At 70.1% G+C, this 56,710-nt stretch carries 53 protein-coding genes and 4 tRNA genes (2 of these 57 only partly in view); 21 read left to right on the forward strand and 36 right to left on the reverse strand.

Annotated features, from left to right (window positions below):
* Positions 1 to 274, forward strand: the final stretch of a protein-coding gene (locus AB0N78_RS10205; protein WP_363389327.1) for an alpha/beta hydrolase. The gene continues 695 nt to the left of window position 1, outside the view; only the last 274 of its 969 coding nucleotides appear in the window; the start codon falls outside the window, past its left edge; it ends in the stop codon at positions 272 to 274.
* 33 nt (positions 275 to 307) lie between these two features.
* On the opposite strand, the gene AB0N78_RS10210 is transcribed toward AB0N78_RS10205, so the two are convergent.
* Together AB0N78_RS10210 and AB0N78_RS10215 are read right to left on the reverse strand one after the other, a co-directional pair.
* Positions 308 to 1,501 (reverse strand): hypothetical protein, encoded by a 1,194-nt coding sequence (locus AB0N78_RS10210; protein ID WP_363389330.1) that lies wholly within the window; start codon positions 1,499 to 1,501, stop codon positions 308 to 310.
* Positions 1,502 to 1,670: 169 nt separating this feature from the next.
* Complete coding sequence (locus AB0N78_RS10215; RefSeq protein WP_363389333.1) at positions 1,671 to 1,964, reverse strand: MTH1187 family thiamine-binding protein; 294 nt, start codon at positions 1,962 to 1,964, stop codon at positions 1,671 to 1,673.
* A 138-nt stretch (positions 1,965 to 2,102) separates the two neighbouring features.
* On the opposite strand from AB0N78_RS10215, the gene AB0N78_RS10220 reads away from it, so the two are divergent.
* Positions 2,103 to 2,507, forward strand: coding sequence for a DUF4383 domain-containing protein (locus tag AB0N78_RS10220; protein ID WP_363389335.1), 405 nt, complete (start codon positions 2,103 to 2,105; stop codon positions 2,505 to 2,507).
* Entirely contained in the window at positions 2,504 to 3,058 is a 555-nt protein-coding gene (locus AB0N78_RS10225) for a hypothetical protein (protein ID WP_363389338.1), read from the forward strand. The genes AB0N78_RS10220 and AB0N78_RS10225 overlap by 4 nt, the downstream gene beginning before the upstream one ends.
* 113 nt (positions 3,059 to 3,171) lie before the next feature.
* On the opposite strand, the gene rplA is transcribed toward AB0N78_RS10225, so the two are convergent.
* The 5 genes from rplA to AB0N78_RS10250 form a co-directional block, all read right to left on the reverse strand.
* Complete coding sequence (gene rplA / locus AB0N78_RS10230) at positions 3,172 to 3,891, reverse strand: 50S ribosomal protein L1 (RefSeq protein WP_363389341.1); 720 nt, start codon at positions 3,889 to 3,891, stop codon at positions 3,172 to 3,174.
* Between the two features lie 87 nt (positions 3,892 to 3,978).
* Positions 3,979 to 4,410 carry a 50S ribosomal protein L11 gene (gene rplK, locus AB0N78_RS10235; protein ID WP_363389343.1) on the reverse strand — a complete coding sequence of 144 codons (432 nt, stop codon included), beginning with the start codon at positions 4,408 to 4,410 and terminating at the stop codon, positions 3,979 to 3,981.
* A gap of 73 nt (positions 4,411 to 4,483) precedes the next feature.
* Complete coding sequence (gene nusG, locus AB0N78_RS10240; RefSeq protein ID WP_363389346.1) at positions 4,484 to 5,296, reverse strand: transcription termination/antitermination protein NusG; 813 nt, start codon at positions 5,294 to 5,296, stop codon at positions 4,484 to 4,486.
* Between the two features lie 61 nt (positions 5,297 to 5,357).
* Positions 5,358 to 5,645, reverse strand: coding sequence for a preprotein translocase subunit SecE (gene secE, locus AB0N78_RS10245; protein ID WP_363389349.1), 288 nt, complete (start codon positions 5,643 to 5,645; stop codon positions 5,358 to 5,360).
* A gap of 107 nt (positions 5,646 to 5,752) precedes the next feature.
* Positions 5,753 to 5,825: transfer RNA gene (locus tag AB0N78_RS10250), tRNA-Trp, on the reverse strand.
* 128 nt (positions 5,826 to 5,953) lie between these two features.
* Here AB0N78_RS10250 and AB0N78_RS10255 point away from each other — a divergent pair.
* From AB0N78_RS10255 to AB0N78_RS10285, 7 genes are all read left to right on the forward strand, one after another.
* Complete coding sequence (locus AB0N78_RS10255; RefSeq protein ID WP_363389353.1) at positions 5,954 to 7,195, forward strand: pyridoxal phosphate-dependent aminotransferase; 1,242 nt, start codon at positions 5,954 to 5,956, stop codon at positions 7,193 to 7,195.
* A 94-nt stretch (positions 7,196 to 7,289) separates the two neighbouring features.
* Positions 7,290 to 8,156 carry an ABC transporter ATP-binding protein gene (locus AB0N78_RS10260; protein WP_363389356.1) on the forward strand — a complete coding sequence of 289 codons (867 nt, stop codon included), beginning with the start codon at positions 7,290 to 7,292 and terminating at the stop codon, positions 8,154 to 8,156.
* Entirely contained in the window at positions 8,153 to 8,980 is an 828-nt protein-coding gene (locus tag AB0N78_RS10265; protein WP_363389358.1) for an ABC transporter permease, read from the forward strand. Before AB0N78_RS10260 ends, AB0N78_RS10265 begins: the two co-directional genes overlap by 4 nt.
* 19 nt (positions 8,981 to 8,999) lie before the next feature.
* Positions 9,000 to 10,190 carry a sensor histidine kinase gene (locus AB0N78_RS10270; RefSeq protein ID WP_363389361.1) on the forward strand — a complete coding sequence of 397 codons (1,191 nt, stop codon included), beginning with the start codon at positions 9,000 to 9,002 and terminating at the stop codon, positions 10,188 to 10,190.
* Complete coding sequence (locus AB0N78_RS10275) at positions 10,187 to 10,828, forward strand: response regulator transcription factor (protein WP_363389364.1); 642 nt, start codon at positions 10,187 to 10,189, stop codon at positions 10,826 to 10,828. The genes AB0N78_RS10270 and AB0N78_RS10275 overlap by 4 nt, the downstream gene beginning before the upstream one ends.
* Entirely contained in the window at positions 10,825 to 11,844 is a 1,020-nt protein-coding gene (locus AB0N78_RS10280) for a histidine kinase (protein WP_363389367.1), read from the forward strand. The genes AB0N78_RS10275 and AB0N78_RS10280 overlap by 4 nt, the downstream gene beginning before the upstream one ends.
* 29 nt (positions 11,845 to 11,873) lie before the next feature.
* Positions 11,874 to 12,899, forward strand: coding sequence for an adenosine deaminase (locus tag AB0N78_RS10285; RefSeq protein ID WP_363389370.1), 1,026 nt, complete (start codon positions 11,874 to 11,876; stop codon positions 12,897 to 12,899).
* A gap of 7 nt (positions 12,900 to 12,906) precedes the next feature.
* On the opposite strand, the gene AB0N78_RS10290 is transcribed toward AB0N78_RS10285, so the two are convergent.
* From AB0N78_RS10290 to AB0N78_RS10300, 3 genes are read right to left on the reverse strand one after another with little or no spacing between them, the layout of a single operon-like run.
* A complete protein-coding gene (locus AB0N78_RS10290) occupies positions 12,907 to 13,995 on the reverse strand; it encodes a UDP-N-acetylmuramate dehydrogenase (RefSeq protein WP_363389373.1) in 1,089 nt (362 codons plus the stop codon).
* On the reverse strand, positions 13,992 to 15,224 hold the full coding sequence (locus AB0N78_RS10295) for an MFS transporter (RefSeq protein ID WP_363389376.1): 1,233 nt from the start codon (positions 15,222 to 15,224) through the stop codon (positions 13,992 to 13,994). Before AB0N78_RS10295 ends, AB0N78_RS10290 begins: the two co-directional genes overlap by 4 nt.
* Positions 15,225 to 15,243: 19 nt before the next feature.
* A complete protein-coding gene (locus AB0N78_RS10300; protein WP_363389379.1) occupies positions 15,244 to 16,599 on the reverse strand; it encodes an MFS transporter in 1,356 nt (451 codons plus the stop codon).
* A gap of 184 nt (positions 16,600 to 16,783) precedes the next feature.
* Between AB0N78_RS10300 and AB0N78_RS10305 the strand changes: the two genes are divergently transcribed.
* A complete protein-coding gene (locus AB0N78_RS10305; RefSeq protein WP_363389382.1) occupies positions 16,784 to 17,848 on the forward strand; it encodes a LacI family DNA-binding transcriptional regulator in 1,065 nt (354 codons plus the stop codon).
* A 34-nt stretch (positions 17,849 to 17,882) separates the two neighbouring features.
* On the opposite strand, the gene AB0N78_RS10310 is transcribed toward AB0N78_RS10305, so the two are convergent.
* The 6 genes from AB0N78_RS10310 to AB0N78_RS10335 all read right to left on the reverse strand — a co-directional run bounded on the left by AB0N78_RS10310 (position 17,883) and on the right by AB0N78_RS10335 (position 19,433).
* A complete protein-coding gene (locus AB0N78_RS10310; RefSeq protein ID WP_363389384.1) occupies positions 17,883 to 18,308 on the reverse strand; it encodes a MaoC family dehydratase in 426 nt (141 codons plus the stop codon).
* The gene (locus AB0N78_RS10315) at positions 18,308 to 18,757 is read right to left on the reverse strand and encodes a MaoC family dehydratase N-terminal domain-containing protein (protein ID WP_363389387.1); all 450 of its coding nucleotides are present in this window, start codon (positions 18,755 to 18,757) and stop codon (positions 18,308 to 18,310) included. Before AB0N78_RS10315 ends, AB0N78_RS10310 begins: the two co-directional genes overlap by 1 nt.
* Positions 18,758 to 18,772: 15 nt before the next feature.
* Positions 18,773 to 18,943 (reverse strand): 50S ribosomal protein L33, encoded by a 171-nt coding sequence (rpmG, locus tag AB0N78_RS10320; RefSeq protein ID WP_169164420.1) that lies wholly within the window; start codon positions 18,941 to 18,943, stop codon positions 18,773 to 18,775.
* Positions 18,944 to 19,017: 74 nt separating this feature from the next.
* Positions 19,018 to 19,094, reverse strand: a tRNA-Met gene (locus tag AB0N78_RS10325).
* 53 nt (positions 19,095 to 19,147) lie between these two features.
* Positions 19,148 to 19,220, reverse strand: a tRNA-Thr gene (locus tag AB0N78_RS10330).
* A gap of 131 nt (positions 19,221 to 19,351) precedes the next feature.
* Positions 19,352 to 19,433 (reverse strand) — tRNA-Tyr (locus AB0N78_RS10335).
* 131 nt (positions 19,434 to 19,564) lie between these two features.
* Between AB0N78_RS10335 and AB0N78_RS10340 the strand changes: the two genes are divergently transcribed.
* On the forward strand, positions 19,565 to 20,065 hold the full coding sequence (locus AB0N78_RS10340) for a YajQ family cyclic di-GMP-binding protein (protein ID WP_363389390.1): 501 nt from the start codon (positions 19,565 to 19,567) through the stop codon (positions 20,063 to 20,065).
* A gap of 47 nt (positions 20,066 to 20,112) precedes the next feature.
* Here AB0N78_RS10340 and htpX read toward each other — a convergent pair whose 3' ends face one another.
* On the reverse strand, positions 20,113 to 20,991 hold the full coding sequence (htpX, locus tag AB0N78_RS10345; RefSeq protein ID WP_363389393.1) for a zinc metalloprotease HtpX: 879 nt from the start codon (positions 20,989 to 20,991) through the stop codon (positions 20,113 to 20,115).
* Positions 20,992 to 21,124: 133 nt separating this feature from the next.
* Here htpX and AB0N78_RS10350 point away from each other — a divergent pair, with 133 nt between their 5' ends.
* Genes AB0N78_RS10350 through AB0N78_RS10360 form a run of 3 tightly spaced genes read left to right on the forward strand, consistent with a single transcriptional unit; the run spans position 21,125 to position 23,621 of the window.
* Complete coding sequence (locus tag AB0N78_RS10350) at positions 21,125 to 21,967, forward strand: transporter substrate-binding domain-containing protein (RefSeq protein WP_363389395.1); 843 nt, start codon at positions 21,125 to 21,127, stop codon at positions 21,965 to 21,967.
* Positions 21,967 to 22,875 carry an amino acid ABC transporter permease gene (locus AB0N78_RS10355; protein WP_363389398.1) on the forward strand — a complete coding sequence of 303 codons (909 nt, stop codon included), beginning with the start codon at positions 21,967 to 21,969 and terminating at the stop codon, positions 22,873 to 22,875. Before AB0N78_RS10350 ends, AB0N78_RS10355 begins: the two co-directional genes overlap by 1 nt.
* Positions 22,872 to 23,621, forward strand: coding sequence for an amino acid ABC transporter ATP-binding protein (locus tag AB0N78_RS10360; RefSeq protein ID WP_363389400.1), 750 nt, complete (start codon positions 22,872 to 22,874; stop codon positions 23,619 to 23,621). The genes AB0N78_RS10355 and AB0N78_RS10360 overlap by 4 nt, the downstream gene beginning before the upstream one ends.
* Before the next feature lie 26 nt (positions 23,622 to 23,647).
* Here the strand turns inward: AB0N78_RS10360 and eccCa are convergent, their stop codons facing one another.
* Positions 23,648 to 27,634: a type VII secretion protein EccCa gene (gene eccCa / locus AB0N78_RS10365; protein ID WP_363389403.1), complete on the reverse strand. Its 3,987-nt coding sequence runs from the start codon at positions 27,632 to 27,634 to the stop codon at positions 23,648 to 23,650.
* Positions 27,635 to 27,875: 241 nt separating this feature from the next.
* Here eccCa and AB0N78_RS10370 point away from each other — a divergent pair, with 241 nt between their 5' ends.
* Positions 27,876 to 29,234: a hypothetical protein gene (locus AB0N78_RS10370; protein WP_363389405.1), complete on the forward strand. Its 1,359-nt coding sequence runs from the start codon at positions 27,876 to 27,878 to the stop codon at positions 29,232 to 29,234.
* Positions 29,235 to 29,256: 22 nt separating this feature from the next.
* A complete protein-coding gene (locus AB0N78_RS10375; protein ID WP_363389407.1) occupies positions 29,257 to 30,561 on the forward strand; it encodes an FHA domain-containing protein in 1,305 nt (434 codons plus the stop codon).
* A 57-nt stretch (positions 30,562 to 30,618) separates the two neighbouring features.
* Here AB0N78_RS10375 and AB0N78_RS10380 read toward each other — a convergent pair whose 3' ends face one another.
* The 5 genes from AB0N78_RS10380 to AB0N78_RS10400 form a co-directional block, all read right to left on the reverse strand.
* Complete coding sequence (locus AB0N78_RS10380; protein WP_363389409.1) at positions 30,619 to 31,602, reverse strand: hypothetical protein; 984 nt, start codon at positions 31,600 to 31,602, stop codon at positions 30,619 to 30,621.
* 470 nt (positions 31,603 to 32,072) lie between these two features.
* Entirely contained in the window at positions 32,073 to 33,335 is a 1,263-nt protein-coding gene (locus AB0N78_RS10385; RefSeq protein WP_363389415.1) for a S8 family serine peptidase, read from the reverse strand.
* Positions 33,336 to 33,358: 23 nt separating this feature from the next.
* Complete coding sequence (locus AB0N78_RS10390; protein WP_363389418.1) at positions 33,359 to 33,724, reverse strand: hypothetical protein; 366 nt, start codon at positions 33,722 to 33,724, stop codon at positions 33,359 to 33,361.
* Positions 33,725 to 33,889: 165 nt separating this feature from the next.
* The gene (locus AB0N78_RS10395; RefSeq protein ID WP_363389421.1) at positions 33,890 to 34,174 is read right to left on the reverse strand and encodes a WXG100 family type VII secretion target; all 285 of its coding nucleotides are present in this window, start codon (positions 34,172 to 34,174) and stop codon (positions 33,890 to 33,892) included.
* Between the two features lie 18 nt (positions 34,175 to 34,192).
* Positions 34,193 to 34,504, reverse strand: a complete 312-nt coding sequence (locus AB0N78_RS10400; RefSeq protein ID WP_363389423.1) for a WXG100 family type VII secretion target — start codon at positions 34,502 to 34,504, stop codon at positions 34,193 to 34,195.
* 347 nt (positions 34,505 to 34,851) lie between these two features.
* Here AB0N78_RS10400 and eccD point away from each other — a divergent pair, with 347 nt between their 5' ends.
* The 3 genes from eccD to AB0N78_RS10415 are packed head-to-tail and all read left to right on the forward strand — an operon-like array spanning position 34,852 to position 38,771.
* Positions 34,852 to 36,198, forward strand: coding sequence for a type VII secretion integral membrane protein EccD (gene eccD, locus AB0N78_RS10405; protein ID WP_363389426.1), 1,347 nt, complete (start codon positions 34,852 to 34,854; stop codon positions 36,196 to 36,198).
* Positions 36,199 to 36,201: 3 nt separating this feature from the next.
* Entirely contained in the window at positions 36,202 to 37,554 is a 1,353-nt protein-coding gene (gene eccB, locus AB0N78_RS10410) for a type VII secretion protein EccB (protein ID WP_363389429.1), read from the forward strand.
* Positions 37,551 to 38,771, forward strand: coding sequence for a S8 family serine peptidase (locus AB0N78_RS10415; RefSeq protein ID WP_363389432.1), 1,221 nt, complete (start codon positions 37,551 to 37,553; stop codon positions 38,769 to 38,771). The genes eccB and AB0N78_RS10415 overlap by 4 nt, the downstream gene beginning before the upstream one ends.
* Here AB0N78_RS10415 and rarD read toward each other — a convergent pair.
* The gene (gene rarD, locus AB0N78_RS10420; protein ID WP_363389435.1) at positions 38,760 to 39,692 is read right to left on the reverse strand and encodes an EamA family transporter RarD; all 933 of its coding nucleotides are present in this window, start codon (positions 39,690 to 39,692) and stop codon (positions 38,760 to 38,762) included. The two genes, AB0N78_RS10415 and rarD, sit on opposite strands and share 12 nt — an antisense overlap.
* A gap of 201 nt (positions 39,693 to 39,893) precedes the next feature.
* On the opposite strand from rarD, the gene AB0N78_RS10425 reads away from it, so the two are divergent.
* Positions 39,894 to 41,273 carry an FAD-dependent oxidoreductase gene (locus AB0N78_RS10425; protein WP_363389438.1) on the forward strand — a complete coding sequence of 460 codons (1,380 nt, stop codon included), beginning with the start codon at positions 39,894 to 39,896 and terminating at the stop codon, positions 41,271 to 41,273.
* A 55-nt stretch (positions 41,274 to 41,328) separates the two neighbouring features.
* On the opposite strand, the gene AB0N78_RS10430 is transcribed toward AB0N78_RS10425, so the two are convergent.
* From AB0N78_RS10430 to nuoE, 12 genes are all read right to left on the reverse strand, one after another.
* Complete coding sequence (locus AB0N78_RS10430) at positions 41,329 to 43,020, reverse strand: RDD family protein (protein ID WP_363389440.1); 1,692 nt, start codon at positions 43,018 to 43,020, stop codon at positions 41,329 to 41,331.
* 57 nt (positions 43,021 to 43,077) lie between these two features.
* Positions 43,078 to 44,082 (reverse strand): polyprenyl synthetase family protein, encoded by a 1,005-nt coding sequence (locus tag AB0N78_RS10435; protein ID WP_363389442.1) that lies wholly within the window; start codon positions 44,080 to 44,082, stop codon positions 43,078 to 43,080.
* Between the two features lie 107 nt (positions 44,083 to 44,189).
* Entirely contained in the window at positions 44,190 to 45,920 is a 1,731-nt protein-coding gene (nuoN, locus tag AB0N78_RS10440; RefSeq protein WP_363389444.1) for an NADH-quinone oxidoreductase subunit NuoN, read from the reverse strand.
* Positions 45,917 to 47,518 (reverse strand): NADH-quinone oxidoreductase subunit M, encoded by a 1,602-nt coding sequence (locus tag AB0N78_RS10445; protein ID WP_363389896.1) that lies wholly within the window; start codon positions 47,516 to 47,518, stop codon positions 45,917 to 45,919. The genes nuoN and AB0N78_RS10445 overlap by 4 nt, the downstream gene beginning before the upstream one ends.
* A 45-nt stretch (positions 47,519 to 47,563) precedes the next feature.
* Entirely contained in the window at positions 47,564 to 49,492 is a 1,929-nt protein-coding gene (nuoL, locus tag AB0N78_RS10450) for an NADH-quinone oxidoreductase subunit L (RefSeq protein WP_363389899.1), read from the reverse strand.
* A 13-nt stretch (positions 49,493 to 49,505) separates the two neighbouring features.
* Positions 49,506 to 49,805 (reverse strand): NADH-quinone oxidoreductase subunit NuoK, encoded by a 300-nt coding sequence (nuoK, locus tag AB0N78_RS10455; protein WP_169164408.1) that lies wholly within the window; start codon positions 49,803 to 49,805, stop codon positions 49,506 to 49,508.
* The gene (locus AB0N78_RS10460) at positions 49,802 to 50,704 is read right to left on the reverse strand and encodes an NADH-quinone oxidoreductase subunit J (protein ID WP_363389446.1); all 903 of its coding nucleotides are present in this window, start codon (positions 50,702 to 50,704) and stop codon (positions 49,802 to 49,804) included. The genes nuoK and AB0N78_RS10460 overlap by 4 nt, the downstream gene beginning before the upstream one ends.
* On the reverse strand, positions 50,701 to 51,330 hold the full coding sequence (gene nuoI, locus AB0N78_RS10465; protein WP_363389902.1) for an NADH-quinone oxidoreductase subunit NuoI: 630 nt from the start codon (positions 51,328 to 51,330) through the stop codon (positions 50,701 to 50,703). The genes AB0N78_RS10460 and nuoI overlap by 4 nt, the downstream gene beginning before the upstream one ends.
* Positions 51,331 to 51,415: 85 nt before the next feature.
* Positions 51,416 to 52,759, reverse strand: coding sequence for an NADH-quinone oxidoreductase subunit NuoH (gene nuoH, locus AB0N78_RS10470; RefSeq protein WP_363389448.1), 1,344 nt, complete (start codon positions 52,757 to 52,759; stop codon positions 51,416 to 51,418).
* A complete protein-coding gene (locus tag AB0N78_RS10475; protein ID WP_363389450.1) occupies positions 52,756 to 55,317 on the reverse strand; it encodes an NADH-quinone oxidoreductase subunit G in 2,562 nt (853 codons plus the stop codon). Before AB0N78_RS10475 ends, nuoH begins: the two co-directional genes overlap by 4 nt.
* Positions 55,314 to 56,660 (reverse strand): NADH-quinone oxidoreductase subunit NuoF, encoded by a 1,347-nt coding sequence (gene nuoF, locus AB0N78_RS10480; RefSeq protein WP_363389452.1) that lies wholly within the window; start codon positions 56,658 to 56,660, stop codon positions 55,314 to 55,316. The genes AB0N78_RS10475 and nuoF overlap by 4 nt, the downstream gene beginning before the upstream one ends.
* Positions 56,660 to 56,710: the end of an NADH-quinone oxidoreductase subunit NuoE gene (nuoE, locus tag AB0N78_RS10485; protein ID WP_363389454.1), read on the reverse strand. The gene runs 792 nt beyond the window's last position; only the last 51 of its 843 coding nucleotides appear in the window; its start codon lies off the right edge, out of view; its stop codon occupies positions 56,660 to 56,662. Before nuoE ends, nuoF begins: the two co-directional genes overlap by 1 nt.

A 56,710-nucleotide genomic window follows, 5' to 3' on the forward strand; every position in this document is an offset into this window, starting at 1 on the left:
CCGGGTCGCCCGCGGGCTGGACATCACCGTGCCGGTGCTGATGTTGGCCTCGGCCCGCAGTGCGATCAGCCCGTGGTGGAACGAGGACATGCGCTCGGCCGATGTGGTGCTGGACGTCGAGTCACTGGTGCGGCGCGCGGTGCATCTGGGACCGGTGGTCACCGTGGTCCGGATCGACGGTGGACTGCATGACCTCACGCTGTCCCCGTTGCCGGTGCGCACTCGGCTCTACGCGGAGATCGCCCGCTGGTGTGCGGGCTACGGCTGGGAGTGACCCCCGACCTCGGTCCGCGCAGTGCAGCGGCGCTCAGATGACGCCGACCGCTTCACCCAGGCTGGGCCCGTTCTCGCCGAACTTCCACACCCGCCAGCCGTCCGCCGGACGCTCCAGATCCGCCGCGATCACCGCCGCCTGGCCCGGGTCGGCGTGCAGACTGCCGTCCGGGAGCTGGATCAGCCCGTCGGTGCGCAGGGTCGCGGTCAGTCGCTGCTGACGACGCACCCGGAGCCACACCAGATCCACCGGCTTGCGCTCCGCGGCGGCCAGTGCGGCCAGCTCCGGCAGCGGGCCGTACACATCGGTCGCTGCCCTGTCACTGGGCGCGGCCACGACCTCCGGCACGGCGACGGTGCCCGATGTGGCGATGGCCTCCCCAGCGGCGTCGGTGACGGCTCCGGTCTCCGGAACGGCCACGGCCTGCGGGACGGCAGCGGTCCCGAATGCAGTGGCCGGATCGCCCGACGGCACCGGAGGCTGCACCGGCATCGCACCGGCCTGACGGCGCCCCCCGTGGTGTCGACGCCGCCGCGTGGGAGCGGGAGTCTCCGGGACCTCCACGGCTGCGACCGGGCTCGGGTCCTCGACCTGCGCAGGAACCGGTTCACTCACCGCCGGGATGGCACCTGTCGCTGACCCCGGCTCCACCGGCCGTCGTTCCCGGCCCGCACCGGGGCGCAGCGGCGACACATCCAGGTAGCGACGCCCACCGGGCCCCTCGGTCACGCCGAGCCGGAGCACGTCGATCCGCGTGTCCCCGGTCAGGTACTCGACCGATTCCTGCAAGCCCTCGGCGATCTCGCCGCAGACCAGCACAAGCCGCACCCCGGAGCGACCGATCCGCTCGGCACGCACCATCGGGGCGCGGTCCCGGAACACCGCCAGATCCGCCTCGAATGCCTCCGGCCCGTTCCGGTACAGCCGCGCGATATCCGAGCGACTCATCCGGGCGGCACCACCGGCATGCCGCAACGCCCGCAGCAGCGTCGTGGCGTCCAACAGCTGCACCGCCTCGACCACCACCGGCTGCGCGGCCGCATCCAGAGCCAACAGCTGGGAGCCGTCCCCGGCACCGATCTCCCGCACGGTCAGCACCGGCTCACCGATCAGGTCGCCGGCGTTCTCCGCCACCAACGCCGCGGCGTCGCGGTCAAAGGAGTCCGCATGCGGCCGCATCGGCTGGACGAGCGTGCCATGGCCGTCGTCGAGCTCGAAGATCGCCATCCGTTTTCTGCCCCATCCCCATCACGTCAGGGCGCGGATCGTCGTCCGCCGCACCTGCTCATCCGGCCGCCCACCCGGACCGCCACCGGTGAATTCTGTCATCTGGACCCGGCCCCACCGGACCCGGCACGACCATCTGCACGACATGTCCACGCCCGGCGCGGAGACGTCATCGCGCGAGTTCGGCCTCCAGCCGCTCGACCTTCCCGGAGAGTTCACCCGTGTGGCCGGGGCGGATGTCCGCCTTCAGCACCAGACTCACCCGACCAGAGAACGCGCCGACCGCCTCGCTGGCCCGCCGGACCACATCCATGCACTCGTCCCACTCACCCTCGATGGTGGTGAACATCGCATCGGTCTGATGTGGCAGCCCCGACTCCCGCACGACGCGCACCGCCGCGGCCACTGCCGTCGCCACGGACTCACCTGCCCCGAGCGGGGATACCGAGAAGGCCACCAACATGTCCCCCACCCTCGCGCACCTGGTCCACCCCGTCCAGCCCGGCCACCCATCCGTAGGGACGACGGCTCCGAACCCCGGTCGTGCACACCACCCGTGCACGCGCGACGGGGCGTCCGCCCCGGGAGGAGAGGGATCATCATGGGTACATCGGTCAACCGCCTGATCGGCGGGATCTTCGGCGTCGTCTACCTGCTGGTCGGCATCGTCGGCTTCTTCATCACCTCCGGCGTGGACTTTGCCGGGACCGAGGGCAAGACGCTGATCGTGTTTGAGGTCAACCCGCTGCACAACATCGTGCACCTGCTGATCGGTGCCCTGTTGCTTGGGGCAGCCGCCGCCTCGGTGAAATCCGCGAAGGCCGCCAACACCGCCGTCGGTGCGGTCTACCTGGTGGTCGGCATCATCGGCCTGTTCCTGGTCGGCTCGTCGGCCAACATCCTGGCGCTGAACGGTGCCGACAATGTGCTGCACTTCGGCTCGGCCATCCTGCTGCTCGCCGTAGGCCTGGGTGCCGACCGGAGCGTGGCACCGGCCCGGGCATGACAGCCGTGCACGTCGGCCACCGCACGGTGGCCGACGTCCGGCCCCGCGCCCGAGTACTCCCGGAGGCGAGCCGGATCTGGGCGGCCCTGTCCGGACTGGGCTACGGGCTGGTGACCATCGGCATCGGGGCCGGTCACCTGGCCCACTACCTGCCGGTCGGGATCGGGCTGCTCCTGGTGGGCTTCACCGGACTGGGGTGGGCGGTGCTGGCACTGCGGGGGACCATCCCCTCCGCTCGCCCCGCACTGCTCGCCCTGGTGGTCACCGCGCCGCTGGTCCTGCTCAGCGCACGGTTCACCGGCACACTGCCCACGGCGGCCGAGGCCTCGGCCCTGACCCTGGGGCTGCTCACCGCCGTGCTGATCGGGCTGCACCTCCGGACGGACCCGGTGGACCAGGCACCACCGGCCGGGCAGCAGGCGTTGGCGATGTTCGCGGGGGCGATGCTGGTGGCGACGATCACCGTGCCCGGCCTGGCCGCCACCGACGCCGGTGCCCACGCAGTACCGCACGGCAGCCACGGCCTGCCCGCAGAACAGCACCACCACTGACCGGCGGGTGCGGGTTCGCGACGTCATCCGAGACCGCACCCGTCGCACATGGCGAACGGCCCCGGTCCCTCATGACGAGGGGCCGGGGCCGTTCAGCCGTGGTGGGCGCTACCTCAGGCAGCGTCCTCCTCGGAGGTGAGGTTCCGGGTCTTGGTCTGGTCGACCAGGATGCCGGGGCCGTTGGTGGTCGAGATGGTCGCCTTGGAGATGTAGCGGCCCTTCGACGAGGACGGCTTCAGACGGAGGATCTCCTCCAGCGCGGCGGCGTAGTTCTCCACCAGCTGCACATCGGAGAACGAGGTCTTGCCGATGATGAAGTGCAGGTTGGCGTGCTTGTCCACGCGGAACTCGATCTTGCCGCCCTTGATGTCGGCGACAGCCTTGGCCACATCCATGGTGACGGTGCCGGTCTTCGGGTTCGGCATCAGGCCACGGGGACCCAGCACCTTGCCCAGACGACCGACCTTGCCCATCAGGTCCGGGGTAGCGACCGCGGAGTCGAAGTCGGTCCAGCCGCCGGCGACCTTCTCGATCAGCTCGTCGCCGCCGACCTCGTCCGCGCCGGCCTCACGGGCCTGCTCGGCGCGCTCGCCGTTGGCGAAGACGATGACGCGCGCGGTCTTACCGGTGCCGTGCGGCAGGTTGACCGTGCCACGAACCATCTGGTCCGCCTTACGCGGGTCGACCCCGAGGCGCATGGCGACCTCAACGGTGGCGTCGTACTTGGTGGTCGAGGTGGCCTGCGCCAGACGGACCGCCTGGAGCGGGTTGTAGACCTCGCCCGGCTCGATCTTCTCGAGCGCGGCGCGGTACGCCTTGCTGTGCTTGGTCATCTGCTTCTCCCTAGGTATTCAGCAGTCGTGGTCGACGGGCCGCACAGGGCCCTGCCACTGCGAACGCCGGCACATCCGGCGCTCAGGTCAGTTCTGGACGGTGATGCCCATGGAACGAGCGGTGCCGGCGACGATCTTCATCGCCTGCTCGATGTCGTTCGCGTTGAGGTCCGGCATCTTGGTGGTGGCGATCTCGCGCACCTGGTCGGCGGTGATCGAGGCGACCTTGACGGTGTGCGGGGTCGGCGAACCCTTGGCCACACCGGCGGCCTTCTTGATCATCTCCGCGGCCGGCGGGGTCTTGGTGATGAAGGTGAAGGAACGGTCCTCGTAGACCGTGATCTCCACCGGGATCACGTTGCCGCGCTGCGACTCGGTGGCCGCGTTGTAGGCCTTGCAGAACTCCATGATGTTCACACCGGCGGCACCGAGGGCCGGGCCGATAGGCGGTGCCGGGGTCGCGGCACCCGCGTTGATCTGGAGCTTGATGAGGCCAGTGACCTTCTTCTTGGGAGGCATGAGCCTTCCCCTCTCGTGATTGTGGACCGACGCCGTGGGCGATGACCCGGTTGCAGTGCCGTCGAGCAGGGACTCAGATCTTGGCGACCTGGCTGAACGACAGCTCGACCGGGGTCTCCCGGCCGAAGATGGACACGAGAACCTTGAGCTTCTGGTTCTCGGGGTTGATCTCGGAGATCGTGGCCGGCAGCGTGTCGAAAGCACCGTCGGTGACGGTGACCGACTCGCCGACCGTGAAGTCGACCTCGATGGTGGAGGCAGCCTTGCCGCCGGACTGGCTCTGACCACCCGAGGCGGCAGCCGCGGGGGCCTTCTCCTCGATGGTGGGGGCCAGCATGGAGAAGACCTCGTCGAGTGTCAGCGGCACCGGCTGGTGGGTGTGACCCACGAACCCGGTCACGCCCGGGGTGTGCCGGACGGCACCCCACGACTCGTCGGTCAGGTCCATCCGCACCAGGACGTAGCCGGGGATCCGGACACGGCGCACGACCTTGCGCTGCGCGTTCTTGATCTCCACGACCTCCTCCATGGGGACCTCCACCTGGTAGATGAAGTCCTCCATGTTGAGGGACTGGGTGCGGTTCTCCAGGTTCGCCTTCACCCGGTTCTCGTACCCGGCGTAGGAGTGGATGACGTACCAGTCGCCCAGTTGGGAGCGCAGCTGCGCCTTGAAGGCCTCAACGGGGTCCTCGTCGGCGTCGACCTCGGCGACGTCCTCCGTGGGCTCGCCGTCCTCGGCCAGCTCGTCCGACTCCGCCGCCTCGTCACCGACGGCCTCAGCGGCCTCCAGGCCGGCCTCGTCCTCGGTGGCCTGCACCGACGTCAGGGCGTCATCGAGCTCGGATTCGGCGGCGCCCACCTGGGGCTCCTGCGATTCCTGCGACACGTACTGACCTGCTTTCTGCTGCGGATGTGGAGATGAGAGCGGGAGATCGGGTGATCCGGCGTCAGCCGCCGAAGATCCAGCGGGTCAGCTGCCCGATGCCCAGGTCGACCACGGTCACGAAGGCCATCACGACGGCCACGAAGACCAGCACCACGATCGTGTAGGTGATCAGGTCCGAGCGGGTCAGCCAGACGACCTTCTTGAGCTCGGCAACCACCTGACGGATGAAGAGGGCGATCCGCGCGAACAGCCCACGACGCTTCTCAGGCTTGGCGGACTTGCCGCCGGACCCGCTCGTCCGGGCGGGCTCGTCCGCGCCGGACGCGGCCACCGGTGCCGATTCGCTCACGGTTCGTTCCCCTACGTCTCTGCGACGCCGGTGTGGCGCCTGATCTCGGTCGTCAGCGGTCCTCCGCCGTCCGCGGAACACGGAGCGGCTGGCCGTGACCACACGCGCAGGGCAGGCGAGACTCGAACTCGCAACCGCCGGTTTTGGAGACCGGTGCGCTACCAATTGCGCCACTGCCCTACGGCGGTGTTCCGCCCCACGATGCACCGCGCTGGGCACGGCTCATCATGGCGGAGGTCAACCACCGGTCGCCTACTGTACGCGACGCACGCACCAGAAACGAACTCGCGTCTGCGAGGATGGTCTGCGTGACCGAGCATGCCGCCTCCAGCTCCGTTCCCACCCCCACGCCCCGTCGGGTCTCCGCCCGGATCGGTGGCATCGCCGAGTCCGCCACGCTCGCGGTCGACGCCCAGGCGAAGGCACTGAAGGCGGCGGGTCGACCGGTGATCGGCTTCGGGGCGGGCGAGCCGGACTTCCCCACCCCGGACTACATCGTCGAGGCAGCCGCCCGTGCCGCACACGACCCGGCCAACCACCGGTATTCCCCCGCCGCTGGGCTGCCGGTGCTGCGCGAGGCGATCGCGGCCAAGACCCTGCGTGACTCCGGCTACGAGGTCTCCCCGGGCCAGGTGTTGGTCACCAACGGGGGGAAGCAGGCGGTGTATCAAACCTTCGCCACCCTGCTCGACCCGGGCGATGAGGTGCTGCTACCCGCGCCGTACTGGACCACCTACCCCGAGGCGATTCGGTTGGCCGGCGGCATGCCGGTCGAGGTCTTCGCCGGGGAGGACCAGGGGTACCGGGTGACCGTGGAGCAGTTGGAGGCCGCGCGCACCCCGCGCACCAAGGCGCTGCTGTTCGTCTCCCCCTCCAACCCCACCGGCGCGGTGTACACCCCGGAGGAGACCGAGCAGATCGGCCGGTGGGCGCTGGAGCACGGCATCTGGGTGATCACCGACGAGATCTACGAGCACCTGGTCTACGACGGTGCGGTCGCCACGCCGATCGTCCGGGCGGTGCCGGAGCTGGCCGAGACCACGGTGGTGCTGAACGGCGTGGCCAAGACCTACGCGATGACCGGCTGGCGGGTGGGCTGGATGATCGGCCCCACCGACGTGATCAAGGCCGCCACCAACCTCCAGTCGCATCTGAGCTCCAACGTCGCGAATGTCTCGCAGCGGGCGGCGCTGGCCGCGGTCAGCGGTGACCTATCCGCAGTGGAGGACATGCGGGCGGCCTTCGACCGGCGGCGGCGCACCATGGTGCGGATGCTCGCGGAGATCGACGGGGTGCAGATCCCGGTCCCGCAGGGTGCCTTCTACGCCTACCCCTCGGTGCAGGGTGTGCTCGGCCGGAACATCCGCGGGGTGGTGCCGTCCACCTCCGCCGAGTTGGCCGCGCTGATCCTGGAGCAGGTCGAGGTGGCGGTCGTCCCGGGCGAGGCCTTCGGGCCGTCGGGCTACCTGCGGCTGTCCTACGCGCTCGGCGACGACGACCTGGTCGAGGGTGTGGGCCGCATCCAGGCACTGCTCGCCGAGGCGCGCTGACCCCACTGCGTCGTTGCCGTCCACCGATCGGTGGACGGCAGGTCCCCACCTCCGGTTGTCCCGGCTGACCAGCGACGTCGGCCATGCTGGGGCGATGACGAGCGACAACCCCGCGGTCCGGGTACGAGGGCTGCACAAGCGATATGGCGACAAGCACGCCGTCGACGGACTCGATCTGGACGTGGCGCGGGGTGAGATCGTCGCGGTGCTCGGCCCTAATGGTGCGGGCAAGAGCACCACGGTGGAGATCCTGGAGGGATTCCGGCAGCGGGACTCCGGCGAGGTCGCGGTGCTCGGCCATGACCCGCGGCATGCCGACCGTGCCTGGCGGTCCCGTATCGGTGTCGTGCTCCAGACCAGCAACGATCTGGACGAGGCCACCGTCGCCGAGGTGGTGCACCACTTCGGCACCTTCTACCCGGACCCGCGCGACCCGGACGAGGTGATCGACGCCGTCGGTCTGCGGGAGAAGGCGCGCAACCGGGCCCGCACCCTGTCCGGCGGCCAGCGTCGCCGGCTGGATGTGGCCCTCGGCATCATCGGACGGCCGGAGCTGCTGTTCCTGGACGAGCCGACCACCGGATTCGACCCGGAGGCCCGCCGCTCGTTCTGGGACCTGATCGCCGGACTGCGCGAGGACGGCACCACGATCCTGCTCACCACGCACTACCTGGACGAGGCCGAGCAGTTGGCGGACCGGGCCGTGGTAGTCAGCGCCGGACGCGTGGTGGCCACCGGTGCCCCCGCCGACCTGGGCGGACGCAGCGCCCGGCAAGCCGCGGTGCGCTGGATCGAGGACGGTGAACACCGGGAGATCCGCACCGACACCCCCACCGCGGTGGTGGCCGAGCTGGGCAGCCGGTTCACGGAGATCCCCGGACTTCAGGTGCTCCGCCCCACCCTCGAGGACGTCTACCTGTCCCTGATCGACGAGCAGCGCCCGAAGGAGACCGTGCGATGAGCACCCTGGACACCCGACCGATGCCCGGGGCACTGCGGCTGGGGTGGCAGCGCACCCGCTACGAGATCCGCTCCTTCAGCCGGGAGCGCGACGCGGTGATCTTCATCTTCGCCTACCCGATGATCATGCTGGCGATCTTCGCCTCGGTCTTCGGCCAGAACGGGGCCACCGTCGGACAGGACGTGCCCTTCGCGCAGTACTTCCTGCCCGGGATGATCGCCACCGGCATCCTGCTGACCTCCTTCCAGTCGCTGGCGATCGACATCGCCGGTGAGCGGGACCGGGGCGGGCTCAAGCGGCTGCGCGCCACCCCGCTGCCCCCGACCGCGTACTTCCTGGGGAAGATCGGTCAGGTGCTGGCCACCGCGCTGGTGCAGTTGGCGCTGCTGCTGGCCGAGGCGGCGCTGCTGTTCGACGTGCCGCTGCCGGACACCGCGGCGCGCTGGGGCACGCTGGCCTGGGTGTTCGTCCTCGGCACCGCGACGGGTGCGATCTGCGGGGTGGCGTTCTCCTCCATCCCCCGCTCCGGCAAGTCCGCGAGCGCGGTGGTGACGCCGGTGGTGCTGGTGCTGCAGTTCATCTCCGGGGTGTTCTTCACCTTTTACGACCTGCCGGGCTGGATGCAGGAGGTCGCGGCGATCTTCCCGCTGAAGTGGATGGCGCAGGGGATGCGCTCGGTGTTCCTGCCGGATGGTGCCGCCACGTTGGAGCCCGCCGGGTCCTGGGAGCACGGCATGACCGCGCTGGTGCTGGGCATCTGGCTGGTGCTCGGACTGGTGGTGGCGCTGCGGACCTTCCGGTGGCGTCGCCGGGATGACGGCTGAGTCCATCAGACTGAGCCCGATGACCGCCGTCGACCCCACTGTCCCAGCCCCGGCGATTCCCCGGGGCTGGGACAGTGCGTTCTACCTCCTGACCGGCCTGTCCGCGGCGTCGATGTTGGTCGCCGATCACCGGCATCGCCCGGTGATGGTGGTGGCACTGTGCGCGGTGGTCGGGTTGATCGTGGCCTACCCCCTGGTCGGCCGCCGCGGTGCGCTCACCGGGGACCGACGCCGGGTGCGCTACTACCTGGCGTTGTTGGTCGTCGTCGTGGCGCTGGCCTCCGGGTCGACGTCACCGGGCAGCCTGCTGTTGGTGGTGGGCTACTCCCAGATCTGGCTGCTGACCCCGAGTCTGCGCTCCGGCATCGGCTGGTGCGCGGCGCTGACCGGTGCGGTCGGGGTGTCGATCGCCGCCGGGCAGGCCCTGAACGTGCAGGAGCTGCCGGTCCTGCTCGGACAGCTGGGCATCGGTCTGCTGTTCTCCCTGGCAATGGGGTGGTGGTTGACCCGGATCGACCGCTCCCGTGAACAGCGGGCAGAGCTGTTACGCCGACTCCACGCAGCCGAGGACGAGCTGGCGGCGCGACACCATGCCGCCGGGGTCCTGGCGGAGCGCGGCCGGGTCGCCCAGGAGATCCACGACACCCTGGCCCAGGGCTTCACCAGCGTCGTGATGCTGGCCCAGACCGCGCAGGCCCAGGTCGAACACGGCCAGGTGGAGCCCGCTGCCGAGCGATTGGCGCAGATCGAGGCGGTGGCCCGGGAGAATCTGGCCGAGGCCCGCTCGCTGGTCGCGGCCTTCGGCCCCTCCGGACTGACCGAGGGCGATCTCAGCACCGCCCTGCACCGGGTGGGTGATCGCCTCCACCAGGAGACCGGGCTGATCGTGTCGGTGCAGGTCGAGGGCGATATCGACCTCGGCCGGGAGCAGCAGGTCGCTCTGCTCCGCACCGCTCAGGAGGCGCTCAACAACGTCCGACGGCACGCCCACGCCGACCATGTCACCGTGCGGATGACCAGCCGGGACCACCGGGTCGAACTCGAAGTCGTCGACGACGGGCGTGGACTGCCACCCGATGCCACCGATGGCGTCGGACTGCGCGGCATGCGCCAGCGGATCGCCGCTGCTGGTGGTCAGGTCCAGGTCAGCCGTGCCGAACCCGGGGTGCGCGTGCTCGCCACCCTGCCCGTGGAAGGAAGATCCGCATGACTGCCGAGGACCGCATCCGAGTGCTGCTGGCCGATGATCATCCGGTGGTCCGCTCCGGGCTGGCCGGGATGTTGGCGGTGGAGCCCGACATCGAGGTGGTCGGTGAGGTGCCGGACGGTGCTGCCGCGGTCGAGGCCGCCGCTGCGCTCCACCCGGACCTGGTGCTGATGGACCTGCGGATGCCGGTGCTGGACGGCGCGGCCGCCACCGCCCGGATCGTCGCCGAGGTGCCGGGGGTGCGAGTCCTGGTGCTGACCACCTACGAGACGGATGCCGACATCCTGCGTGCGGTCGAGGCCGGTGCCACCGGGTACCTGTTGAAGGACACGCCCCGCGATCAGCTCATCGCGGGGGTGCGGGGCGCGGCCCGCGGTGAGACGGCACTGTCCCCGTCGGTGGCCTCCCGCCTGGTGCAGCAGATGCGCGGTGGGGATATCGAACGTCCGACCCCGCGGGAGCTGGAGGTGCTGGCCGCCGTCGCGCGGGGCCTGTCCAACGCCGCCATCGGTGCCGAGCTGTTCATCGCCGAGGCCACCGTCAAGACCCACCTGCTGCGCCTGTTCGCCAAACTCGGCGTGGACGACCGCACTCGGGCGGTCACGGTCGCACTCGAACGCGGACTGCTGCCCCGGCCATGACCCCACCGGTCGACAGGCACCAGTTCTGGCGTCGCACCCTGCCCGGGTGGGACGCCGGATTCGCGGTGCTGCTCGTGCTCAGCGCGTTGTCCATGCTGTCGAGCAGCCAGGCCCGTGAACCGGTGGCGGTCGGTGTACTGCTCGGGACCCTGGCGGTTGCCTATCTGGGCTTGGCCCGGCGGGGTGCGCTGCGCGGGAATCGTCGGCTGACCAGTGCCTATGTCGGTGTGCTGATCGTCGTGGTGTCGCTGTGCACCGCCCTGAACTCCGGGGGCACGGTGCTGCTGTTCCTCGGCTTCGCCCAGCTCTGGTACTTCTCCCGTGGGCTGCGTAGCGGAACCGTGGGGTCGTTGCTGTTGACGCTGGGAGTCGCGGGCGGCGAGCTCTGGCGGGTCCGACCGGAGGGCATCGAGCTCGCTCAGCTGGCCGGGCAGTACCTGGTGGCACTGGGATTCTCGATCGCGCTCGGGTTCTGGCTCACCCGGATGAATGAGCAGAACGAGGTGCTGGCCGAGCTGATCGCGGAGGTCGAGCGCACCCAGGCCGAGTCGGCAGTGGCGCAGCACAAGGCGGGGGTGCTGGCCGAGCGGGAGCGGGTCGCCCAGCGGGTGCATGACACCCTGGCGCAGGGCTTCACCGGGATCGTCCTGCTGGCGCAGGGAGGACAGGCCCGTTTGTCCGCAGGGGATGCCGCCGGTGGTGCCGCCGCCGCCCGCGAGCTGGAGCGGGTCGCCCGTGCGCATCTGGCCGAGGCGCGGGCTCTCGTCGCCGCCTTCGGCTCCGCCACCCTGGACGATGGTGGGCTGACCGACACCGTCGACCGGCTCGTGCAGCGATTCCACGCCGAGACCGGCCTCACCGTGCGGATCGAGGGGCCGTCGTCCCCGGTCGGTCGGGACACCGAGGTGGTGCTGCTGCGCGGGGTGCAGGAGGCGCTGGTGGCGGCACGAGAGGGTGGCCCGACCCGACTGGTGCTGGGAGTGGACGGCGTGGTGCGCACGCCTGCGAGTTCGTGACTGACCGGTCCATCGGGCATCATCCTTCGATGCGAGACCTCGCCCTTCTGCCGAAGGCGCACCTGCACCTGCACTTCACCGGGTCCATGCGCGTGTCCACCCTGGCCGAGATGGCCGTCGACCGGGGCCTGCGTCTGCCCGCGACGCTGTTGGACGGTGAGGGCCTGCGGGTGCCTGCCGATGAGCGGGGCTGGTTCCGGTTCCAGCGGTTGTACGACGCGGCCCGGGCGTGTGTGCGCGGCGAGGCCGACCTGCGCCGGATCGTCCGCGAGGCCGCGGTGGATGATGCTGCGGAGGGCTCCGGCCGGTTGGAGATCCAGGTCGATCCCACGTCCTACGCCCCGGGGGTGGGCGGGATCACCCCGGCGCTGGAGATCGTGCTGGACGAGGCACGGGCCGCCTGGCAGGACACCGGCACCGAGGTGGGCGTGATCGTCGCGGCCTCCCGGATGCGCCATCCGATGGACGCCCGCACCTTGGCCCGGCTTGCCGCCCGGCACGCCGGTGACGGTCCGGGGGAGGTGGTCGGCTTCGGGTTGAGCAATGACGAGCGCCGGGGGGACACCGCCGAGTTCGGGCCCGCCTTCGCCATCGCTCGCCGGGCCGGTCTGGCCGCGGTGCCACACGGCGGGGAGTTGCTCGGACCGTCGCATGTCGCCGAGGTGCTGGACCACCTGCATCCGGACCGGCTCGGCCACGGTGTCCGCTCCGGTGAGGACCCGGACCTGCTGCACCGCATCGTGGACGCCGGGATCGCCCTGGAGGTGTGCCCGGCATCGAATGTCTCCCTGGGGGTCTACCCGGAGGCCGCCGATGTTCCGTTGGGCGCGCTGGTCGCGGCCGGGGCACAGGTGGCACTCGGCGCGGACGACCCCCTGCTGTTCGGCAGCCGGCTGGTGGACCAGTACGTCACTGCGCGGGAGGTGCACGGATTCGACGATGCGGCGCTGGCCGAGCTGGCACGGTCCTCCATCCGCGCCTCCCGGGCCAGTGAAAGCAGCAAGGCGCGGCTGCTCGCCGGGGTCGACGACTGGATCGCCGCCCCCGCCGACTGACCAGCTCTCAGAGCGAGGCACCCACCAGGACCGGCTCCGGCACCAGGACGATCCCGAACCGCTCGGCCACCCCGTCCCGCACGGTCCGGGCGAGGGCCAGCAGGTCACCGGCGGTCGCCCCGCCCCGGTTGGTCAACGCCAGGGTGTGCTTGGTGGACAGTGCCGCCGGGCCAGGCAGGCCATAGCCCTTGCCGAAGCCGGACTGCTCAATCAGCCAGGCGGCGCTGGTCTTCACCAGCCCGTCCCCGGCGTGGAACCGCGGTGCGTCCTCCGGCAGGGCCGCGGCCTCGCCCTCGCTCAGCACCGGGTTGGTGAAGAACGATCCCGCCGACCGGGTGTCCGGGTCGCTCGGGTCCAGCACCATGCCCTTGCCCGCGCGCAGACCCAGAACCGCCGCCCGGACCTCCGGCAGTGGAGCACGCTCCCCCACCGCGATGTCCAGGGTGCGGGCCAGCTCGGCGTAGCGGATCGGCTCGGAGAGCTGCGCCACCCGCAGCTGGAAGGTCACGTCCAGCACCACGTACCGCGGCGTCGGGTACCAGGGGGCGGCGGGGTCGTCCGGGGCGCTGAGCATCGACTGCTTGAGCAGCGAAGTCCGGTAGCCGAACTTCAGGTCGACCAGCGGCAGGGTGCGCACCCGCGAACGTTCCCGGTCCCACACCCGCACCATGGCGATGGTCTCGGAGACCTCCTGGCCGTAGGCACCGACGTTCTGCACCGGCGTGGCACCAGTGGACCCCGGGATGCCCGAGAGTGCCTCGATGCCCTTGAGTCGCACACCGGCGCAGTGCTCGACCACATCGTCCCAGCGGGTCCCGGCCGGCACGGTCAGCGTGACCCCGGCGCAGGCGGAGTGGTCCGGCACGGTGAAGCCCTGGCGGATGTCCCGCACCACCACACCGTCGAATCCCTCGTCGTCGACCAGCAGGTTGGAGCCACCACCGAGCACCAGCAGCGGAGCGCCGTCGGCGTCTGCCGCACGGATCGCGTCGATGAACTCCTGCTCGGTGTCGGTCTCGACCAGCTGCTGCACCGGTCCACCCACCCCGAGGGTGGTGAGGTCGGCGAGGTCGGCGCTGCGGGTGGTGACAGTCATGGCTCTACGGTAGGCGGCTTCACCGGCGCCGACCCGACCGGCGTGTGCGAGACGGGCGGCGCGGCGACCTTCACCACCGCCAAACCGATCACGATCGGCACCGCGATCACCAACAGTGCGTGCCGGTAACCGACATGGTCGGCGAGCAGACCGAGCAGCGGCGGACCGGCCAGGAATGCGGTGTACCCGATGGTGGAGACCACCGACACCCGGGCAGCGGCACGCAGCGGGTCGTCGGAGGCGGCGCTCATCCCGACCGGGAAGCCCAACGCGGCACCCATCCCCCACAGCACCGCGCCGATCACGGCCAGCCAGAGCATGTCGCGGGGCACCAGGCCGAAGATCAGCAATCCGACCAGGGCCAGTCCCGCGCAGATCCGCAGCACCGCCACCCGACCGAACCGGTCCAACAGCGCCGTCCCGAGGAACCGCATCGCGGTCATGGCCGCCACGAAGATCCCGAAGGCGACGGCCCCCACCGTGTCGCTCTGGCTGAAGCCGTCCACCACCGCCAGGCTCAGCCAGTCGTTGCCCGCGCCCTCGGTCAGCGCCGCGGCCAGGATCACCAGACCGATCAGCAGGGTGCGCGGCTCCAGCCAGGCGGCGAACACCGACTGCCGGGGTCCGTCATGATCCACGGCCTGTGCCTCGGCGTGGCCGGAGGGCAGGAACCTGCGGACCGCGAACGCCACCCCGACGGTGGTCAGGACGACCACGACCGGCAGGTGGACCCACACCGGCACCTTCGCACCGGCGGCCACCGCGGCGATCCCGGCCGCCGCCACCGTGCCGACCGAGAACCCGGCGTGGTACCGCGGCATCACGGTGCGACCGAGCTTCTGCTCAACCAGCGCGCCCTCCAGGTTCATCGACGCGTCCCACACCCCGGTACCGATGCCGCACAGCACCAGGGCCACCGCGACCATCGGCACCTGGCCCAGACCGACACCGGTGGCCGCGAGCAGGTAACCGCAGGCGTTGAGCACTGCGAAGCCCATCACCGTCCGCGCCGCGCCCAGTCGGGTCACGATCAGCCCGGACAGCGGCAGCGCCACGATGGAGCCCAGCGAGCCGACCAGCAGCAGCAGGCCCATCTGGGCGGGTTGCAGCCCGAGCCCGTCCCGGACGGCGGGCAACCGGGCGGCCCAGCTGGAGAAGTTCGCGCCGTTGAGCACGAAGACGGCGAACACGGCAAAGGAGGCCGCGCGGACCTGGGGGTGAGTTGTCATTGTTCGTCTGTTCCGGGGGTCAGGTGGTGGCAGGTTCGAGGGTGGCAGGTGTGGGCTGTTCCTGGCGAGCGACCACCCGCGCCAACAGCACGCTGGTCACCATCGACACCGTGATCAGCAGCAGCGCATGGCGGGCACCCATCGCCTCAGCGGCCAGACCGAGCAGCGGCGGGGCGGCCAGCGAGGCGGTGGAGCTGAACGAGGACACCACGGACACCCGGGCGGCGGCGCGCAAGGGGTCGTCCGAGGCAGCCGCGATGCCGATGGGCACGGTCAATGCGGCCCCGAAGCCCCAGGCGATGATCCCCACTGCGGCGAGCGGCAGACTCGGCGCGAAGCCGAACAACAGCAGCCCGAGCAGCGACACCACACCGGAGACCCGCAGCACCAACACCCGCCCGTAACGGTCGATCAACGCGGTGCCGAGCAGCCGAACCGCGGTCATCGCCCCCACGAACACACCGAACATCGCCGCACCGATGGCCTCGGTCTGCTCGAAGCCGTCGACCACCGCCAACGCCAGCCAGTCGTTCGCAGAGCCCTCGGACAGGGCGGCAGACATGATGACCACCCCGATCAGCAGGGTGCGGGGTTCACGCCAGGCATGCAGCGCCGATCCGGGCCGTGCGGTGGATCGCACCCCACGCAGCCGCAGCGTGCGGCTGAGCAACCCGGCTCGCCCCGGCGCGGTGGCGGTCTCCATCCGGGCGGCTTTGGCTAGCGCGCGCTGCTGCGGGTCCGGTGGCAGGGAGTCGAGCACCGCGCCGGGGATCGACAGCACGCGCCAGATCGCCCCGACCGCCGCGGTCACCACGAACTGCACCAGGAGCGGCACCTGTCCGTGCGCGGCGAGGGCACCGATCCCGGAGCCGACCACCGATCCGATGGAGAAGGCCGCGTGGAACTGCGGTAGCACCGTGCGGCCCAGTCGCCGTTCCACCGCCGCGGTCTCGACGTTCAGCGGCACATTGCCCAGCGCAAAGGCGGCTCCGGACAGGAAGATCCCCACCGCGAGCACCGGGACCGAGTGCACCGTGGGTCCGAGCCCGATCAGCACATAGGCCGCCGAGAACGCCACGGTGGACAGGTACAGCACCGTCCGACCGCCGAACCTGGTGACCATCCATCCGGCCAACGACACCGTGGCCAACGATCCGACCGAACCCGCGATCAGGATGCCGCCGAGCTCGGCTTCGCTCATTCCGAGGGCGGTGCGCACTGCAGGGATTCGGGCCAGCCAGGAGGAGAACATCAGCCCGGTGAGCATGAACAGCCCCAGCAGCAGCCAGCGCGCACGGGCCACCACGGGATCGGCGGCGGCACGGGGCGGGCGCGGGCGGGGGACCCCACGGACGGGGCGCTGCGGGCGGCTCACGGCAGGTCTCCAACGGGCGGGGGTCGAATCGATTCGAGGACACGGCGGCGACCAACGGTCGAATCGATATGAGGGGTGCGACCAGTGTGCGGGTACGCTGACAGCGGCGTCAACATCGATCCCCGTGATCACCGGCCGGAACGGCCTCGCCGCCCCACCCGTCGCCGACCGGCAAGGAGATTCGGTGTCCCGCCCCACCCTCGCCGACGTCGCCTCCCGAGCCGGGGTCTCCGTCTCCACCGCCTCACTGGCCTTCTCCGGCGCGGGCCCCATCGCCGACAGCACCAAGCAGCGCGTGTTGGACGCCGCCGCCGAGCTGGACTACTCCGGACCGAATCCGCTGGGCCGCCAACTGCGTTCTGGTCGCTCCGGCATCGTCGGCGTGGTGGTCGGGGATGCGCTCAAACGCGCGTTCCGCGACCCGGTGTCCGTGCAGCTGCTGGACGGACTGGTCGACACCATCGCCCCGGCCGGACTCGGCGTGCTCCTGATCCCCGGGCCCACCGATGTGAACGAACCCGCCGTCGACCCGCTGATCGAATCCGCCGCCATGGATGTGGCAGTGATGATCTGGGGTGGCACCACCGAGGACCCGACGCTGCAAGCCCTGCGGCGGCGCGGTATCCCCGCCGTGGTGGTTGAGGGCCATGAGCTGGACGGCATCCTCACCATCGGCATCGACGACCGGCACGGCGTGGCCGAGGTCACCCGACACCTGGTCGAGCTCGGACACCGCCGGATCGCCACCGTCACCCTGCCCTTCGGCCCGGACCGGCGCTCCGCGGTCGCCGACGCCGGGCGGATCGGCCAGATCCAGTGGAAAATCGCCGAGCGCCGCCTCGCCGGACTGACCGACGCGGGCGTGCAGCCGACGGCGGTCTTCGAGACACCGGCCTCCCTGGTCGAACACGGCACCGCCGCCGCCCATGCGCTGCTGTCCGGACCACCCGAGAACCGACCCACCGCCATCGTCGCGCAATCCGATCTGCTGGCCTCCGGGGTCGTCATCGGCGCGCGGGAACTGGGCCTGCGCGTACCGGAGGACGTGTCCGTGGCCGGGTTCGACGGGCTGGACCTGCCCTGGCTCACCCCGGATGTGCTCACCACCGTGGTGCAACCGATCGCGGAGAAGGGGGCCGTGGTCGGACGCGCGGTGCAACAGCTGCTGGCCGGGGGCCAACCAGAGGACGCGGTGCTACCCGTCGCGTTGCGGGTCGGGACGACAACCGGCCTGGCACCGATCCCCTGAGACCAGCGGACGGTCGAGCGAGAGCTGGTCGGACTCAGCCCAACCGGACCACGGCCTGGCACTTGGCCAGGACCCGGGCACCGTCACAGGTAACCGTCAGATCGATCCGCGCGGTGCCGGCGTCGGCGTCCAGCGCCCCGACCGCCGCGACCACCTCGACCTCGGCATGGCCAGGATCGGGCACCGGGACCGGACGGGCGAAGCGAGTCTGGTAGTCGACGATCGCCCCCGGGTCGCCCACCCAGTCGGCGACCACTGAGGAGGCTGCACCCATGGTCCACATGCCGTGAGCGATCACTCCGGGCAGTCCGACCTCGGTGGCGAAGCGCTCGTTCCAGTGGATCGGGTTGAAGTCGCCGCTGGCACCGGCGTAGCGCACCAGCCGGGACCGATCAACGGTCAGCGTGCGGCGGGCGACCTCCTGGCCGACCGACAGCTCTGCGAACACCGGACGGGTCATCAGGAATCCTCCCCGCGGATCGCGAGGGTGGAGGTCACCGAGGCCACGGGCTGGCCGTCCTCGGCGGCGATCTCGCACCGGGTGGTCACCATCGACAATCCGGCACGCTCGGTGATCGCGTCGACGTGCAGCACCGTCACCAGCCGGTCACCGGCGTGGATCGGACGGTGGTGCACGAACCGCTCGTCAGCGTGGACGACACGGCTGAAGTCGATCCCGGCCGCCGGGTCCTGGATCAGCTGAGCCTCGGCCCGCTGCGCCACCACCACCGCGAAGGTGGGTGGGGCGATCACGTCCGGGTGACCCAGCGCCTGAGCGGCGGCGGGATCGACATGCGCGGGATGTTCTGCTCCCACGGCCTCCGCGAACTCGCGGAGCTTCACACGGCCGACCTCATAGGGCTCGTTCGGCGGGTACACCCGCCCGGCGAACTCCGAGTTGACGGCCACGGTCGATCCGCTGGGTCAGCGGGTCTCGCGGTGCAGCGTGTGACGGCCGTCGCGCGGGCAGAACTTCTTCATCTCCAGACGGTCGGGGTCGTTCCGACGGTTCTTCTTGGTGATGTAGTTCCGCTCCTTGCACTCGGTGCATGCGAGCGTGATCTTCGGACGGACGTCCGAGCTCTTGCTGGCCATGTTCGTGCCACCCTTCGCGCCAGTGGCGCCGTGTTCTGCCTGATCGCGCGCCGGCCGACGCGCTGGTTCGTACGTGGTAGCGGGAGCGGGGCTTGAACCCGCGACCTCACGATTATGAGTCGTGCGCTCTGACCAACTGAGCTACCCCGCCAGGGATGAGTCACGGGCCAGGACCATCTGGTCCTGGCCCGTGTCACATCACAGAGCCCCGAAAGGGAATCGAACCCTTGACCTTCTCCTTACCATGGAGACGCTCTGCCGACTGAGCTATCGGGGCAGCGCGAGAAACAGTACACGGCTCGTGGCCCCGGAGTGAAATCGAGCGTGGGACCCGCATGATCACCGGCCACGACCCGCACCGGAGACCAGAACAGGGCGCCCTCCGTGTGGAGGACGCCCTGTCGAGGGTGGCGGGTGAGGGATTCGAACCCCCGTAGGCATAGCCAGCTGATTTACAGTCAGCCCCCTTTGGCCGCTCGGGTAACCCGCCAAGGGTGGCGCACCGGTCTCGCGACCAGCGTGCGGATGGAAGGATAGCAAGGGTTCGGGGCCGCTCGTGACATCCGTCCACGTGCTGCATCGCCCGGAGCCCGCACCAACCCCGTCTCGCAGGAGGAAGTCATGGCCAGCGACTCGTCGTTCGACGTCGTCAGCAAGGTGGATCGGCAGGAGGTCGACAACGCGCTGAACCAGGCCGCCAAGGAGATCGCCCAGCGCTACGACTTCAAGGGGGTCGGTGCCTCCGTCGCGTGGAGCGGGGAGAAGATCCTCATGGTCGCGAACTCCGCCGAGCGGGTGCTGGCGGTGCTGGACGTGTTCCAGACCAAGCTGATCAAGCGCGGCATCTCCCTGAAGTCCCTGGACACCGGCGACGGTGAGCCGAAGCCCTCCGGCAAGGAGTACCGCCTGGAGGCGTCGATCAAGGAGGGTCTGTCCTCGGAGATCGCCAAGCAGGTCACCAAGCTGATCCGCGACGAGGGCCCCAAGGGCGTCAAGGGCGTGATCCAGGGTGACGAGGTCCGGGTGTCCGCCAAGAGCCGCGACGACCTGCAGACCGTGATCGCGCTGCTCAAGGGTGCCGACGACATCGACGCGGCACTGCAGTTCGTTAACTACCGCTGACCACCGCCGATCACCCGGTACTGACGGTCGCCGACAAGCCGCGAGCATCAGTACCGGGTGATCCCGCCCTGCTCCCCCGCCATCCGCTGCAATCGGGCGATCCGGTCGGCCATCGGCGGGTGGGTGGCGAAGAGCTTGCCCACCCCGGCGCCCTTGAACGGGTTCGCGATCATCAGGTGTGAGACGTCCACCAGTTCGCGCTCCTGCGGCAGTGGGCGCGCCTGAGTGCCCGCCTCCAGCTTGCGCAGCGCCGAGGCCAGGGCCATCGGATCGCCGGTCAGCTTCGCGCCGTCCTCATCCGCGTCGTACTCCCGGGTCCGGCTGATCGCGAGCTGGATGAGCGTGGCCGCGAAGGGCGCCAGCAGGGCCATCAGGATGCCCGCCAGCGGGTTACCCCCGCGCTCCCGACTGTTCCCGCCACCGAAGATCAGGGCGAACTGGGCGATGGACGTGATGACACCGGCCACCGCAGCCGCGATCGAGGACGTGAGGATGTCCCGGTTGTAGACGTGCATCAGCTCGTGGCCCAGAACGCCGCGCAGCTCACGCTCGTCCAGGATCTGCAGGATGCCCTCGGTACAGCAGACCGCCGCGTTGCGCGGGTTACGACCGGTGGCGAAGGCGTTGGGTGCCGCCGTAGGCGAGACGTAGAGCCGAGGCATCGGCTGACGGGCCTCGGTGGAGAGCTCGCGCACGATCCGGTACATCGCGGGCTGCTCGATCTCCGACACCGGGCGGGCGCGCATCGACCGGATCGCGATCTTGTCCGAGTTCCAGTACGAGTACGCGGTGGTCACCAGGCCGAGCACCGTGAAGATCCAGATGTACCGGCCACCGGCGATCAACGCCCCGATGCCAAGCAGCACCGCCCAGAGCACGCCGAACAGCAGCGCGGTCTTCAACCCGTTGTAGTGCCGGTGACCCATGGTCGTCCTTCCTCGGCGGATGCCTCGTCCTTCGAGACAACGCCGCACCTGCATCGGAGGTTCCCCTACCCTGTGCTCGCGCGCGGGCGCTGACCCGCGCGCGACACCGAACACTTCCCCCTGAGGAGACATCGTGCGTACCACCCGCATTCTGGCCCTGGCCGCTGCGAGCGCGCTGGCGCTCGCGGCGTGTGCGCCGACCGACGAGACCACCGACGACGCGACCACGGCCACCGACGGCAGCCTGAGCACGCTGACCGACGGCGTGCTGACCATCGGCACCTCCGACCCGGCTTACGAGCCCTGGGTGGTGGGCAACGACCCGAGCAGCGGCGAGGGCTACGAGGCGGCGGTCGCCTATGCGGTCGCGGAGCAGTTGGGTTACGACGCGGACCAGGTCGAGTGGGTCCCGGTGACCTTCGACCAGATCATCGCGCCGGGTGCCAAGAGCTTCGACTTCGCGATCAACCAGGTGTCGATCAGCGCGGAGCGCGCGGAGAACCTGGACTTCTCCACCTCGTACTACGACACCGCCCAGGCCGTGGTGACCGTCGAGGGCAGCCCGGCAGCGGATGCCGCGAGCCTGGCCGACCTCAAGGACGTGAAGCTCGGCGCGATGGTCGGGACCACCAGCCTGCAGGTGGCGGAGGACTCGATCCAGCCGTCCACCGACATCCAGGTCTTCAACGACAATGACCAGGTCAAGCAGGCGCTGACCTCCGGCCTGGTGGACGCGATCGTCGTCGACCTGCCGACCGCGCTCTACATCACCGCCGCGGAGCTGGACGGTGGGGTGCTGGTCGGGCAGCTGCCGGCCGGTGACGACCCGGACCAGCTCGGCCTGGTGCTGGACAAGGACTCGGCGCTGACCGAGCCGGTGTCGGAGGCGGTGGACGCCCTACGTGAGGACGGCACCCTCGCCGACCTGCAGGACGAGTGGCTGACCGACGCCGCAGGTGCCCCGGTCCTGAAGTGATGAGCACCGCAGATCAGCACGCCGACGGCGTCCGGGCCGAGACCGCCTGGACGCCGTCGGCGCGTCAGCGTGACCGTGACGCCTACCGCCGTGGCCGGGCCCGACGCTCGGTGCTGGTGGCCATCGTCAGCACCGTGCTGGTGGTCGGGGTGGCGGTGCTGGCCCTGGTCAGCTCGCCCGGGTGGCCGCGGGTCAAGAAGTCGTTCCTGGACCCGCATGTGGCCTGGGACTCGCTGCCCAAAGTGCTGGAAGGCCTCTGGCTGAACGTGCGCGTGATGGTGGTGTGCGCCGTCATCATCGTGGTGCTCGCCATGCTGCTCGCCCTGGCCCGGACCCTGCGCGGGCCCGCGTTCTTCCCGCTGCGGGCACTGGCCACCGGCTATGTCGACGTGTTCCGCGGCCTGCCGCTGATCCTGGTGCTGCTGCTGGTCGGCTTCGGACTGCCCGGCCTGCGCCTGCAGGGCATCCCGACCTCGGCGGTAGTGCTCGGCGGGATCGCGCTGGTGCTGACCTACTCGGCCTATGTCGCCGAGGTGTTCCGCGCGGGCATCGAGTCCGTGCACCCGTCGCAGATCGCCTCGGCACGGTCGCTGGGACTCACCCGGGGGCAGACCCTGCGCCATGTGGTGCTGCCGCAAGCGGTGCGCCGGGTGATCCCGCCGCTGCTGAACGACCTGGTGTCACTGTCCAAGGACTCCGGTCTGATCTCGATTCTGGGTGCCATCGACGCGGTGCGGGCCGCCCAGATGAAGACCGCCGAGTACGCGAACTTCACGCCCTACGTGGTGGCGGGCATCCTGTTCGTGCTGCTGACCATCCCGCTGACCCGGTTCACCGACGCACTGGCCAAGCGCGGCGGCTGGCTGGGCTCGCAAAGCGGGCTGAGCGGGGCGGGGGCCATGCGATGACCGCGACGAGCGAGCCCCTGCTGCAGATCGACCGGGTGCGCAAGGCCTTCGGTGACCACGTGGTCCTGGACGACCTGTCCCTGGACGTGCACGAGCACCAGGTCGTGGTGCTGATCGGTTCCTCCGGCTCCGGGAAGTCGACGCTGCTGCGCTGCATCAACCTGCTGGAAGAGGTCGACGACGGCGTGATCACCGTCGCCGGGCAGGAGATCACCGACCCCCGCGCGGACGCGAACGCGATCCGGGCGCGGATCGGCATGGTCTTCCAGTCCTACAACCTGTTCCCGCACCTGCGAGTGCTGGACAACGTCGCCCTGGCCCCACGGCTGGTGCACAAACTCGACCGGGGCGAGGCTCGCGAGCGCGCCGCGGCGATGCTGGACCGGGTCGGGCTGTCCGCCAAGGCCACGGCCTTCCCCGACGAGCTCTCCGGTGGACAGCAGCAGCGGGTGGCCATTGCCCGCGCCCTGGTGGGTCAGCCCGCGCTCATGCTCCTGGACGAGGTCACCAGCGCACTGGACCCGGAATTGGTCGGCGAGGTGCTGGACCTGCTCGGCGAGCTGAAGGAGGACGGCACCACCATGGTGCTGGCCACCCATGAGATGAGCTTCGCCCGGCACGTGGCCGACCAGGTGTGCTTCCTGCACCAGGGTCGGATCCTGGAGCAGGGCCCACCGGAGCAGGTGCTGGTCGAGCCGCGCGAGCAGCGCACCCGCGACTTCCTGCACCGCTTCACCTCGAACTGACCGCGGGCGGTGCGCCCCGCCGACGCTCAGAGCGCCGGCGGGGTCCAGGCGAGCTGCACCACTTGCAGGCCCTCGTCCCGGGTGACCAGCTGCGCCCGACCGGGCACCGCCGGATGCGGACGCGCCGCCCCGATCAGCTGCCCCTCGTCCGGGCTGCCGGAGAGCACCAGGCCCGGAGCGGCCAGGTCGCGCAGCCCCTGGAGCACCGGCTCGTACATCGCCCGGCTGGCACCACCTGAACGACGGGTCAGCACCAGGTGCAGTCCGACGTCGGAGGCCTGGGCCAGCAGCGGGGCGAGCGCCGCCACCGGGTTGCCGGTGGCGGTGGCGACCAGGTCGTAGTCGTCCACCAGCAGGAACACCTCCGCACCGGTCCACCAGGACCGTGCCCGCAGCTGCTCCGGAGTCACATCCGGGCCCGGCAGCCGGTTGCGCAGGTACTCGGCCAACCCGCCGAGCTCCCCCGCTGCCTGCTCCTGGGTGGTGAAGTACCCGGCCAGGTACTCCTCCGGGATCTCGCCCAGCAGCGAGCGCCGGAAGTCCACCGCGAAGATCTGCGCCTCCTTGGGGGTGTACATCCGCTGCACCTCGGCCGCGACCACCCGCAGCAGGTTGGACTTGCCGGAGCCACCGTCGCCGAAGGCATACAGATGCGACTCGGCGCGGAAGTCCAAGCCCACCGGGGCAAGCTTCGACTCGTCCACGCCCAGCACCGCGCGCCCGGGGTCGAGGCCCGGGGTCGCCACCAGCGCGTCCAACCGGATCTCCTCCGGCAGCAGCCGCAGTTTGGGGCCGAGCGGTCCCTGCCAAGAACCGTTCACCTTCTCGATCAGGTCGGCCACACCGCTGCCCAGCGTGCCCGGATCGCAGTCGCCATCGATCCGCGGCAGGTTGGTCAGCACATGGTGTTTGGTCGCCACCAGGCCACGGCCCGGACGGCCCTTGGGCACGTTCCCGGCGATCTTCCGGTCGAACTCGGAGTCCATCGGGTCACCGAGCCGCAACTCCAACCGGGTGCCGAACAGGTCCTTGATCTGGGTCCGGAAATCCATCCACCGCGCAGTCGAGACCACCAGGTGCATACCGAAGGTCAGTCCGCGACCGGCCAGCGCCTGGATTCGCTGCTCCAACTCGTCGAATTCCTGCCGGATGGTCGACCACCCGTCCACCAGCAGGAAGATGTCGCCGTAGCCGTCGTCCACCTGACCGTGTGCCCGGCGGTCCCGGTAGGTCTCGATCGAGTCGATGCCATGCGCACGGAAGTACCGTTCGCGCTCGTCCACGATCTGCTCGACCTCGGCGACCATCCGGCGGACCACCTCCGGCTCGGACCGCGCAGCGACCCCGGCCACATGGGCCAACCCACTCAGCGGCGCGAAGGTGCCCCCACCGAAGTCGAGGACGTAGAACTGCACCTCCAGTGGAGTCCGGGTCAACGCCAGACCGGTCAGCACCGAGCGCAGCACCGTGCTCTTCCCGGTCCGCGGAGCACCGACCACCGCCATGTGCCCGGCTGCCCCGTCCAAGGAGACGGTCAGGTTCTCCCGGCGCTGCTCCAACGGCCGGTCCACGATGCCGAGCGGGAAGGTCAGCGCACCCGCGGCCCGCCACCCCGGAGAGACCAGCCCGAGCTGCGGGTCCACGGTCAGATCCGGCATCAACTCGTCGAGCGTCTTCGGCTCAACCAGCGGGGGCAACCACACCTGGTGCGCGGCTGGACCCTGACCCTTCATCTTCTGCACCGCGATGTCGAAGGTGGCCCGGGTCTCCTCCGGCTCGCCCGGCACCACCTGAGCAGTGGCGGGCACCTCAGCGTCGATGGACGCCAGCACCGGTGCCGCAGTGAAGCTCTCCAACCGGGTCAGACCCGCCCGGCCACCCTCAGTCGTGACACCAGCGGCCCGGCGGCGGGTCTTCGGCGGACCGGAGACATAGGCGGCACGGAACTGGATCATCGTGGTCGTGTCCGGCTTGAGATAGCCCATACCCGGCACCGGCGGCAGCTCGTAGGCGTCCGGCACACCGAGCACCGTGCGCGACTCCGCCGCGGAGAACGTGCGCAGACCGATCCGGTAGGACAGGTGCGACTCCAACCCGCGCAGTTTGCCCTCCTCCAGGCGCTGCGAGGACATCAACAGGTGCATCTGCAGCGATCGACCCAGCCGTCCGATGGTGAGGAACAGGTCCACGAACTCCGGCTTGGCGGTCAGCAGCTCGGAGAACTCGTCGGCGACGATCAGCAGCGCCGGCAGCGGGGCCAGATCCGTGCGACCGTCCTTACGCGCCTTCTCATAGTCGGAGACATTCGCGAAGTTGCCGGCCGACCGCAGCAGTTCTTGACGGCGCACCATCTCCCCCTGGAGCGCGTCCTGCATCCGGTCGACCAGGGTCAGCTCCTCACCGAGGTTGGTGATGATCGCCGAGACATGCGGCATATCCGCCATCCCGGCGAAGGTCGCACCACCCTTGAAGTCGACCAGGACAAAGTTCAGGTCCTCCGACGAGTGAGTCAACGCCAGCGCCAGCACCAGCGTCCGCAGCACCTCCGACTTACCGGACCCGGTCGCACCGATAATCAGCCCGTGCGGGCCCATGCCCTGCTGCGCCGACTCCTTGATGTCCAGAGCGATCGGTTGGCCCTGCGTCGTGACACCGATCGGCACCCGCAGCCGGTCACGGGCCAGACGCGGCTTCCACGCCTGGCGCAGGTCGAGGTCGCGGATGTCCCCCAGCCCCAGCAGGTCGGTCAGCTCGGAGGAGACTTCCTCATCCGAGCGCTCCGGACCGGCCGCCACGTACAGCGGCAGCAACCGCCGTGCCGTCGCCTCGGCATCAGCCACCGACAGCTGGTCGCCCTCCACCCGCACCGGCGCACTGCCCAGACGCAGCACGTCCACCGGGGCACGGGTCACCGCGTCGGGCCCGGTCACCGCCGCCCCCACCGTCAACCGGAGCGTGCTGGGCACCGACAGCTCGTCCCAGCGCTCCGGCAGCTCCAGCACGGTCACGCCCTGCACGCCGTCCGGGGTGACGATGCTGTTGCCGACCGGGATGTGCCCACCGTCGACGACGATCACCACATGGGGCAGCACCGCCTCACCCGCCAGCCCGAACCGGGGCCGATCGGACAGGTCCTCGGGGAGCAGCGACTCCACATCGGCCAACTCGGTGCCGAGCATTCGGGCCGCGCCCACCGCATCACGGGACCGTGCGGAGTGCGCATGCGGGAGCCACTTCACCCAGTCCCACTCGGGCAGGGCCGCCGCCGAGGCGACCACCGCGATCTGCAGGTCCTCCGGGCTGTGGAAGGTCGCGAGCTGCGTGATCAGCGCCCGCGCGAGCGCCCGGGACTCCCCCTCGGCACCAGTGATCTCGATCCGGGCCGCGCCCGCCGCCTCCACGGTCAGCGGCACGCCCTGTTGCACCCGGTGCGTGACCAGGAACCGGTGCGCCGCCGAGGCCGCCACCGGGTCGAGCTGCGCCAGCGGCGGGGTCTCCGGTGCCTCCAGATCCACACACAGCGGTTGCGGACCCACCCCGATCCGTGCCCGCATGAAGTCCTCGTGTGCCGGTCGCCGCTCCCACACCCGGGTGCGTTCCTCCGCCACCGCGGCCAGGGCGCGCGGATCCGGGGCATTCCACTCGGCGGCCCGACGCTGCGCGGAGGCGGCGCGGCGCACCGAGTTCCGCAGATCGGAGAGATAGGCCAGGTACTCCCGGCGTGCGCCGACCACCTGTGCCTGGTGTTGCGACCGCTGCCGCCAGCCGTTCACCGCGACGAATCCCAACGAGGCGAACAGGAACATGCCCGCCGTGATCATTCCGCGCACACCCGGTTGGTTCATCGCCACGAACACGATCGACCCCACCGACCCGAGCATCGGAATCAGGTTGGCCAGCAGACCGCTGATCCCGTCCGAGGGCTGGGTCTCCGGCGGTGGCTGCAACACCACCTGCCCGGACGGCACCGACGGCGGGTCCAACCGACCCGTGTGCTGCGGCGAACTCGACACGTTCGTCGCCCCTTCCCCTGTGCGCGCGGGCACACGACGTCCCCGGCTCTCACCGTGAACGTAGGCGCACGGATGCTCACTCAGGCCCGTTTCGGCCGAGGTGAAGCAGTCAAACGCCTCTTAATGAGTGCCGGACTACTCAGAATGGTCCCGGATCGCCCATTGGTGGTGGTCACGGGACCTACAGTGCAGATGCCGCGCTGGACCGCTCCGGTCGCGCGAGGGGACCCGGAGGTGAGACATGACGGTGGCGACCGCGCCACTGGTCCGGGTCGGCCTGCACCTGGGTCCACGACGCATCGACGTCGCCCTCGACGACGCGCGCACCTTCGCCGAGGTCCTCACCGCCGCCCAGGTCCCGCCCGTGCGGGGGCTGCTGGTGCTCGACTCCGCCGGTCGGGTGCTCGACCTGAACGCGCCGGTCGCCGCCCAGGTCGAGGACGGGGCCCTGGTGCACGTGGTCGCCCCCGCACCTCGGCCTCGACGCGGACGCGGTGGCCGGGTGCTCGGCCCGGTCGGCGACGACACGCCCCGACGGCCCCTCCCCGTGGGCGGGATGCTCGCCGCCGGCAGCGCGGTGACTCTGGCCGTTGCACTGATCTTCCTGTGGGTCGGGTCCCCGGACGGGATCACGTCCACCGTTGCCGGCGCGGTCATCGGCACTGCGGCTGTCGCCCTGGCGACCCTGTCCCACTCGACCGCCGCGACGGTGGCCGCACCGGTGTGGGCCGGCTGTGCCGCGGTGATCGCGAGCGCCCCCCAGTCTGGCCCCGACCGACGCCTCGCCCTGGTCGCCGGACTGACCGCCGCTGCTGCCATCGCCGGGATCGACTACCTGCGCACCCGGATCGACCGTCAGGGCGAGGACCTGGCTGCGGTGCTCCTGGCCGGCTGGGGAACCGCCGCCGTCACCTGCGCCGCCACCCTGCTCACCACCAAGCCCACTGTCATCGCGGCCGGGCTGCTGGTCGGACTCGCGCCCCTCGCCCTGCGGCTGTTGCCGGTGCTCTCGCTGCGGGTGCCCGACTCACAGTTGATCGACCTGGCCCATGTCAGCCGCTCCGCCCCCAGCGTCCGTGGCACCCGACCCCGTGGCCTGGGGCGGGTCAACGACCGCCAGGTGAACCGCACCGTGCACGCCGCTGAGCGCCGCGCGGACGCCGGGGTGCTGCTGGTCGCACTGCTGCCGGTGCTGCTGCTCCCCGCGGTGCTGACCGCCGCGTTGCAGGGCGGCGCACTCACACGCTGGGCCGGGTTCGCCCTGGTGCTGCTGCTCCTGGCCGTGCTGGCCCTGCAACCGCGCACCGCACGACGGGCGGTGGCCCGCTGGGCGCCCCGGGTGGCCGCCGGGATCGTGCTGGTCGAAGGCGTGCTACTGCTCGGCCCGTGGCTGGGCCTGGTCGGTGCGGCCTCCGCCGGGATCGCCGTCGCGCTGGCACTCGTGCTGGTGGCTGTCGCCTCGTTCCTGGGCCGTGGCTGGCGTTCCGTCCTCGCCTCCCGGCTCGCCGACACCGCCGAGAGCTTGGCCATGGCCCTGGTTCTGCCCGCCGCGCTGGTGGCGGTCGACCTGATCGAGATCCTCCGACGTGTGACGTCCTGACCCGACGACCCTGGGAACATCCGTGCAGCAGATCACCCCCGACGGACCGCCGTGCACCGGCTGCCGCCGCCCCCTGCGGGCCGGCGCTCGGTTCTGCACCTCCTGTGGCACACCGGTCGGCGGCCCCGCCGCGGAGAGCACGCTCGGCGGTGCCCCCATCACGGTCGTCCAGGATGCGCAGCCGGAGGCACGCCGCCGGGCCCGTCCCACCGAGCAGGCTCCCGTGCTGGCCACCTCCTTCGGGCTGGCCGCCCCGGCCGGGTTGGGCCGACGACTCGCCGCGTTCACCGTCGACCTCGCCGCGACCGCCGCTGTGGCAGCCGGGGTGTGGTTCGGCACCGGGCATGTGCTCTACCCGGCGCTCGCCGTCGTCGAACTCGGGATCGGGCTCACCGTCTGGGAGGCGCGCACCGGCCGCACGCTCGGCAACTCTCTGTTCGGACTGCGCACGGCCCGGGTCGACGCGCCGTACAACGTCGGACCACGCCGCGCGTTCCTGCGTGCACTGCCCCTGGCCGGCGGCTACCTCGTCGCCGGAGTCGGTGAATGGGCCGTGGTCGCCTCCGCGGGGTTCGACCGCACTGGCCGCAACCAGGGCTGGCACGACCGCGCCGGACGGGCCGTGGTGGTGGACATCCGGGCGCAGGAGCGTGCCGTCATCGCCGACGAGGAGGCGCTGGCGCAGGCGATGAGCGCACCGGCTGATGCCTACGCAGCGCGGCCGGCCGCTCCGCGCACCGCCGGTGCGGCTGGACAGTCGGGGGTGGCGACCGTGGCGGTGGGGCAACAGGTTGGGGCCACCACTGCGGCGACACCGGGTGGGCGGCCTGCGATGACCCCGGTCAGTAGGCCGTCAGCACCGGCGGCCGGGCAACCGAACGTGCCCCAGACGGCACATCTGGCGTCACCCTCAGCCCCCACCACCGGACAGCCAGGCGTCTCATCGGCCGCGTCGACCGGCCTTCCCGCTCCGACACCGGCGGCCAACCCTCCGGGGATGCCGACCCTGCACATCCTCACGTTGGACACCGGCGTCGCGATGTCGGTCACCGGCCCCGGCGTGATCGGGCGGGCCCCCCAGCCGATCCCTGGCGAACCCTGCGACCACGTCGTCACCATCGAGGACCCGGAGCGCTCGGTCTCGCGCACCCATGCACGCTTCGGCATGGACGAGGGACGCTTCTGGGTACAGGACGCAGGTTCCGGCAACGGCACCACGCTCCAGCTACCCGACGGGCGAGTCGTTCCGGTGCCTGTCGACCAGCGAGTCGCGGTGCCCGCCGGGTCCACGATCCAGGTCGGTGCCCGCAGCGTCCACGTGGACTGACCGCACACATGACGAGGGCCCAGTGGAGCTGACTCCACCGGGCCCTCGTGATGTCGGTCACCAGCTGTCGTCATCCTCCTGGACCACGGCCGGAGTCGACTGCGGCAACTGCGCGCGGCCACCCGCACTCGCCCCCGAACCCAACGCCACGGGACCGGTGCCGTCATCGACACCCAAATCCGGGGCCAGCAGATCACCGGACGAGGACCGGCCCTGCTTCTTGTCCCCACCAGCACCACCGCGACCACCGCCGCCCATCGGCATGGCCGAGGACGACGATCCACCCCCGGCCCGCGAACCCGCACCCGAGCCCGCCGCACCGGAGCCCGTCATCGATACAGAACCAGACACACTCGACCCGCTCGCACCCAGCGCACCAGCACCCGTCCCGACACCGGGCATTCCGCCGCCGAGACCAGCACCAGCGCCCAGGCCACCGGAGGACATCGCCAACCCGGCACCGCCGGCCATCAGACCGCCCGCAGCCAACCCCGCGCCGCCCATGCCCGAACCGAATCCAGACGAGGCGTAGGCCGACCCGGTGCCACCGGCGCCGGTGCCCGTGCCGAAGGTTCCGGTCATCGCACCGTCCGAGGAGGTGCCGTCACCGAGGCCCGGGGGCGGGGTGTAGCCGCCGACGGTGCCGCCACCACCTCCAGTTCCACCACCGAACGAACCCGAGGATGAACCGCTGCCGGAGCCCGCGTTGGACCAGGAACTGTTGCCGGAGGTCGAGTAGTCGCCAAGGGGACTACCCGCGCCCGAGTACTGCCCGCCGCTCCCGAACCCATGTGCCTGGTGCGCCACGACGGTCACGCCCGGAGAAGTCACCGATCCGCCGGAACCGTAGGAACCGGTGTAGTCGGGGATGGCGATGCCACCGAAGTCGCCTCCGCCGCCCGCCCGGGATCCGCCGGAACTGCCGCCGGAGCCACTGGAGGGTGACGATCCGACATTCGGGCCCGCCGGGGATGTCGATCCTTGCCCCTCCTCGAAGCGCGACTCCGCCGGAGTAAGACTGATTGCATTCAGTGATGTCACGAGCTTCTCAAGGGCCGCTCGGGCGGTTTCCTCCCTGGCAGCTTCGTGCGCAGCCATGAACTCTCGCGATGCCTCGGCGGAAGCGCGACGTGCCGCGCTTGGGGTGTCTGCCGTTCCTCCAGCCCGCGCGACGGCTCGCTGCTCCTCAGCAGTGAGGGTCAACGTCGGCAGATTGGCATAGTCCGACTGAGCCTCCTCTACCGCAGCACGACCCGCCTCCACCCCGCCGCTGATTCCGGCAAGAGAATCCGCGAGAGTAGACACGTTCTTCTGAATCTCGTCGAGGTAGGCGGTGGCGGACTCCCCTGAAACCCCCCTGAGCCCGCCGCCGTCTGCCGCGACGGTCCGCACCAGCTGAGAAACTTCGAGAGCCTGTTCGCCGCGCTGTCGCAGGATTGAAACGTCGCTGGCGATTCCACCTGGACGCGCCTCGTTGATTCGAGCCAGCTCACTCTCATGCTCCCCTGCCATCACTGCTTCTCCTGAATCATCGCTGAGGACGAGACCGACTGCCGACGTCGGACGAGTATGACGGCTAGCGTGACACCAAAGACGAGTATCGCGACCCCCACACCGACGCCGATGTACACCGCCGTTTTGCTACCGTCACCAGACTGCGGCTCCGCATCGTTGGCCACTACCGTCGAAGTCGTAGGTGAGACCGTGGGTACACTCTGGTCGATGAGATCATCTCTGGCCTCTTCGATCTCGAAGACCGAGGGGCCCTCGGTGTTGTCTTCAGTCACGAACGGATGCTCGTGCTCATAATTGTTCGGATCGTCGGAGAGCATTGCCTTAATATTCAATGACCCGTAGCCGACTTCTTGGTCGCGTACAGGCTCGTGCGTCGCACCTTGGCTTCCCGTGTTATGGACAAGAAGCTGTAGAATTTGATTCGAACTAGCATCAGGAAATGCCGACCAAGCGAGCGCTAGGGCGCCCGAAACGTACGCGGCAGAGTACGAGGTCCCTTGCGATTCTTTGTATCCGTCGATCGCCGTGGTGTAGGAGCGAACCCCCTCGCCTGGCGCGACAACCCCTAGCTCTTTTCCAGTATTGCTGAACTCAGAAACTAGGTATTCCGGCCCGTAGGACCCCACTGCGACGACACCATTGTAAGACGCAGGGTGGGCGATCCATTGGATACCTTCGTTGCCAACAGCAGCAACCACAATGACGCCTGCAGCCACAGCCCGAGCTATCCAATCCGAGTCGATAGTAAGCCACGCCGAGATGCTGATTATATTCGCGCCGCTCTCGAGGGCGTCACGAAACGCCGCATTGCTGGCGGAAAGCCCGTCCTCGTGCGCCTTGGCACAGTTTTCCCCGTTCAACTTCGCAGAGTCTGGAAGCATCGCTGCATAATGGTCTACCTCCGCCCCCGGGGCGATGCCTCTGATTCCTGGCTGACCGTTAATTCCATCCCCGGTTCCCGAGATCATCGCGATCATCGACGTGGCATGCACTCCCGGGTCACCCGTCGCTGTCGCTGGTAACGGATTCATGTCGGCGTCCCAACAGTACGAGTCTTCCCGCACATTGAGGTTCGCCTCCGCGAGCTCGGGCGCCGTCGGGTTGATCTGCGTGTCGAGCACCGCGATTCGAATCCCAGACCCGTCCGCCCGCTCATGAATCTCCTCAAAGCCCCCGTCGTCGTAGTACCAGTCCCCCGACGACGCCGAGGCAGCCTGCCCGCCGGAGAGCACCAACGCCCCCGCCAGCACCACCGCCACGCCCGCGCTGCGCACCCCGCGCATCAGACGGCCCTCTGCACGCCGGTGGTGGGTTGCCCGTCCCCCAGGCACCGAGCGAGCGCGTCGAAGCGGCTCCGCACGTCGGCGTCCTGCTGCTCGTAGGCGGCCCGGCTGTCCAACAGGTTCTGCGCCGCGACCTGCAACCGCGCCTCGGCCTGCTCCAGCCCCATGCGGACCTCGTCGATCGCCCCGGCCACCCGGGTCGCGAATGCCGCCGCAGCGGGCACCGAGGACCACTGGCCGTCGCTCTGGTGTGCCGCCAGCCGGCTCAGCGTGCTGCGCAGTTGGCTCGTCTCGCCGTGCAGTTCGATCAGGCGGTTGACCTGCGTCAGCACCGCGTCCTCGTCGAACTGGATGTCCCCCGCCATGCCCCACGTCCTTCCACGCGCGTTCGACGTCCACCGCATGGCGGACGGCACCGTGCGGTCGCGCCTCCCCCTCATGCCTTGACGGCGGCAGGCACGACCGCACGGCGGTCTAGAACCCGAGGGCCACGTCACTCGGTGCGGAGTGCCGTGGCCCTCGGGGGTTGATCACCAGCGGCTGGCGTTGCTGCGCTCAGTCGACTGGTACTGCTCGCCGGAGGACTGCACGGCCTTACCGATCTCGGCCAGCAGGGCCTTCATGTCGGTGAGGGCGGCGCTCCACTTAGCGCGTGCGGCCTCGTAGGAACTGGCGGCCTCACCGGACCAGTTGGCCTTGAGCGGCTGGAGCTGCTGGTCCATGTCGTTGAGCTGCTGCTCGACCTTATTCGCGCCGGACACGATGTCCTGGGACGCGGTGGACACTGCTCCGAAGTTGACCTTCAGGTCACCCATGATGATTCCTCCCCCTGCTCAGCCGAGCCGGCCCTGAAGATTGCTGAAGACGGACGACTGCTGGTCGTCCTGCGCGGTGTAGTCCTTGTCGGAACCGATGAGGTTCTGCTCGAACTCGTTCAGCGCGGAGATGATCTTGGAGGCGTCCTCACGCCACCGGGTCATCAACTGCTGGAACGCGGTGGCGCCCTGGCCGACCCACATGGAGCCGATGCCGGAGAGCTGGCCCTCGAGAGCCTTCAGCTCCCCGTCGAGTGCCTGCTTGCTGCTCGCGACGATCTGGGCTCCGCGCTTGATCTGTCCATCACCGGCTGCAACCTCTGCGGACATGTCACCTCCCCCTTCCCGCCCCATGAGGGGGCAACGTGTCGGCCGCAGTCCGATGACAACGGCCCGTTCCGGGCCCACGGTGGTGAGTACGGAATCGCTGACGACGCTAACCAGCACTTTTAGGGGAGGGGGCATATGCGGCCAACTTCCCGTGGTGTGAGCGGTCCATTAGGGGAGGTTGCCGCCCACACAGGGGGCACTCAGGGCCGAAGTCAGCGCATCAGGAGCCCGGCCAGGGGGGTCGGTACTACTCACCTTTGCCCTGATCTCCCACGGTTCGGCCTCCGTGGCCCTCTCCCGCGGCTAGTTTGGCGGCCGTTCCGATCAGGAGGCACAGGGGACCTGCGATGACAGACGCAATGACGGCACTGCCGGTGGGCATGTTGATCCGAGTTTCGGTGACTGCGGGTGACCGGCGGGTCGATCTGGGTATCCCCGGGAATGTCCCTGTGGCTGAGGTGGTGCCTGGGCTGGCTCGGGCGCTGGGGCTGTTGGACGCGATGAGTGCGCACGGCGGGTACCGCTTGATCCGACCGGACGGCGCGCCGATCGATTCCGCCCGGAGTCTGCTGGCTGAGGGGGTGCCGGATGGCACGGTGCTGACCCTGGAGTCCGGCGCGCTGCGTGACGAGGAGCGGATCTACGACGACGTGGTCGAGGCCGTCGCGGATGCGGTGGAGAGCGGGTACGCGCCGTGGACGCCGAAGGACTCGGCCCTCAGTGCGGTGTGGGCGTCGATCGCGCTGCTCGCGGCGGGGGCGGTGCTGCTGCTGGGCGCGGATCGCGCGTCTCTGCTGCCGCCGGTGATCGCCGGGGTGGCCGCGGTGCTGGTCCTGGTCTCGGGGGCGGTGGTGACGCGGACCGGTGCCGAACCGGCAGCGGGACGGTTGCTGGTGTTGATCGCACCGGCGCTCGGGGGACTGGCCGGGTTCATTGCGGGGGCGCAGGCTCCGTCGTGGGGCTGGCCGACAGCCTGGGCTGGCGCAGGACTGCTGCTCACCGGGTTGGCGTCGCTGCCGGCCCTCGTGGATCAGCGGGAGTTCGCTGCGGCGTCCTTGGCGGGTGGCTTCACGCTGGCGGTGAGCGGCACGGTGATCGAGCTGGCGGATATCGAGCCAGGTGTGGTGCTCGCCGTGGTGGTGGCACTGGCAGCGACGGCAAGTATCGGGGTGCCCTGGTTGGCGTTGGCGAGTACGCCGCTGCGGGTGGTGACGCCGCGTAGCGATGCGGAGATCTTCGCCGACCCGCCGGAGGTACAGGCGCAGCGGGTGCGCTCTCAGTTGGCGGCCGGCCACCGGGTGCAGGTATCGCTGCGGGTGGCCATCGGGGTGCTGGCAGTGGCGGCGGCGCCGGCGGTGGTCGCGACCGGGGTGCCAGGCACGGTGCTGCTGATGTTGGCATTCACCGGCATGCTGCTGGCCACTCGACAGACCTACTCGCGGACTGATGTGTTGCTGACGGTCACGCTGTCGGTGGTCGGGCTCGGTGCCACTGTGCTGTTGGCGGCTGCGCTGCACCCGCAGTGGCGGCCGCTGCTGGTCGGGTTGTGCGGCGCTGCCGCGGCGGTGGTGGTGACGGTGAGCCTGATCGCCCCTCGGCAGCGGCTGACCTTTGCCCGGGTTGGCGACTTCCTGGAGGTGCTGTGCCTGGCGGTGCTGCTGCCACTGGGTGTGGCCGCGGCAGGACTGGTCTGATCGATGGCGAGCAAGCGGGATCTGGCCGAGGCGCAGACCTACAGTCGTCGGCGGTTGCTGACCGCCTTCACCAGCGGTGCGCCCGGTGGGCGGGAGCTGGAGCCGACCAAGCCGCTGCGCGGGGTCGTCGCCGGGGTGTCGCTGAGTGTGCTGTTGGTGTTGGGCAGCCTCGGGTTCGGGATGCTCAACTCCGGGCTGCCGGACGGCTGGGACGACCAATCGCTGGTGGTCGTCAACGGTGACGGCAGCCGGTATGTGGCGCTACAGGGGACGCTGTACCCGGTGCTGAATGTGACCAGTGCCCGACTCGCGTTGGACTCGTCGTCGTACCACGTGGTGACGGTGGACGAGGGGGACATTGCTGAAACTCCGCGCGGTGCCACCATCGGCATTCCGGGGGCCCCGGATGAGTTGCCGCCGTCCGATCGGCTGGTCGACACCGGATGGACGGCCTGTGTGGCTGGGGACGGCGGCACTGCGCTGACCATCGACCCTGCCGGTGACCCGGAGCCCGCCACGACCCGGGCCACCGCCTTGGTGCGCAACGGTGACCAGTCGTACCTGGTCAACGCCGGGACGCGATACCGGATCGAGCCCGGGCAGGAGGCCGCCGTGCTGCGTGCCCTGTCGATGGACACCGCAACCCCGGTGGAGGTGACGGCCGACTGGCTGAACCTGATCCCGATGGGCACCGACCTGGGCCCGCTGAGCATCGAGGCTTCCGGCGAGCCGGCGCTGCCGACCGAGGGACTACCTGCGGACACCCGGGTCGGGGCCCTGGTGGAGGTGAGCGGGACCGGCGGTGGGCTGCGCCGCTATGTGGTCGATCGAGCCGGGGAGCTGGCCCCGCTGTCCGACTTCGCCTATCCGCTGTACGTGTTGGGGGCGGGCGACCTGGCCGCGGACCCGATCCGGGTCAGCACCGCCGACATCGCGGAGGTCACCACGTCGACCATTGCGGTGGACCCGACCGACTGGCCGGAGGAGGCACCGGAGCTGACTGAGGGGTCGACCCCCTGCGTCGTGTTGGACACCCGGGATGGCGGCCGGGTGGATCTGGCGTTTGCCGACCCGGAGGCTGTGCCCGGCACCGGGGTGCATGTCGCGCCCGGTTCGGGTGCTTTGCTCGACGCGCGGAGCACCGCGGGCGCGCAGGGCATGGTGTCGCTGGTGGATGGCACCGGGCGTGCTCACCCGATGCCGGAGGCCGATGAGGAGCTGCTCGCGCGCCTGGGCTACCGGATGGACGACGTCGCCACGGTGCCACCGGCATGGGCTGCCCTGTTGCCCACCGGTCCGACGCTGACGATCAGCCGGGCGAGCACCGAGGTCACCGGGTCGACGGAGGACGCATGAATCGCGCCCTGGTGACGGCGCTGGTGGCGGCTGGTCTGCTGATGCCGGGCACCGGAGCGCAGGCGGCCACCGAAGGCCAGGACCAGTGCTCACCGGACACACCGCGCAGCATCGCGTCGACACCCTCGGCGCTCCCCCGGCTCGCCGCGGATGCCGCCTGGCAGTGGGCCACCGGTGCTGGGGTGACTGTGGCGGTGGTGGATTCCGGCGTGAACAGCGCGAATGCTCACCTGACCGGTGCCGTCGTGCCGGGCACCGATCTGGTCGGACAGGCGGGCGACCCGAGCGGTCAGACGGATGTGGCCGGGCACGGCACCGCCATCGCCGGGCAGATCGCCGCGCGAGAGGTCTCCGGTTCCGGTGTGATCGGACTGGCCCCCGAGGCGACGATCCTGCCGGTGCGGGTGTACTACGCCGACGACGACCAGGCGAAGGAGGCCGGTACCGCACCGGACGCCGGTCGGATCGCGCAGGGCATCCGCTACGCCGCCCAGTCCGGTGCCCAGGTGATCAACGTGTCGATGAGCACCCCGAACGACTCCCCCGATCTGCAGGCGGCGGTGCAGGAGGCGCGGGCCGCTGGGTCGTTGGTCGTCGCGTCGGCGGGCAATCGCGGGACCAGCACCGACACCAGTGATGGACCGCGCTACCCGGCCGCCTACCCGGAGGTGCTGGCCGTGACCGCGGTGGACGGCACCGGCGCACCGACAGAGGCGGCGATCCACGGCGAGCACATTGATGTTGCTGCCCCCGGCACGGAGGTGCTGACCGCTTTCCATGCCGCAGGTGACTGCGTGCTGGCCGGGTCGGACGCCTCGACCAGCTTCGCCACGGCCTATGTCAGCGCCGCCGCCGCACTGGTGGCCGAGCGCTATCCGGATGAGACGCCCGCACAGTGGGCGTACCGACTGGAGGTCACGGCGCTACGCGCCCAGCCCGCGCAGCACGACGAGCTGGTCGGGTGGGGCGTGATCCGGCCGGATCTGGCGCTCGGGTTCGTGGACGACGGGACCGCGGCCGGACCGACCAGCCCGGTGCATGGTGAGACGCTCAGCACCGAGGTCACCGCACGGGTCGTGGACTCCTCACCTCGGGTCGACCCGTTGACCGGAGCTCGCGCGGCGGCGGTGTGGTGGGTCCTCGGTGGGGGCACCGTCGTGCTGTTGTCCGTTCTGGCGTCGCGGTTCGGTCGACGTCGCCGCGGGTCAGCTCGCTGAGTCCGCCACCCGGGCGAGGCGCTGCACCCGTCCGGCGCGCACGCCGTCGATGGTGAGCAACACCAGCGACACCCACACCAGCCCGAATCCCCACCACCGGGCGGGCGGCATGGTCTCGTGCAGGATGGTCACCCCGATCAGGAACTGCAGGATCGGTGCCAGGTATTGCAGCATCCCGACCACGCTCAACGGCAACCGCCGAGCGGCCTCACCAAAGAGCAGCAGCGGCAACGCGGTCGCGATACCCGTCCCGGCGAGCGCCAGCGCCTGGCCGCCGCCCTCACTACCGAAAGTGCCCTGGCCTGTGGCGTGCAACCAGATCAGGTAGCCCGCCGCCACCGGAGCCAACACCAGGGTCTCGGCGGCCAGAGATGGGGCGGCACCCACCGAGCGACCGACCCGGTTCTTCAACAGGCCGTACACCCCGAAGGAGAACGCCAGGGTGAGCGCCACCCAGGGCAACCGGCCGACCCCGATCGTGATCACGACCACCGCCGCAGCGCTCACCCCCAACGCGACCCATTGCAGTCGGCGCAGACGTTCACGCAGGACCAGCACCGCGAGCGCCACGGTGACGATCGGGTTGATGAAGTACCCGAGCGCCGCGTCCACCACATGCCCGGACAGTGTCCCGTAGACGAATGTCAGCCAGTTCACCGCGAGCAGCACTGCCGCCACCGCCAACACCGCCACCGTGCGACCGGTACGCAGCACCGTGCCCAGTTGGCCCCAGGCACGTCCGGCGGTGAGCACCACCGCGCAGAACACCAGCGACCACAACACCCGGTGCGCAATGATCTCGGCCGGTCCGGCGGGGACCAGCAGGGTGAAGTACAGCGGGAGCACGCCCCACAGCAGATAGGCCGAAGCGCCGTTGGCGAGACCGCGCGGGTCCAAAGTCGACGGGGAGGGTGTGCTCACAGCGCGACGGTATCCCTCCTGGCCGACATCCCGGGCGCGGTTCCATCGACGCGACCGCGCCTCCAGGTGAGGGTGCCCTTGCCTGCCCACCTAGACTGGCCGCAGCCCGCGACCGCAGCGCGGCGACCTGGAGGTCCGATCCGGACTCGGTGGCCTGCGACGGCGCGGCGATGACGTCTCCTCCAGAAAGAAGGCAGCTGCGTGAGCTCCCACCGACCCGTTCGGGTGGCCGTGATCGGCGCCGGACCCGCTGGCATCTACGCCTCGGACATCCTGTCGCGCTCCGATCTGGACGTGTCGATCGACTTGATCGAGCGGCTGCCCGCGCCCTTCGGGCTGGTGCGTTACGGCGTCGCCCCGGACCACCCGCGGATCAAGCAGATCATCACCGCGCTGCATAAGGTCCTCGAACGCGGTGACATCCGGTTGATCTGCAATGTGGATTACGGGGTCGATCTCACGCTGGAGGATGTCCGGCGGCACTACGACGCGGTGATCTTCGCCACCGGCGCGATCAAGGACGCCGACCTGCCGATCCCCGGCATCGATCTGGACGGTTCCTACGGGGCTGCCGACTTTGTGTCCTGGTACGACGGGCATCCCGACGTGCCGCGCACCTGGCCGCTGGACGACCGCGAGGTCGCGGTGATCGGCGCCGGGAACGTGGCCTTGGATGTCGCGCGGATTCTGGCGAAGCACGCCGAGGATCTGCGCTCGACCGAGGTTCCGGACAACGTGCACCAGGTATTGGCGGCCTCCCCGGTGACGGATGTGCATGTCTTTGCCCGGCGCGGACCGGCGCAGGCCAAATTCTCCTCCTTGGAGCTGCGCGAGCTCGGGCACGTCCCGGATGTCGACGTGGTCGTCTACCCGGAGGACTTCGAGTTCGATGAGGGTTCTCAGGCGGCGATCCGGTCCTCGAACCAGACCAAACAGGTGGTCAAAACCCTCACCGACTGGACCCTCAAGGAGCCGGAGGAACTGACCGCGAGCCGCCGCATCCACCTGCACTTCTTGCACGCCCCGGCCGAGGTGCTCGGCGAGGACGGCAAGGTCGTCGGGCTGCGCACCGAGCGGACCGTGCTCACCGGGGACGGCACCGTCGCTGGCACGGGCCAGTTCCATGACTGGCCGGTGACCGCGGTGTACCGCGCGGTCGGGTACTTCGGTTCCCCGGTGGTGGATGTGCCCTTCGACGATCAGGGCGGGGTCATCGCCAACCGCGAGGGTCGGGTGGTCGATGTGGACGGCGAACCGGTGTCGGGGGTGTACACCACCGGCTGGATCAAGCGCGGACCGGTCGGCCTGATCGGCCACACCAAGTCCGACGCCAAGGAGACCATCGAGCACCTGGTCGAGGACGCCGCGGCCGACTCGTTCCGCACCGCCACCGAGCCCGACCCTGAGGCCGTCCTCGACTTCCTGCGGGCACGGGGGGCACGACCGATCCACTGGCCCGGGTGGGAACTGCTGGACGCCTACGAGCGGACGCTGGGCGAGACGCAGGGACGCGAGCGGATCAAGGTCGTCCCCCGCGAGGACATGGTGCGGATCGCCCTGGCGCTCGCCGACGAGGACTGACCCGACCCAGCTGACCGACGAGGGGCCACGCACCGGTGCGTGGCCCCTCGTCGTCTCACACGCTCTCGATCACGACCGTGCGTTCACCGAAGAGCACCAACCACCCGGGCGTGACCCGCGCCTCCTGACCCGCCGGGAGCGCCCAGCGGTTGCCCGCCGGGTCGACCAGCACGGTCCCGTTGGTCGAGTTCTGGTCGACGACGACCAGGCCACCCGGCTCCGGGCGGAAGGCGAAGTGCACCCGGGACACCGACTGTGCGGGGTCCGTGATCGCCACCAGGTGTGCCGGATCGGGGTCACCGAGCAACGGGAACGGGTTGCGGCCGACCAGCCCCGGGCCGGTCACCTCGATCAGCTCACCGGTGTCGAAGGCCATCCGCACCGGCGTGTGCGTCCGTGGACCGGCGACCCGGGTCAGCTCCAGCTCGCCCAGCCCCTCGGGGACGGACGGTGGCGTCGGCTGCGCGGCGACGGTCGGGAGAGTATCCACGGGCAGGAGGGGCGGGGGCGGGGGCGTCGTGTGGGCCGGGGTCGACGGCCGGTCGGCAGGGGCCGGTGACGGGTGGGCGACGGCCTCGGGTACGAGCAATGCCGGCTCAGGGCGACTCGGGTCACGTGCGGGCTGCCCGTCGTCGCCCGGCTCGGAGGCCTGAGGCGCATCGACGGACGACACAGATGTGGCCGATGCGGGCGTCATCGGGACATCGACCGGCATCGGAGGCGCTGGCGGCTCGGCTCGCGTCGGCGTCGGGAGTGCAGGCGCTGCGGGCACCGGGGGCGCGGCTGGTGCGAGGCTCGTCGGCACTCCGCCCAGGGCCGGCGGCGCAGGGGGCGTCGCGACCTCCACTGACGCCGACGGCCCCGGCACCTCGATCCCCGTGGCCGTCACCATCGCGTCCGGCCCAGCAGCGGCATGCGGATCGGTCCCCCGCGCCGTGGCCAGCGGGTCGACCCCCCAGGGCGCTGCACCACCGGCCGCCGGGGCGACCCACCCCGCCGCAGGAGCGCCGGCACCATCGGGTCCGCCGGACGCCGCACCAACAGACGTCTCCCCCCTCCGCCCCGCACGCACTGCCGACGCGCGCAGCACCATCGTGCCCGCGGCCTTGTCATGCCATCCCCGCCGGGCCGGGCTCTCGTCCCACGCGCCGGAGGCCGCGATCACGTACACCCCGACCCCGGCGAGCAACGAGCCGAGACCCTGGACGATCCCCCGCAGCAGCACCGCCCACAGGCCGGCCGGGCGACCGGTCCGGACCGACAGGGTGCGGATGCCGAGCAGCGCCGATCCAGCAGTCGCCCCGGTGAAAGCCTCGGCCATCCACTGCGCGGCGGCGACCACCAGCGCGACCAGACCAGGGATCAGCAGCACGCCCGGCGTCAGCTGGTCACGCAGGGTGGGCAGGATCAGCACCACCGCCACCCCGACTAGCAGTGCGGCGGCGATCTGGTCCACCAGCAGCGCGAGCAGGCGGCGGCCAATGGGGGCGACCCGGTCCTCGATGTCGAGGCCGAACTCCCAGGCCTGGGGCGCGGGACGGGCGGTGTCGGCACTCGGAGGTGGTGTATCCGAGGTGGGGACGCGGGCCGGATTCGGTGCCGCGGCAGGCCAGTCGACGGAGCTGGTGAACGGGTCGGCGTGGTCGGGAGCATCCGGCACGGGCACCCGCTGACCGCAGGAGCCGCAGAAGGCAGCACCGGGGTCGAGGTCGGCAGCGCAGATCGGGCAGGCCGCGTGGGTGGGCATGGTTCCCCCTTGAGTGGCGGACAGGCCCGCGGCTGACGACCTGTCCGGGTGGTGAGGTCAGGACGCGCGGTTCACCAGGGCGTCCGCGAAGGAGATGAAGGAATCCTTGACCGGTCCGGCCGGCAGCACGTCGAGTACGGCGACCGCCTCGTCGACCAGAGCGAGGGCGCGGGCCCGGGTCTCGGCGACCACCTCGTGTGTGGACAGGGCGGCGACGGCACGGGCGAGTGCGTCATCGTCGGACAGGTCGGAGTCGAGCAGGTCGACCAGGGCGATGTCCTCCGGGCGGCGCTCGCGGGCGGCGCGCTCGCGCAGTAGCAGCACCGGCATGGTGGGGACCTTCTCCCGCAGGTCCGTGCCGGGGGTCTTGCCGGAGAGCGCGGCGTCGGCGGAGACATCCAGGACGTCGTCGGCGAGCTGGAAGGCGATGCCGATCCGTTCCCCGAAAGCGGCGACGGTCTCCACGACCTCGGGGGCGCAGCCGCCGTACATCGCGCCGAGCCGGGCGGAGGTGGCGATCAGCGAGGCGGTCTTGTCGGCGAGCACCTGCAGGTAGTGCTGGACGGCGTCGTCGCCCTCGCGCGGGCCCATCGACTCGTGCAGCTGACCGAGGCACAGCCGCTCAAAGGTGCCGGCCTGGATCTTGACCGCCTCAGGGCCCAGATCGGCGACGGTGGTGGAGGCGCGGGAGAACAGCAGGTCGCCGACCAGAATGGCGACAGAGTTGCCCCAGACCTCGTGTGCGGCGGGCGCACCGCGACGCAGCGGGGCGGAGTCCATCACGTCGTCGTGGTACAGCGAGGCCAGGTGGGTGAGCTCGACCACGACCGCGGCGTCCAGTACCTCGTCGCGGGAACCGTCGCCCAGCTCAGCGGCCAGCAGGGTCAGCATCGGACGCAGGCGCTTACCCCCGGCGTCGGCCAGGTGATGCGCCGCGTCATTGACCAGCTCGTCGGCGTAGGCGGCGGCGGTGCGCAGGCGATCCTCGACCTGGTCGAGGCGAGCCGCGATCCGCTCGGCGAGTGCCGGGTCGGCGAGCGGCAGGGCGGTCGGGGATGTCACGGGACGAACCTATCTGGCCGGGCGGCTGGGGGCAGAACTGACGTGCGACCGCCGCCCCGCACGAATGGGTGCGGGGCGGCGGTCGAGTCCTGACGAGGGTACGCGGGTCAGGGCAGGAACACCGCCACCTGGGAGATGGCGTCCAACACCGGTCCGGGCAGCACACCGAGCAGCACGGTCAGCACCGCACAGATCGCGATGCCAGCGAGCGCGAAGCCCTGCGAGGTCACCACGACAGTGCGCGGACGGGAGCCGGCGTCGGCGTCGGTGAGCGGTCCACCGTCCGGGCTGGTGAAGAACATCAGCACGATGAGCCGGACGTAGAAGAACGCTGCGGCGGCCGAGGCCAGCACACCGACCAGAGCCAGCGGCCACGCCCCACCGTCCACTGCCGCGGAGAACACCGCGAATTTGCCGGTGAAGCCCGCGGTGAGCGGGATTCCGGCGAAGGACAGTAGGAACAGCGCGAAGGTGGTGGCCAGCACCGGGTGGGTGCGACCGAGCCCGGCCCACTGGGAGATGTCAGTGGCCTCACCGAGTACCGGGGCGTCGGCGTCGTTCTCCGGTGCCGCCTCGGTCACCGTCGGGGAGTCCGACCCGGCGGGCAGCACACCGGCGGCGACCGCCACCCCCAGGGAGGCACGGGCGGCCTCGGGCACGGTGGTGGTGGTGGTCCCCCGTTCCCGGACCAGCGAGACGATGCCGAAGGCACCCACCGTCGCGGCACCGTAGGCCAGCAGGTAGAACAGCACGGCGGTGATGCCGGTCTGCGCCAGTGCGACCACGCCGGTGAGCACGAAGCCCGCATGCGCGATCGAGGAGTAGGCCAGGATCCGCTTGACGTCGGTCTGGACCAGGGCGATCACGGTGCCAACCACCATGGTGGCGATGGCGACCGTCCACATCATCGGTTCCAGATCCCAGCTCATGCCGGGCAGCACGGTGTAGAACACCCGCAGCAGCGCACCGAAGGCGGCGACCTTGGTGCAGGCGGCCATGAACCCAGTGATCGGGGTGGGCGCGCCCTGGTAGACGTCCGGGGTCCAGGAGTGGAACGGCACCGCGCCGACCTTGAACAGCAGGCCGATCAGCACCAGCAGCGAGCCGACCAGCAGCAGGCCGTCCATCCCGGTGACGGTGCCGACGGCGGTGGCGATCTCGCTGTACCGGATCGAGCCGGAGTAGCCGTAGAGCAGCACGATGCCGAACAGCAGCAGCGCCGAGGCGAAGGCCCCCAGCAAGAAGTACTTCATCGACGCTTCCTGGCTGAGCAGGCGGCGACGGCGGGCCATCCCGGTCAGCAGGTACAGCGGCAGGGACAGCACCTCGAGTGCGACGAACAGCGTCAGCAGGTCGCCGGTGGCGGGGAAGATCATCATCCCGCCGGTGGCGAAGAGCATCAGCGGGTAGATCTCGGTCTGCTGCAGACCGGCCCGCCGTGCCGACTCCTCATAACCGGAGCCGGGCACCGACGCGGCCTGCGGGGCGAAGGCGTCCTCCCCGGTGGAGGTGCGGTCCGCGGCGATCAGCACGGCCAGCAGGGCGAGCAGCGCGATGACCGCCTGCATCACCAGGGTCGGGCCGTCGACCAGCAACGATCCGCTGAGCACATCGGTGCCACCGCTGAACGTGCCGTCGGCATTCTCCAGGCCGCGCCAGAGCAGCGCCACCGAGATCAGGCTGCCGACCAGCGCGGCCAGGGTCACCACCAGTTGGGCGGGACGGCGGACGGCACGGGGCGCGAAGGCCTCGATCAGGACGCCGAGCACGGCCGCCCCGAGCGGGAAGAGCACCGGCGTGAGCTGGGCCCACGCGATGTCCGGCGCGATGAAGCTCACTGCTCGCTCCCCTCGTCACCCACGGTGACCAGATCCGGGGCGTCGGCGACGCCCACCTGCGTGACGGAGATGGTGGCCGGGTCGTTGACCAGGTCCAGTGCCGGAGCCGGGTAGAAGCCCAGCACCAGCATCAGGGCGATCAGCGGACCGACCACCCAGCGCTCGCGACCGGACAGGTCCCGGGTCTCGGCGAGCTCGTCGCGCACCGGGCCGGTGAACACCCGCTGGTAGGTCCACAGCACGTAGAGCGCGGCGAGGACCACACCGACCGCGGCGATGATCGCGGCCGGACGGTGCGTCCCGAAGGTCCCGACAATGACCAGGAACTCGCTGACGAAGGTGCTCAGCCCCGGCAGAGACAGGGCGGACAGGCCGACCACCAGGAAGGTCCCAGCCAACACCGGCGTGATCTTCTGCAGTCCGCCGAAGTCGGCGATCCGGGCCGAGCCCTTGCGGGCGACCAGGAACCCGACCAGCAGGAACAGCCCGCCGGTGCTCAGCCCGTGGTTGACCATGTAGAACGACGACCCGGCGATGGAGGTCGAGGTGAAGGCGAAGATGCCCAGCACGATGAACCCGAAGTGCGACACCGAGGTGTACGCGACCAGGCGGAACATGTCCTGCTGCCCGAGGGCCAGCAGCGCGCCGTAGAAGATCGACACCAGGGCCAGCGCGATGATCACCGGCGCCGCCCACCGGGAGGCCTCCGGGAACAGGGGCAGGCACAGGGTCAGCATCCCGAAGGTGCCGACCTTGTCCAGCACACCGACCAGCAGGGTCGATGTTCCCGCCGGGGCCTGCTCGGCGGTGTCCGGCAGCCAAGAGTGCACCGGGAACATCGGGGCCTTGATCGCGAAGGCCAGGAAGAACGCCAGGAACAGCCAGCGCCCGGTGCCGGTGCCCAGGTCGAGTCCGGTGAGGTTGCTGATCAGGAAGCCCTGCTCGCCGCCGGGACCGTGCAGGGAGAGCACGATCACGCCGACCAGCATCACCAGCCCACCGGCCAGCGAGAACAGCAGGAACTTCACCGCGGCGTAGCGCCGCTGCGGTCCACCGAAGGCCCCGATCATGAAGTAGACGGGGATCAGCATGGCCTCGAACACCACGTAGAACAGGAACAGGTCCCGCGCGGCGAAGACGGCGACCATGAACGAGGTCAGCACCAGCACCAGGGCCAGGTAGTGCCGCAGCCGGTTGGACGCCCCGTTCTGCGAACCCTGCTCCTTCCAGGCCGCGAGGATCACCAGCGGCACCAGGACCAGTGCCATCAGGATCAGCAGCATGGCCACACCGTTGACGCCGAGGGCGTAGGAGATCCCGAACTGCGGGATCCAGGCGTGGCTCTCGTACAGCTGGTAGCTGCCGGTCAGGGAGGCGTCGGACATCGAGCCGCCGAAGCCGACGACCGCGGCGCCAATGGCCAGGGCCAGCTCGACGACGGCGACGACCAGTGCGATCTCGCGCACGCGGCGCGGTCCGGCGGTCGGACCGTCGGCGGCCCGGCGGGGCAGGACCCAGAGCAGCAGGGCACCGATCAGCGGCCAGACGATCAGCAGCGTCAGCCAGGGCACATCCGCGGGCACCGTGGCGGCGACCATGTCGTCCATGGCAGCGGGGGTGAGCGTGAGCACGGTTCTTCTCCCTCAGATCCGCGGAGCCAGGACGACGACCGCCAGCACGACCAGACCGAACAGCATGGTGGCGGCGTACTGCCGGACGTAGCCGGACTGGAGCTTGCGCAGCAGCTGTCCGATCCCGACGGTGAGCTTGCCCAGGCCGGTGAACGCACCGTCCACCACCGAGCGGTCGCCGAAGACCAGCGACCGGGTCAGGTACTGCCCGGGCTGCACCAGCACGGCGTCGTTGACGGTGTCCTGGTACATGTCGACCCGGGCGGCGCGGGTGAGCGCCGAGCCCTTCGGGGCGGTGGTCGGCACCGGCAGCGCGCCGTACTGCCGCCAGGCCAGGACCAGGCCGATCGCCACCGCCAGCAGCGTGACGATCTGGATCACCGGCACCGACAGCACCGGCTCGTGGTGCTCGACGTGCCCGGTGACCGGCTCGAGCCAGGTGGTGAACCCGCCGCCGAGCTGGAGCACGAAGCCCAGTCCGAGCGAGCCGATGGCCAGGATGATCATCGGCACGGTCATCAGCCAGGGCGACTCGTGCGGGTGCCGCAGCGGCAGGTCGTCGGAGGCCTTGGACTTCTGGTCGGTCCAGCGCGCCTTGCCGTGGAAGGTCATGAAGAACATCCGCGACATGTAGAACGCGGTGATCCCGGCACCGACCAGGGCGACGATGCCGAAGACCCAGGCCCGCCACTCCCCGGCACCTTCCGGCACCACGAAGGCGGACTCGATGATCTTGTCCTTCGACCAGAAGCCGGAGAACGGCGGCACACCCAGGATCGCGAGCCAGCCGAGGCCGAAGGTGGCCCAGGTGATGGTCATTGACGTGCGCAGCGCACCGAAGTGCCGCATATCCGTGGTGTCGTCCATCCCGTGCATCACGGAACCCGCGCCCAGGAACATCCCGGCCTTGAAGAATCCGTGCGTCACCAGGTGGAAGATCGCGAAGGCGTAGCCGATCGGGCCGAGGCCCGCGGCCAGCACCATGTAGCCGATCTGCGACATGGTCGAGGCGGCCAGCGCCTTCTTGATGTCGTCCTTGGCGCAGCCGATGATCGCGCCGAGCACCAGGGTGATCGCACCGACGATGGTGACGATCAGCTGCGCGGTGGGCGCGCCCTCGAACACCGGTGCCGAGCGCACGATCAGGTACACCCCGGCGGTGACCATGGTGGCGGCGTGGATCAGCGCGGACACCGGCGTCGGACCGGCCATCGCGTCGCCGAGCCAGGACTGCAACGGGAACTGCGCCGACTTGCCGCAGGCGGCCAACAGCAGCATCAGGCCGATGGCGGTGAGCATCCCGGTGGACACCGCACCCGACTCGATCCCGGTGGCCACGGAGGCGAAGTCCAGCGACCCGAGCTGGCTGAACAGCAGCCCCATCGCGACCAGCAGGCCGATGTCGCCCACACGGTTGGCGACGAAGGCCTTCTTGGCGGCCACCGCGTACTCGGTGCGGTGGTTCCAGAACCCGATCAGCAGGTAAGAGGCCAGACCGACACCCTCCCAGCCGACGAACAGCAGCAGGTAGGAGTCCGCCAGCACCAGGATCAGCATCGCCGCGATGAACAGGTTCAAGTAGGCGAAGAACCGGCGGCGGGCGGCGTCATGCGCCATGTAGGCCACCGAGTACAGGTGGATCAGCGTTCCGACGAAGGTCACCAGCAGCACGAAGGTCAACGACAGCGGGTCGACCCGGAGCCCGGCGGCCAGGTCGAAGCGCCCGACCGTGATCCAGTCGAACAGGTGCACGTCGATCACGCGGTCGCCGGCGTCACGGCCCAGCAGCTCGGTCAGCAGCAGCGCGCCCACCACGAAGGAGGCGGCGGACGCCAGCACACCGAGCCAGTGGCCCCAGCGGTCGGAGGCCCGGCCGAGCAACAGCAGGATCGCCGCGCTGGCCAGGGGCACCGCCACCAGGAGCGGGGCGAGGGAGGTCAGGTTCACGGTCCCCTCAGCTCTTCAGCAGGTTGATGTCGTCGACCGAGGCCGACTTCCGGGTGCGGAAGATCGACACGATGATCGCTAGCCCGACGACGACTTCCGCCGCGGCGACCACCATGACGAAGAAGGCCATCACCTGGCCGGTCAGGTTGCCGTGCAGCCGGGAGAACGTCACCAGCGCCAGGTTGGAGGCGTTGAGCATCAGCTCGATGCCCATGAACACGATGATCGCGTTCCGCCGCAGCAGCACGGTGGCCGCTCCGATGGAGAACAGGATCCCGGACAGCACCAGGTAGTGGGTCAGGCTCACGGCTCGGTCTCCGTCTTGGTGGAGGCGGCACCCAGGTCCACCTCAGTGGTGGGGCCGCTGGTGGTACCCGGCGCTGCCGCGGGGGGCTTGGCCTCGGACTCCTCGGTGCCGAGCAGGGCGGCCTCGTCCTCGGGTGAGTCGACCACCGCGGTGACCGCGCGACGGTAGGTGTCCGCGTGGTAGCTGGTGGTACCCGCCTCCTGGCCACGGATGCGCAGTACCCGCGGGACCGAGTCCTCGATCGGGTTGCCGTGCGGGTCGAGGGCCGGGACGTCCATCGCATTGTGCCGGGCGTAGACGCCGGGGGCAGGCAGCGGGGTGACCCGGGTGCCGGCCTTCATCCGCATCGCCTGGCGTTCCGGCTGCTTGATCAGCTTCTTGAGCCGAGTGCGGTGGGTCAGCACCAGCGCGCCGAGGGCGGCGATCACCAGCAGGGCACCGACCACCTCCAGCCCGAAGACGTGCTGGCCGAAGACGATCCGGGCGACACCGGTCGGGTTGCCATCCGCATTCGCCTGCTCCAGACCGACGGTGGCCGGGTAAGTGGCCTTGACCAGCACACCGACCAGCACCACGGCCAGACCCACGCCGGCGATCCACCCGATCCAGCGCTGACCCTTGATCGTCTCCACCAGGGAGTCCGAGGCGTCGACGCCGACCAGCATCAGCACGAACAGGAAGAGCATCATCACCGCGCCGGTATAGACCACCACCTGGACCACCCCGAGGAAGGGCGCGTCCTGGGTGACGTACAGGAAGGCGAGGCAGATCATCACCAGCACGACGCTCATCGCGGCGTGCACGGCCTTGCGCGCGAACAGCAGTCCACAGGCGGCGGCCACCATCACGACGGCCAGCACCCAGAACAGGACAGCCTCGGCGGTCGACGGGTCGTTCATCGGGCCTCCTGCCCTTCCACCGCACCCGCACGAGAGCGGGCGGCGGCCAGCGTCGGGTCATCGGGCCGCAGACCGGCGACCCAGTCCACCTGGGCGGCGGTCGGGCCGATCACATCGCCGCGGTAGTACTCAGTGTCCGTGGTGCCCTCGACCATCGGGTGCGGGGCGGCAAGCATGCCCTCAGCCATCGGGGCCAGCAGATCCTGCTTCTCGTAGATCAGGCCCTCGCGGGTCGGACCGGCCAACTCGAAGTCGTTGGTCATGGTCAGCGCACGGGTCGGGCAGGCCTCGATGCACAGCCCACAGAAGATGCAGCGCAGATAGTTGATCTGGTAGACGCGGCCGTAGCGCTCGCCGGGAGAGAACTGCTCCTCGGCGGTGTTGTCCGCGGCCTCGACATAGATCGCGTCCGCCGGGCAGGCCCAGGCGCACAGCTCACAGCCGATGCACTTCTCCAGCCCGTCCGGGTAGCGGTTGAGCTGGTGGCGACCGTGGAACCGCGGCTTCACCCGGGCGGGCTCGCGCGGGTACTGCTCGGTCACGGTCTTGGAGAAGAAGTTCTTGATCGTGACGCCGAATCCGGCCGCCGGGGCGAGCACATCGGCCACCACCGACCGCTTGGGGATCAGCGACTGGTACGGCTGCGGCGCAGCGACCTCACGGCCGGAGCGCTGCACCTCGCCGCCGCCGCTGGACTTCTGGACGGAGTTGTCAGCCACGGGTCGACTCCTCGGTGGGGGTGGTGTCGTCGCCGCCGACCAACGCCGGGGTCACCGACGCGGTCTGGGCCGCACGACGAGCGGCACGGGGGGACGGCGGCAGCTGCTGTCCGGGCAGCGGCGGCACCGGGAAGCCATCGGCGAAGGCGTCGAAGGGCTCGTCCGGTCGCTGCTCCGGATCGGACTGCTTCTTCTCTGGGATCAGGAAGGTGATCCCGACCGCGACCAGCAGCACGACAGCCGCGCCGATGGACCAGGCGCGCACATCCAGGTCGGTGAACTGCTGGACGCCCTGCACCACCGCGACGCAGACCACCCAGACCAGTGCGGCCGGGATCAGCACCTTCCAGCCGAACTTCATGAACTGGTCGTAGCGGAAGCGCAGCAGTGTGCCGCGGATCCAGACGAACAGGAACATGAACAGCCAGACCTTGATCACGAACCACAGCAGCGGCCACCAGCCGGTGTTGAACATGCCGTCGTTGATCGCGGACAGCGGCCACGGGGCACGCCACCCGCCGAAGAACAGCGTGGTCGCCACCGCGGAGACGTTGAGCATGTTGATGTACTCGGCCAGGAAGAACCAGGCGAACTTCATCGACGAGTACTCAGTGGTGTAGCCACCGACCAGCTCACCCTCGGCCTCGGGCAGGTCGAAGGGCAGTCGGTTGGTCTCGCCCACCATCGAGATCACGTAGATCACGAAGGCCGGCAACAGTGGGATCAGCCACCAGATCGTGGTTTGGGAGTCGACGATCTGCGAGGTCGACATCGACCCGGCCACGATGAACACGCTGACCAAGGACAGGCCCATCGACAGCTCGTAGCTGATCACCTGGGCGGTGGAACGCACCGCGCCGAGCAGCGGGTAGGTCGAGTTGGACGACCAGCCACCGAGCACGATGCCGTACACGCCGACCGAGGCGCAGGCCAGGATGTAGAGCACCGCCACCGGGAAGTCGGTGAGCTGCAACGGGGTCATCACCCCGAAGATGTTCACCTCCGGTCCGAAGGGGATCACCGCGTAGGTGAGCAGCGAGCAGAACACCGCGATCACCGGCGCGACGATGTAGATCACCTTGTCGGCTGCCTTGACGGTGATGTCCTCCTTGAGCAGGAGCTTCATCGCGTCGCCCAGGGACTGGAAGAGACCGAGCGGTCCGTGCCAGTTCGGGCCCGGACGCAGCTGCATCCGGCCAACGACGCGGCGCTCGAACCAGATGGCGATCAGCACGGACAGCAGCAGGAAGACGATGATCCCGACGGCCTTGAGCAGCCAGACCCAGAACACGTCATTGCTGAAGTCGGCGGTCACCGCAGCGCTGGCCGCGTTCATGCCGTCACCTCCCCGGTGGTCGCAGCGGCGATTCGCACCACGTCACCGTTCACCGCGTGCAGGGTGTCCCGCACCTGGCATCCGGGGGCAGCGGTGGGCAGCCAGATCACGTGGTCGGGCAGATCGTCGACCACCAGCGGCAGCGTGATCGTCCCCGCATCGGTGGACACCTCGACCAGCCCGCCCGCGTCGATGCCGATCCCGGCCGCGGTCGCAGCCGACGCCCGGGCGACCGGACGCTTGGCGGTGCCGGCCAGGAAGGGCTCACCGTCCTGGAGCCGTCCGGTGTCGAGCAGCAGGTGCCAGGTGGCCAGCACGGCCTGCCCGGCGTCGATGGCCGGGGCTGGACCGGCGGAGACCGCAGGTGCCTCGGCGCGGGTGCCGTCCCAGGTGCCCAGTGCGTCGAGCTCGACGTGCACCGCCGCCACTGTCTTGGTACCGAGGAACACCCCCAGTTCGTCGGCCAGGGCGTCCAGCACGCGGTGGTCGGACATGGCGGTGGAGGTCAGCGCCTGCGGGAACGGCCGACGACGACCCTCCCAGCTGACGAAGGTGCCGGGCTTCTCCACCGGTGGGGCAACCGGCAGCACCACATCGGCGCGCTCGGTGACCTCGGAGGTCCGCACCTCCAGCGACACCAGGAATCCCACCGCATCCAGCGCGGCACGCGCCGCGGCAGGATCGGCCAGGTCACGCAGATCGACACCGCCGACCACGAGTCCGCCGAGCTCACCGGCAGCCGCGGCGGCGAGGATCGCGTCGGTGGAACGACCGGGCTCGGCGGGCAGGTGCTCGACCTCCCACGCCGCGGCGACATCCACCCGGGCAGCCGGGTCGGTGACCGGGCGGCCGCCGGGCAGCAGCCCGGGTAGTGCACCGGCGTCCACCCCACCTCGCTCACCGGCGCGGCGCGGCACCCAGGCCAGACGCGCACCGGTCTGCTTGGCCAGGCGCAGCACCGCAGAGAGCGCACCCGGCACCGCGGCCAGCCGCTCGCCGACCAGAATCACGGCGCCATCCGCACACAGCGCCTGCTTCGGGTCGGACAGCTTTCCCTTCGTGATGGCGTCCAGCACCTCGGGCTCGGTGCCCGGGGCGGCGGGGATCAGCGTGCCGTTCATCCGCTCCAACCCACGGCTGGCGAACGGTGCTACGGACAGCACCCGGGTCTTCCCGTTCACCGCGGCCTTGCGCAGGCGCAGGAACAGGATGCCCGCCTCGTCCTCGGCCTCCAGACCGGCGAGCAGCACCGCGGGGGCGTGCTCCAGGTCGGTGAAGGTCACACCCAGCCCGGTCCCGGCGACGGCGTGCGCCAGGAAGGCGGACTCCTCGTCGGAGTGCGGACGGGCACGCAGGTCGACGTCGTTGGTCTTCAACGCAACCCGGGCGAACTTGCCGTAGGCGTAGGCGTCCTCGAGGGTCAGCCGACCGCCGGGCAGCACACCGACGCCGGAGGCCTGCTCCAGCCCGTGCGCCGCGACTTCCAGCGCCTCGGCCCAGGAGGCGGGCCGCAGCTCGCCGTCCTCGCGCACCAGCGGGGTGGTGATCCGATCGGCGGCGGACTGCCAGGCAAAGGCGAAGCGGTCCTTGTCGCTGATCCACTCCTCGTTGACCTCCGGGTCCTCACCGGAGAGTCGACGCAGCACCACACCGCGACGGTGGTCGACGCGGATCGCGGAGCCGTTGGAGTCGTGCTCGGCCACACCCGGGGTGGACACCAGGTCGAAGGGCCGGGCCCGGAACCGGTAGGCGGCGCTGGTCAGCGCACCCACCGGGCAGATCTGCACCGTGTTGCCGGAGAAGTACGAGGCGAAGGTCTGCCCCTCCTCGTCCAGCTCGGCCGGACCGACCGGGATCTCGGTGCCGAGCAGCACCTGGCCGTCGGTGGTGAGCCGGTCCTGCCCGGGAGCGGCGTCGTCGAAGCCCAGCACCTCGGCGTCGAAGCGCCCGATCTGCTGCATCGCGCCACGCTTCTGCAGATCGATGAACGGGTCGCCGGCGATCTCACGGGAGAACCGGGTGCAACGCTGGCAGAGGATGCAGCGCTCCCGGTCCAACAGGATCTGGGTGGAGACCGCGATGGGCTTGGGGAAGGTCCGCTTGATGTCCACGAACCGGGTGCTGCCCCGGCCGTTGGACATCGCCTGGTTCTGCAGGGGGCACTCGCCGCCCTTGTCGCAGACCGGGCAGTCCAGCGGGTGGTTGATCAGCAGCAGCTCCATCACACCGTGCTGCGCCTTATCCGCCTCGGCGGAGGTCCGCTGGGTGCGCACCTCCATGCCGGGGGTGGCGGTCAGCGTGCAGGAGGCCTGCGGCTTGGGCATCTTGGCCAGATTGCCGTCGCGGCCGGGTGCCCAGACCTCGACCAGACACTGACGGCAGGCACCGGCCGGGGCGAGCAGCGGGTGGTCGCAGAACCGGGGGATCTGGATGCCCAGTTGCTCGGCGGCGCGGATCACCAGGGTGCCCTTGGGCACGGTGGTCTCGATGCCGTCGATGGTGAAGGTGACACCGTCCTGGACGGCGGGGGCGTCGGCCTTGTTGGCGGTGACGGTCATGCGTGGACTCCCGCGAACTGACCCGACTTCCGGCGGGGCGTGGAGGGGAACAGGGTGGAGCGCTCCGGCGGGAACAGCTCATCCGCGGCGGTGTGCATCCCAGCCTCGAACTCCGGCCGGAAGTACTTCACCGCCGAGGTGATCGGGGAGGTCGCACCATCGCCGAGCGCGCAGAACGCCTTGCCCAGGATGTTGTCGCACAGGTCGAGCAACAGCTCGATGTCACCGTCCTGACCCTGGCCGTTCTCCAAGCGGCCCAGCACCTGGGTCAGCCAGAACGTGCCCTCCCGGCAGGGGGTGCACTTGCCGCAAGACTCATGCTTGTAGAACTGGGTCCAGCGGGAAACCGCCTTGACCACCGACACCGTCTCGTCAAAGACCTGCAACGCCCGGGTGCCGAGCATGGAGCCATTGGCCACCACGTCGTCGTAGGTCAGCGGCACATCCAAGTGCTCCGCCGTGAACAGCGGCGTCGAGGAGCCACCGGGGGTCCAGAACTTCAGCTCATGGCCCTCACGCACTCCCCCGGCCATCTCCAACAGCTCACGCATGGTGATGCCGAAGGGGGCCTCGTACTGTCCGGGCCGGTTCACATGCCCGGACAGGGAGAAGATGCCGTGCCCCGGGGACTTGTCGGTGCCCATCGCCCGGAACCAGTCCGAGCCGCCACGCACGATGCCGGGTACCGAGGCGATGGACTCGACGTTGTTCACCACGGTCGGCCGGGCGTACAGGCCCGCCACCGCCGGGAACGGGGGCTTGAGCCGCGGCTGACCGCGACGGCCCTCCAGCGAGTCGAGCAGCGCCGTCTCTTCACCGCAGATGTACGCCCCCGCGCCCGCATGCACGGTGACATCCAGGTCGTAGCCGGAGCCGAGGATGTTCTTGCCCAGATAGCCCTTGGCGTAGGCCTCCTCCACCGCCTGCAACAGCCGGCGGTAGACGTGCACCACCTCACCGCGCAGGTAGATGAACGCGTGGTGGCAGCCGATGGCGTAGGAGGTGATCGCTACGCCCTCCACCAGCACCTGCGGGTCCGCCATCATCAGCGGGATGTCCTTGCAGGTGCCCGGCTCGGACTCGTCGGCGTTGACCACCAAGTACCGGGGGCCACCGTCGGGGGCGGGCAGGAAGGACCACTTGAGACCGGTCGGGAAGCCCGCACCGCCACGGCCGCGCAGACCGGAGTCCTTGACCAGGTTCACCAGGTCTCCGGCGTCCATGCCGAGGGCCTTGCGCAGCCCCTGGTATCCGCCATGCGCCTCGTAGCTGCTCAGGGTCCAGGACCGGTCGGCGTCCCAGCGTTCGCTGAGCACCGGGGTCAGGGTCGGCGACTGCGACATCACGACTCCTTCTCGCTGGTGGTGCCGTGCTCCTTCTTCTCCTGCTCACC

The sequence above is a fragment of the Cellulomonas sp. NPDC089187 genome (assembly GCF_040685135.1).
Taxonomy (GTDB): domain Bacteria; phylum Actinomycetota; class Actinomycetes; order Actinomycetales; family Cellulomonadaceae; genus Cellulomonas.

Bases quoted from the DNA above. Each gene is read 5' to 3' on its own strand.
- AB0N78_RS10280 (WP_363389367.1), top strand. From the start codon at position 10,825: ATGACCCCACCGGTCGACAGGCACCAGTTCTGGCGTCGCACCCTGCCC.
- AB0N78_RS10355 (WP_363389398.1), top strand. From the start codon at position 21,967: ATGAGCACCGCAGATCAGCACGCCGACGGCGTCCGGGCCGAGACCGCC.
- AB0N78_RS10415 (WP_363389432.1), top strand. From the start codon at position 37,551: ATGAATCGCGCCCTGGTGACGGCGCTGGTGGCGGCTGGTCTGCTGATG.
- AB0N78_RS10395 (WP_363389421.1), bottom strand. From the start codon at position 34,174: ATGGGTGACCTGAAGGTCAACTTCGGAGCAGTGTCCACCGCGTCCCAG.
- AB0N78_RS10445 (WP_363389896.1), bottom strand. From the start codon at position 47,518: ATGGTCGCCGCCACGGTGCCCGCGGATGTGCCCTGGCTGACGCTGCTG.
- AB0N78_RS10310 (WP_363389384.1), bottom strand. From the start codon at position 18,308: ATGACCCGTCCGGTGTTCGCAGAGCTGTCGGTCGGCCAGGAGGTCGCC.
- AB0N78_RS10340 (WP_363389390.1), top strand. From the start codon at position 19,565: ATGGCCAGCGACTCGTCGTTCGACGTCGTCAGCAAGGTGGATCGGCAG.
- eccB (WP_363389429.1), top strand. From the start codon at position 36,202: ATGGCGAGCAAGCGGGATCTGGCCGAGGCGCAGACCTACAGTCGTCGG.
- AB0N78_RS10265 (WP_363389358.1), top strand. From the start codon at position 8,153: ATGAGCACCCTGGACACCCGACCGATGCCCGGGGCACTGCGGCTGGGG.
- AB0N78_RS10295 (WP_363389376.1), bottom strand. From the start codon at position 15,224: ATGACAACTCACCCCCAGGTCCGCGCGGCCTCCTTTGCCGTGTTCGCC.
- eccD (WP_363389426.1), top strand. From the start codon at position 34,852: ATGACAGACGCAATGACGGCACTGCCGGTGGGCATGTTGATCCGAGTT.
- AB0N78_RS10360 (WP_363389400.1), top strand. From the start codon at position 22,872: ATGACCGCGACGAGCGAGCCCCTGCTGCAGATCGACCGGGTGCGCAAG.
- AB0N78_RS10285 (WP_363389370.1), top strand. From the start codon at position 11,874: ATGCGAGACCTCGCCCTTCTGCCGAAGGCGCACCTGCACCTGCACTTC.
- AB0N78_RS10370 (WP_363389405.1), top strand. From the start codon at position 27,876: ATGACGGTGGCGACCGCGCCACTGGTCCGGGTCGGCCTGCACCTGGGT.
- rpmG (WP_169164420.1), bottom strand. From the start codon at position 18,943: ATGGCCAGCAAGAGCTCGGACGTCCGTCCGAAGATCACGCTCGCATGC.
- AB0N78_RS10290 (WP_363389373.1), bottom strand. From the start codon at position 13,995: ATGACTGTCACCACCCGCAGCGCCGACCTCGCCGACCTCACCACCCTC.
- AB0N78_RS10275 (WP_363389364.1), top strand. From the start codon at position 10,187: ATGACTGCCGAGGACCGCATCCGAGTGCTGCTGGCCGATGATCATCCG.
- nuoF (WP_363389452.1), bottom strand. From the start codon at position 56,660: ATGTCGCAGTCGCCGACCCTGACCCCGGTGCTCAGCGAACGCTGGGAC.
- AB0N78_RS10270 (WP_363389361.1), top strand. From the start codon at position 9,000: ATGACCGCCGTCGACCCCACTGTCCCAGCCCCGGCGATTCCCCGGGGC.
- AB0N78_RS10400 (WP_363389423.1), bottom strand. From the start codon at position 34,504: ATGTCCGCAGAGGTTGCAGCCGGTGATGGACAGATCAAGCGCGGAGCC.
- rplA (WP_363389341.1), bottom strand. From the start codon at position 3,891: ATGACCAAGCACAGCAAGGCGTACCGCGCCGCGCTCGAGAAGATCGAG.
- htpX (WP_363389393.1), bottom strand. From the start codon at position 20,991: ATGGGTCACCGGCACTACAACGGGTTGAAGACCGCGCTGCTGTTCGGC.
- AB0N78_RS10225 (WP_363389338.1), top strand. From the start codon at position 2,504: ATGACAGCCGTGCACGTCGGCCACCGCACGGTGGCCGACGTCCGGCCC.
- AB0N78_RS10210 (WP_363389330.1), bottom strand. From the start codon at position 1,501: ATGGCGATCTTCGAGCTCGACGACGGCCATGGCACGCTCGTCCAGCCG.
- AB0N78_RS10430 (WP_363389440.1), bottom strand. From the start codon at position 43,020: ATGCCCACCCACGCGGCCTGCCCGATCTGCGCTGCCGACCTCGACCCC.
- rplK (WP_363389343.1), bottom strand. From the start codon at position 4,410: ATGCCTCCCAAGAAGAAGGTCACTGGCCTCATCAAGCTCCAGATCAAC.
- nuoH (WP_363389448.1), bottom strand. From the start codon at position 52,759: ATGAACGCGGCCAGCGCTGCGGTGACCGCCGACTTCAGCAATGACGTG.
- AB0N78_RS10390 (WP_363389418.1), bottom strand. From the start codon at position 33,724: ATGGCGGGGGACATCCAGTTCGACGAGGACGCGGTGCTGACGCAGGTC.
- AB0N78_RS10260 (WP_363389356.1), top strand. From the start codon at position 7,290: ATGACGAGCGACAACCCCGCGGTCCGGGTACGAGGGCTGCACAAGCGA.
- AB0N78_RS10460 (WP_363389446.1), bottom strand. From the start codon at position 50,704: ATGAACGACCCGTCGACCGCCGAGGCTGTCCTGTTCTGGGTGCTGGCC.
- AB0N78_RS10215 (WP_363389333.1), bottom strand. From the start codon at position 1,964: ATGTTGGTGGCCTTCTCGGTATCCCCGCTCGGGGCAGGTGAGTCCGTG.
- AB0N78_RS10220 (WP_363389335.1), top strand. From the start codon at position 2,103: ATGGGTACATCGGTCAACCGCCTGATCGGCGGGATCTTCGGCGTCGTC.
- AB0N78_RS10475 (WP_363389450.1), bottom strand. From the start codon at position 55,317: ATGACCGTCACCGCCAACAAGGCCGACGCCCCCGCCGTCCAGGACGGT.